A 52,064-nucleotide genomic window follows, 5' to 3' on the forward strand; every position below is an offset into this window, starting at 1 on the left:
GCTCGCTGTTACGGCGCATGATGCGGTCCAGCAGATTGCCCAGGCTGTTGTTCACGCCATTCGTCTGCAGCATGATCCTCAGGCGCTTCCCTGTCTTGCCCTGGCTTACCAGCAGATAGATCCCCTCTATATCGTCCCTCCGCATAGAAAGCACATCCGCTGGCCGTTGGCCGGTGAGGTATGCCAAGTCCATTGCATCCTTCAGCTCATCCGCTGCTTCCTCGTACACTGCCTGCCATACCGCCTCGTTGGCGTAGTAGTCGCGCGGTTTCTCTTTGTTCTTGCGCACGCCAAGACAGGGGTTGTTCTTGGTTGTCAAGCCCCATTCCCGCGCAGTATTGAACACATGCGAGAGAAGGGCGATTTCCCTATTCGCCCTGGTCTTTGCCGTTCTCGAGTCGCGGTACTGCGCAATCATGGCTGGCGTGATTGCGTCTATGGGTGCCGAATCGAATACTTCCCGCAGTTGTTTCAGCTCATAGATGTTGTCTTTCTGGGTCCGGGCCGCTTTGCCCGGGATGATCTTCAGCAGATACTGATCGAAGATGCCCTTCATTATCGTCAGCTCTTTCGGTACGGATTTAGCCTCCAGTTCCGCCCATTTAAGCTTGGCTTTCACCAAGTCGTTCCCGAGAAAAATGTCCTTCCCCGAACCATCCCGGTAGTAAAGAGCCTCCCAAACCTTGCCATTGGCTCTAGTTCTTTTGCGGCGATACATGCCGGGAGGCAGATCACGGTTTTCGGTCTTCCTTGGTCGCATCTCATTTCACTCGGGAGAAGTCAGGTGTCCACGCTGGCGTTGCTGGTGGCGGGGTTGCAGCGACGGGAACGGTTTCGATAACCACCCCGCTGAGCTTCTGGCGTGCGTATTGGCGGCCTACAAGTGGCCGGCCGCCACGGCTCTCTACAAAGTGCCAGCCCTTTTCAGTAAGCCAGCGGCGCTGATAGCCCCTGGCCTTGTAGCCGGTCAACTCGGCCAGCTCTTCGTCCGAAAGGATCTCGGTTTCCATGGGATGGTCTCCACGCCGCCGGTGGCGGCAGGTTGGTGGTCAGGCCGGGATCTTTTCGAGCGCTGTGTCAGCCACCTTGATAGCGGCTTGGGCGTCGTTGGCGTAGGCGGGTGTGAAGCCTCCGGCGTAGTGGATCACTCTCTGGCAGGCATCCAGTTCCTTGCGAACCAGGCGCAGGACATAGACAAGTTCTTCTTGCAGCGCTCCTTCGGCTCGCCCGATATTCCAGAACTCATGACCCCAGTGGCCATCCGGTGGAGGGTTGTTGTTCTGCTTGCCGGCGGCCATCGCGCCGGCAATGACGTCGCAGATGCCGTGCTTGTAGACGTTGTCGCCGTCGAGGCTCAACCCGCCACGGCGCCGCAGAGTGTTCAAAACCTCATCGACGTCGAGTCCGCCGTCCTTCAAAACGATGTCCAGCTCCGGCTCGCCGGGCGTGTAGATCACCAGGGCCAGCTTGGCGCCTGGGTTAAGGTTCTCGCTGATCATCACCAGCGCGTCGTTGGCGACCTGGTGGAATCGGTTGGTTTCGGACATAGGGAGTCCTCGCCCGCGCGTGTCGGCGGGCTTGAGTTGTAGGGGGAGGGGGATTTGCTGTACTGCTTGCGGGTGCGATGGGTGATTACGTGGAGTCCGTATCCCATCTCGAACGGTTCCCTGCAGATAAGATCTTGGGCTGCTATGGCTTTTCGCCATGTAATTTCATACGCTTGGACGGTATGTCAGGAAATTTTGCACGCCGATAGCATCTGGAAAAATATGAATAAGACCCCACTAGTTATCCTCCTTTCTTTGGCCCTTTACGGCTGCAATGAGGATTCAAAAATTCAAGAGACTGTCCGCAGTAATCTGAAAGACCCTGACTCCGCAAAGTTTGAAAAACTCTTTGTAAGTAAGGATGGCACTTACGCGTGCATAAATTGGAATGCAAAAAATGGCTTTGGGGGCTATGGAGGGTGGGCCACAGCTGAGTTAAAGCACGTCGCGGGAACTTGGGTCATAGCGAAAATGCAAGGGCTCGATTTCAACTGCAATGACGACGCGGTCGCGCTTAGTAAAAAAATAGATATTGCGAAGGAAGAGGCAATGCAAAATGCCATCGGGTGGATAAAAGACGCAAGAAATTTACCCGCTGATACAATGCACTATGCAGATTTACCGGAAGACTGTCGTAGGAAGGTAATTTCTTACGTCATACGTGTTGAGGATGCTATTCGCACTCCGGTTTTGAGTTCTGGGGTAGAGGAAGCCAAGGCAAAGGAGGTGAAGCTGAAAAGTGAACTGCAAGAGGGGATCTGCTCGGAGTCGTAAGCTGTTCTTTGGGGGAGTCGGCTGCCACCTGACTGCTACCGCTCAATCTGCAATCGGTGGTGCTGCGATTGGGTTCGGAGTATGGCATCAGCTCCTTCGGCACCTGGACGGTATCGCCGAGCTCGAACTGGGCGATGGCTCGCATGGCCACAATCAATGGGCTTCCGGGATGGTGGAAGGCAGTGCGCCTGTGCTTGCGATCCTTGCCGAAGATCGTGCTACCCCAGAACCCCGATTCGTAGTAGCCGTTGCGCTTGTCCATGTAGCCGAAGTTGCGGTGCACGGCGCTAGTCGGCGGCGACAGCGATACCTTGTACTTTTCGATGAGCGGCCCGCCCAGCACCCAGTCTTCCCACGGGTTGAAGCGCTTGGTGTGCTCGATGGCCTGGCCCTGGTAGCGGGCGAAGACGCGCCAGGGCACGCCGTTGTACCCGGGCGGCTCAAGGTACAGGTCCAGACCTTCGGCCTTGCCCACGGCCCACCCAAGCGCCTCGCCGACCAGGTCGGCCGCCTTCACTTCGATCAGGTCGGTCATGCGCGCCTCCGCTCGGTGTTGCCATACAGGTCGTACTCAGGGCGCTCTGGCGGATATGCCTCAGCGGTGAGCGCCTGGTCGATGGCGGCGCGCAGGTTCTCGTTGTAGTTCTCGCCGAGCACCCGCGCACATGGTTTGCCCATGTAGTGGCCGACAATCTCAATGCCGATCGTGTAGTCGCCATCCATCCCATTCGAATGGCTCTCGAAACGAACATCCCAGCAGCATGACTCCAGGGCGTTCAGTCGCTCACGGTCGCGGCGCAATTCCTCCAGCTCTGCGCTGGAAACAATGGTGAAGTGGCTTTTTTTCCTGCTCACAGCTGATACCTCTCATCAATCCAGCGCCCAGGCGCCAGAGCGGGTGTAGGTTCGGGTTGGGTTTCGTGCGGGGAGAGCTGGCGCTCGTTGCCGGCCTGGTGATTGCTTCCGGTAACACCGCTCTTCCGCCTCGCCCAGCTAACGCAAGGGCCATCCTCTGTATCGAAGATCCCTAGCAGGAACCATTCAGGCCCAGGGCATTCCGGCTCCCAGCCGAGGCAGTGGCACTCGCCGTCGTCGTAAGGGTGGTGTTCGCCGATATCCGAGTCCATGTGCCACTGCTTCAGCTCCAGGCCCTGCTGTACAAGCCAGGCTTTGAAGGCGGCATAGTCTTCGTCGAAGTCCGGCTCGTCGGGGTGACTCCACCAGCCGTATTGATCGCGCTCGACGGCCACGCGTTGGATCAGCTTGATTTCTTCAGGCATGACGATTCCGTGGCCGCCATATCGCGGCAGTGAATAGAGGGGAGAGGGGTTAAAGAAAAACGGATCTTTTCTACGTGGCCGGTGGTCAAGCTAGTTGGATAGGCCTAATTACAAATGAGTGGCCTACCCATCCTGGTTTCACCAACAAGCCACTGGCGGTGGAGGAGAGCACCATGCGGAGACGAGGCGGCGTGTACTGGGCTTGGTCTGATCCCACGCTTCATCACCGGTCCCACGAAGAAACCCTGCATGGAGGAACCCTCATCGATGTGCAGGTGAGGCTTTCACGCTCCGGTGGCACCCAACTTTTTCTGGGTGTCTACGCACACTCCGGCATGGCACTGCATGAAGAGGCTTACGATTCCAGGCCAGGCGAATCGATGTACCGGTCGTTGGCCTGGGGTATTGGTCGAGCGCGTCGAGTAGCTAATGAGTGTGCCCTTACTGCAAGCGCTGACGCCGCTTCGGACTAGAGGGGAGAGGGGTTACAGCTGGGGGGGTACAAATGTGCTATTGCGGGGCGGAGTCTTCCGCACGCATGAAGGCCGCCATGTCGCCCATCTGCTCGACGATGAAGCGCTCTTCATCAGCGGCGGCAGCGATGATCCTTTCTCGGCGCGCATGGCAGAGCCGGCAATCGACCATGGCCCAGTCGCCTGACAGCTCGGAGGATTCCCCTAGCCAAGTGCCGCAGGGTGCCTGCTCAAGGTCTTCCAGGTCGGTGAATGGTGCGAAGTGCGTTTTCACGACTTCGCTCCTGGCTGTGCGGTGCGCTGGAACATGTTGACGTCATGCGCTCGCGGCAGAACCCCCGGCGCGCTCGGATCTGCGCTGGCGGATAGGGCGGCGACCTTCTTGTCCCAGCCGAATATCTGGGCCTTGTTGAGGCGTTCAAGCATCTGCTCGATCAGCGCATCCCGCTCTGCCAGTTTGGCGCTCCCGATCCTGTCAATTTCCGCGATCAGTGCATCTTTCTCGACGCATTGCGCAATCAGGCGCTCAACCCCGCCAGGATCGGTGTGATGCTGGGGCTCTGGATGCGTTTCGCGGTAGCCCGCCAGGAACAGCAGGTAGTCGCTGTGGGTGCGCTGGTCTTCGAAGCCGGTGCTGTCCTTGCGTAGTTCCGACTCGCCCAGGCCAAGCGGGTTGAGCCTGATGAACACATCGCGTGGGTCGGTGTTGCTGGATCGGTTTTCTGTGGGCATGGGGATACCTCGCGCTATTTGTCTGGTAATGTCATCGGGACGATTTCATGGACGCGTTCAGGGCTAACTATTTATGGGTGATCAAAGAACATTTTCTGGGAAGAATAAATACGGACTATCAAGAAGCATACCTGCCGATGTAAAGCGAGAGGTTCGAAAGCGTTGTGGGTTCGGTTGTATTGTGTGTGGGTGTGGACTGATTCAATATGAGCATGTTGATCCCGAGTTCCATGAAGCAAAAACTCACGACCCAGAATCTATAGTTACTTTATGCCCTACTTGTCATGCGAGTGTTACATCTAGGTTTTGGTCTAAGGAGCGAGTCAAACGGCACGCGTTAGAACCAGCATGCCTTAAAGAGGGCTTTTTAAAGCATGTGTTTGATTTTTATACCGACAGCCACCCCGCAGTCCAGTTCGGGGGGGCTCTGCTGAAAAACTGCCCAGTTCCAATAGAAGTATTTGGGACTCCACTTATTGAAATTAAGCCTCCTGAGGTTAAAGGTGGCCCATTCCTTTTGAGTGGGACGTTCTGTGATAGAGCTGGATCTCCTACACTAAAAATTGTCGACAATGAATGGATTGCGTTTTCGGATAGCTGGGATGTAGAAGTCTCTGCGGGCGGTATAGTTGTCAGAAATGGTCCAAGGGATGTTGTTCTGAAACTTAGCGTGCTCCCTCCTCATACTCTGGTTGTGGAGCGATTGAAAATGACTTATGGCTTTATCGATATTGATGTGACGGGGGATGAGCTGGTTATTAATACCAACACTTTTACTGGATGCGTTATGGATAATTGCAGAGTTGGGATTTCGGTTTTCCCTCTGCAGAAACCCGGCCTTGATCCAAGGCTCAACAAGTTAACGTCTATTTTAAGGCGTCAGATAATGATGCTGGCGTGACTCGTTGAAGTGGGAGGTGCTGGCGGGCAGCGCCGGGGGTCAGGCGGCAGCGCGAACTTTGAAGATCAGCATGGCGGTGGCGTCGTTGTTGAAGCACTCGGCCAGTTCCTGATAGGCCCGGTACTTGGCCTGGCTGCGGGTCGCTGCCCACACGCGCTGCACATAGTGGCGCGCATCGCCCAGCATGTACCGAACGTCATCCCAGTCGTACATGCCATTGGTGAGAACTTCCCACTGCTTGAGCGGCAGTTTCTCGGCCATTTCGCCGTATTGCATCTCCCAGGTGGGGTGGTAGTTGCGGATGCGCTTCTTCGGGTCGCTGTCCAGGATGACGCCGATGTAGTGGCCACTGTCGGCCATGATCACGCCGGGCTCGCCGTTGGCGATCACTCGACGCCCGACCTCGGCCGGCACACCGTAGTGACGGCGGACGTAGTCGCAGTTGAAGTTGCTCATGGATTTCTCCAAGCATGCGCCGCCCTCCGTGGCCGGATGCGGCATGGTGGCAACTGGACTTTTTGAGAAAAGTAGGTGGCGTGATATAGATAATATCCAATCACGCGGAGTGTGCTTCGATGAGTTCAGGCGATGAATATTCGGAAAAAGGTAAAGGCCTTCAGGTTGGGGATATGTCCGTGGTTATGGGCAAGATCCCACCGGGCACTCGGGTAGGTTATGGATCAGTTGTTCTTGGTGCCACGGATGAAAGGGGCAATTGCATATACAACACCCCTATGACTGTCGGATATGGGGCGAAGGGGAACTCCACAAGCGTGGTGATTGGAGCCTTTGCAGGCTCTGCCTCCGGAGTTGATGAAAGTATTCACAGTGCGTTGGACGAGATCCTGGAGCTGCTGAGGCAGAACAACTTCGGCGGGGCCGAGCCTCATGTGGAAGCTTTGCGTGAAGCTGTCAATCGAGGTGACAAGGGATTGGTTGAAAAAAGCCTTGGAGTGCTCTCCGGGCTGGCTAACGCGGTAACCGTGGCTGAGGCCGTTCCGAAGGTATCCGCCGCATTATTCACCATCAAAGGCTATTTGGCTTCAGCGGGCCTAATCAGCGAGTAACGCCGAGCTGAGAGTCTCATCTCCTTGGTTGCGCTTCACTTCAGCCAAGCTGGCCGCTTCGAACTGGCGCGGTAGTTATCCTGGGGCGCGACCTCGATCGACTTGTGGTAACGCTCCTCGAACTCCGTGCGACAGAGCACGCTGAGGTAGATGGTCCAGCGGTGCGGGATGTCGCAGACCGCGTCGACGACTTGCCGTACGCTGATCTGCTTGAGGTTCTTCCAAGTGATCAGCACCTGCTGTCCGCTGGGGTCGATGTTGACCACGGTCGCGTGGTTGGCCGAGACCAAAGCCCGGCAGGTCCGTTCCAGCCGGGAACGCATGTCGTGCGGCTTGCGCTTACTCATTGCATGCCGCCTTGCTTGCTCGCTGCGCCTGCCTCCATCGCATCCACAAATCGCATGGCCGTCCGGTAGCTGTAGGCGAAGCCCTGCTTGGCGCCGGTGGCGATCTCCACCACATCCCAGGTCTTTTCCTTGCCAGACGCTTGGTAACGCGGAGCTGACCGGCCAACCTTTGCGTGTGCTTCTGTCCTGGCTGATTTACTGCGCTCGAGCAGGGCCGCGAGCACGGCAAGCTTCTGCTCGAAAGCAGGGTGCATTGCTGTCTGCATGGGGTGATCCTCGGTGGGGTCAGGCGTGGTATTCGAAGGCCTCGGCCTTGCGAACGATTCGAACTTGGGCACTGCGGCGCTCAGGTGCGCGGCGGTCGCGGCGCATGGGGTCGCCGTCGTCGATCACCGCATGCATGGCGATGAGGCTAGCCAGGGCGATGCAGAGCGGGCTGATGATCTGCCGGCGCATGGCTTCGGCGACCATTGCGGCGCGCCTGGCAACCCTGAGTTTCAGCATTGCGTCACCGATGCGCTTTTCTACGCCGCTCTCGCTGATGCCGAAGTGCTTGGCGATTTCCTTCGTGGTGAAGCCCTGAGCTACTTCCAGAAGGCACTGCAGTTCGCGAGGCGCTAGGCCTCGGCCGAGATGGCCTATCCATGCGCCGATAGTGATCGTGTCCATGATTGATCTCGGTGGATGATTTCCCGTCTGGCCCTGTCGCCAAGGCCAACCGGTGAAATCTGCCGCGACCCGCTACTGGCGTCAGTTGCGCGGCAATCTTCTGGTTGTTCCTCCAGCCGCGGGCCTTTCGGCTTGTTCTCCCGCTGGATAACTGCATTGGCGCTTTACGCTGCACGCCCGGGGCAGTTGCCACCCCTCTGGACCGTTGAGGCCTGTCCATCGCTGCCTTCGTTGCTGACCGGTGTCGATCCGGCGACGAGGCAAATATGTACTTAAGGTTCATGTTGGTCAAGTACCAAAAGTACATAATTTTCTTTTGGGCGAAAAAAAGCCCGCCAGAAGCGGGCTCTCGAAGTCTTGCTAAAAGTCGACTAGAGGGCGGAACGCGGCCACTTGGCGTCCACCACACGCCCCACTAGGCACCATTCGCCGTCCATCTCGACTGTTGGGAATGCGGGATTTAAGGGCTTCAGGTATGCCTTCCCTGAATCCCATATGAACTGCTTGAATGTTGCCTCGTTGGAGTCAATGAGCTTCGCGACCACATATTGGCCGTGCTCTACATCGAAGCCGGGAGCCACCAGGATGACCATGCCTTCAGAGAAGGACATGCCGTTCGGGGACGTCATCGAGGGACCTTTAACCTTTAGCCAGAAGCCATTAGGGCCCGCCCAGGCGTCGGAAGGGTGCACCTCACAGGAGGCTACGTTCGATAGCTCAATTGCTTCCATAGGCATCCCGGCCTGTACCCAGCTGATCTCAGGGTATTTGTAATAACGCACCGGACCCGCAGACGGCTCAACGTTAGCGTCGAACTCTGGCCTTTCATCGACCATTTCGCCCTTTCCATACTCCAGCCACTCAAGGCGCACTTTGAGCGCGGTGGCGAGTGCAAGCATCTTCACGCCGCCAGGCATGGATTCCCCATTAAGCCATTTGCTGGCCGCCTTCGGGGTGACGCTAGCGATTGAAGCAAGACGCGCACCTGCACCCCATGCAGGGATGTCGCTGGCGGCAAGCGCTTGCTTGAGGCGGGTCGCGAACGCCGCCCTGATTTCTTCGATATGAACCATGGGTTCAATATCGCATGCGCTTGCATGTACTTTCAGTTCCGACATATTATGTACTGACAGTTCATGTTTCACCTGGAGGCCCTATGACGGCACTCAAGAAGGCGATCGACGATGCCGGCGGAGTCTTCGCTGTGTCGGTCGTCTGCGAGAGAACCCCGCGTGCTGTTTACAAATGGCTGGCCTCTGGCTGCCTACCACGCACCGAATACACGGGCGAGACCCGCTACGCGGAAAAAATTGCCGAATTGGCAAAAACAAACGGCAAGCCATTCAAGGCCAAACAACTGCTGACTGACATCGCTCCGGCCAAGTCATCTGCGTGAAGTATGCGAGGACTGGCATTCCGCTAGTAGTGATCTGAACCAGCTGTGAATTTAACCAGTAGGAGGGTGGCGATGAGGATAATTTGGCGCTTTGCTAAGCGAGCCTGGTTTGGGGGGCACTTCCAGAACGGGGTTATCTACTCTCCGCTAGAGCTGCTGCTGCTCGTAGGGTTGAAAGAAGTGCTTCGACGCAGACTTCGACGGGCTCTCCGGTGGTGCGGTTTATCAACCAAGCCGGACCGATATGTGTGGGATCGAAACTCACAACGTCTCGGAGGTTTAGTACCCCGTGCATCAAATCCATCACAAGGTAGCCCGCAGGCGACCTCACAACATATCGACCGATGTTCAGATTCGCCGCCGCAATAGTCCCTTCAACTTTCATGTCCGGCCTCCTTGGACCTTTTCGTGTGGGAGCAAAAAGCTACCACGGATGTGCCGGACACCCATAACGTCTGAATTGCAGGCATAAAAAAAGCCGCCTGGCAGGGCGGCTCTTTCTACAGCTTCAAACGAGATTAGAGCATGACAAACATCGTCCCACTTGACAAGTCCAGGGGGTTCACCCGGATGGACAACCAGCTCATGGATGGCCTGCTGGCTATCGATCTCCCGGCCCGGGAGATGAAGATTGTCCTGTACGTGGCCAAGGCCACCATTAACTTCGGGGCGGGCTCTCAGCGCATCCCGGCTTCCGACATCGCGAAAGCCATCCACGCCCACCCTGACACCGTATCCAAGGCAGTTTCGAGTCTGCTGCGTCGTCGGGTTCTGTTCCGCGAGGGCGGTGCACGGGGTGACATCGGCGTGAATGACCCGAAAAACTGGGTCTACGTAATTGAGCCGAAACAGACCAAAACCGCCGACTCGGCTGAAGTGGTCCGAATCGGCAATGAGCCGAAACAGACCAAAACCGCCGACTGCCTTCTTTATTCTAAGAATCTAATCCCCTATGTATTTCTTCCTTCGGAAGAAAATACATGCCCCCCCAGCGATGAGCAGCCGGCTCAGGCCAAAGCTGACCGCAAAGCCCCGTTCGGGAAGGCCGCCATGCTGGCTGACAATCCACACGGCCTGGACGAGTCGCTGATCGCTGACTACCTGACTGTTCGCAAGGCCGCCAAGGCCCCAGTGACGGCCCGCATTTGGGCAGGCCTCAACCTCAAGCTGGAGCAGTGCAAGGCCTTCGGCATCCAGCCCGCCCAAGCCCTAGAGGTCGCCGTCGAGAACGGATGGCGCGGCTTCGAGGTGGAGTGGGTCACCAAGCGCATCAGTGCGCAGTTGCCTGCTCAGGCCAAACCGCACAGCCGTCACCACGGCTTCGACGACCGCGACTACACCGCCGGCCTGGCCGCGCGAGAGGACGGCACCTATGCGATCTGAATCGGTGATCACTATGTCCGAGGTGAGAAACGCAGCGGGTTTCCGCGTCCAGCCCGCGCACTGCGAGCATCACGGCGACTTCGAGCAGCGTGTAACCATGCTGATGGGCCGCGAAATCGTCGGGCGTTGCCCTGTGTGCGAGAAAGCGGCCGTTGCCGAGCGCGAAGCCAAACAGCTGGCGGAGGACACCCGCCTGAAGCGTGAGACGATGACCCGCAAGCTGGGTTCGGCGCTGATCCCCAAGCGCTTCGCCGACCGCACCCTGGCCAATTACCGCGTCGAGCACGAAGGGCAGCGCAAAGCCTTGGCCTATTGCACCCGCTACGTGGCAGCTTTCTCAGAAATTGAGCGCACCGGTCGCTGCCTGATGCTGCTGGGCAAGGTCGGTACCGGCAAGACCCATCTGGGCGCCGGCATGGCCAACGAACTGATGCGCAACACCTCGGCAACGGCCGTGTACCGCACAGTCGGCGCCGTCCTGCAATCCATCCGGGCGACCTACGACCGGCATAGCGAGCAGTCAGAGGCCGACATCCTGTCCAGCCTGATCGAGCCGTCGCTGCTGGTCCTGGACGAGGTAGGGGTCAGCAAGGAGCAGCCCAGTGAATTCGAGCTGACCACCCTGTTTTCGATCATCAACGGGCGCTACGAGCAAATGCGCCCCACGGTGGTGATTTCCAACCTGAATGCGAGCCAGCTGCGTCACGCGATGGGCGAACGGTGCTACGACCGCCTGCGCGAAGGTGGCGGGGTGATTGTGCCCTTCGAGTGGGAATCGCACCGCGGCAAGGAGGAGGCCTGACCATGCGGCAAACCAAGCTGACCAAGGCCGCGCGCGGCCGGGAGTGCCAGGTGCGCATCCCGGGCGTGTGCAACGGCAACCCGGAAACCACCGTCCTGGCGCACTACCGCATGGCCGGTACCTGCGGTGTTGGATACAAGCCGAACGACCTGCAGGGCGCCTGGGCCTGCAGCGCCTGCCACGATGCTTGTGAAGGTCGCCGCAGCGACATCGGTCGCGACCAGGCCAGGCAGTACCACGCCGAGGGCGTCATGCGTACCCAGGCCCTGCTGCTGCGTGAGGGGCTGGTTTCGGCATGAGTGCAACTGTGGCGGTGAAGCTGTCCGATGCCGAGATCCGACGGCAGTCCTCTGTGCTCGGAGTGCGCGACCTACGAGACCCGCGCCACCCGGGCTTGAGGTTTCGATTTGACCAGAGCCGACAGGCTGGAACTTGGTTCCTGGTTGTTCGCCGCAAGTGGAATCGGCTCGCACGCTTCCCTGAGTATGGTCCTGCGGCCATCTTCGCCGAGTTGCCTGGCCTGCGGCAGCGCTTGCTTGGCCGCCCGGATGAGATGGTTGCATTGGCTGGCTTGGTGACGTTCAGCGACCTCCTGGCCTGGTTCAAGGATCGAGTTGCAAGTGACGCCTCGCTGTCCGATTCGTGGAAGAGCACTGTTCGCACGGTGGTCGATAAGCACTTGCAGCCCCGCCTTGGCGAGTTGCCGATATTCGCCCTGACCCCAGCAGTGCTGGACAAGTCGCTGATGTGGCCGCTCCAGGCTGAATGCTCCACGTCCTACGTTCGGCAGATTTTCAGGGTGTTGAGCCTGGCTGTGAGCACGGCGCGGGCGCTTGGGCTGATCCCCAGCAATCCCATGGCTGAGATGAAATTCACGAACTTCATTAAGACCAAGATTTCGCCAAAGGACGGCCGACTCCGTGCCGACCACCTACGAGAGGTTATGCCTGCGCTGGGGGCGCTATTCGGCTTCTCGCCCGTCGACGCCATGCTGGCACTGCTGATGATCTGCCACGGCACCCGGGTGGGCGAGAGCCGACAAGCAGAATGGGCTGACTTCGCCCTGGGGCACGCTGAGTGGTTCATTCCAGCCAAACGAACCAAGACGCGCACCGAGCACCGATTGCCGCTGACTCCGCAAGTGTGTGCCCTACTGCGCCGGTACCGTGCCATCCAGCTCGAAAGCGGGTATGCCGGCAAGTACCTGTTCCCAGGCCGCAAAGGGCAGCCCATGAGTGCCAGCAAGGCCTCGTCGGTATTCCGTCGCTTGGCCAGTCGCGAATGGTCAAGCCACGATCTGCGGAAGGTGGCGCGCACCGCTTGGCTCGACATGGGGGTGGACGGGTTTATTGGCGAAATGCTGCTCAACCACTCGCTCGGGAAAGTTGCTGATACCTACATCAAAACCAAGGGCAACGGCCTGCGACGAGAGGCCCTGGAACAATGGCATGAGTGGTTAGACGGGATTGGGTTTGCGTCGATTCACGGGTTGACGGGCGTGCAATCCGCAATTCCTCACCAAGGGCCGCAAGCTAAGCCGCGTAAGGGGCGCAGCCCAATCAACGAATTAGTTACAGGGGAGAATGCAGAACGTGAAAAACCGACTTCCGGATGGCTTTAAACAGCCGCGCCTGGACCTCGTTCAATGCCCAGTATGCAGGGGCAGGGCGGTTGTGAAGGGGGGTGTTTTATGAGCTGGTGTGCGCCGACTGCGATGGCTCAGGTTGGGTTGTTGAAGGTTCCAGGTTGGTGCTTCCGCTGGAGGAGCTAGTCACACAGCTGAGTTTCAAGCTGCAGCAGGCTCAGCGACAAATCGAAGCGCTGAAACGGCCTGCCAAAGTAGCCGGTCCGCAGCAGCAGTACCAAGAACCGAACCGCCTGGGGGCGGGCGGCACAAATTACACAGGGGATTGATCCATGATGATTCGTAAACCAGCCGGCCGTCCGTTGGGTGACACCGAGTATTTGCTGGAGCAGTGGGGGTGGTGGCGGATGGATGGAGCGGGCGTGCCTACTTGCGTGTCGCCCACGTTGGCTGTGATGCATAAGGCCATGCCGCAGGTATCCGCCAGTCGAAACTACTGCATCACTGACGACTGGGCGCTCGCTATCGACAGTGCCGTGGCGAGGCTTGCGCACCGAGACTCACAGATGGGAGACATTATCTGGCTGTACTACGGGGCGAAATGGCCAATGTTGCGGGTTGGTAAGCACTTTGGAATCAGCGAGGGAAAAGCCAGGGAATTAGCCAGAGCAGGGGTAGCGTGGATCGATTGCGCTGTTAGCGTAATGCGCGAAGCGGCATGAATACTCGATCGCATGAATGTGACACTCTTTTACTCTTGGTCTCGTAAGGCGCGTTCTGATCGCTAGGCGTGCATCGAATACCAGACTTCTGCCTAGCCTACCACACGCCTGGCTGATGTAGAGAGGCTGGAAGAAAACAGTAATTCTCAGCTATCCTGTGCCAGTCGGAGAATGCCGAGGGCGGTGTACAATATGTCAATGCTCGATAACGCTGTGCAGTCTATTCAGATTGGAATGGAAGACTTTCATGAGGAGGATGAGCGGCGATTACTTTCTGCCATCCGAAATCTATATGCCGGTATTCTGCTGTTGTTCAAGTATAAGCTCCAACAGTTGAGTCCGGCGGGTTCTGACGAGGCATTGCTGAAAACTAAAGTCCTACCTGCTGTCGATCCTACAAATGGGACAGTTGTATGGGTCGGTAAGGGGAAAAAGACTGTAGAAGTGCAGGAGATTATCGAGCGTCTCAATGCGCTTGGGGTGAGTGGTGTTGACTGGAAGCTTCTCACTGCGCTTCAGGGTATACGCAATGACATTGAGCATTATTTCAGTCCGCTACCTAACGAACGGATGAAAGAAGCGGTCGCAAATTCGCTGCATCTGATTACACAGTTTTGCGAGCCTCATCTTGAAGAGCGACCTGTGGAGATATTGGGTCAACAGTGCTGGGATATGATGTTGAGTGTGGCAACGTTTTTTGATGCTGAACTGGAAAGCTGCAAAGCAAACCTGGAGTCGGTTGAGTGGCCGTTCCAAGAGGTCAGGGATGCTACCAGTCATATGGTCTGCCCTGAATGTGAGTCCCGACTTATTAAAGTGGTAGATACTTCAGCGCAACGTGATTCGATTAGCTTCCTATGCCAAAGCTGTCAATGTGAATCATTATATTGCCAAGTTGTAGGGCCTGCAGTTGAGGCCAGCTTGGCTGGGTTCAATCATTGGAACGTGAGGAAAGGTGGGGAACCAGCTACTTGTGTATGCCCAGAGTGTGGTTATGACTCGTTGCTAGTGGAAGAGAACAAATGCGCCGCATGTTTCTATGAGTTCGAATACACACATTGCGAGTGGTGTGAAGAGTCGCTTTCTATAGACGAACGTCAGTATTCTGAAGGGACGTGCGGTTATTGTCAGAATCGGTACGACCGCATCATGGCAGAGTAGAGACTGTACTAGGAACGTCGTAAGCCTTATCTGTCTGATGGCGTGCGGCACCATTCAGGTTAGCGTCAGGAGGCTCAGGGTAAGTAATCACTAAGCCAAGATAGGAAGGAATCCAGCAAATTTTTACTTTTCCGCGCGGAATAGTTCTGTTTTCATAGCAGCGTGTGTTGCTGTGAACGCAGCGTGACGCTTTGTAGAGCCCGGCCCTGAGCCGGGTTTTTTGTGCCCATTCTCAAGCCCCGCCATCATGTGGGGCTTTTTCGTTTTCGGCCCTACGCCTGCTCCTAGCTTCCAGCGGATGCCAGTGACGTAGGAGCCGACCTTATCAGAGGAATGCAGATGAACAACGAGCATCAGGCGCTCGCTGATGTGCCCTTGTGGCTGTTGGTGCTGCTGAGCATGGCGGGTTTGTCCGGTGAGATGTTGCGTGCTTCGGGCGCCGACCTAAGTCTGCGTCAGATCCTGCAACGAGTGGCTCTGCGGTTTCTCGCGTCAGGGCTGCTCGGCATGGCCACGCTGCTGTTGGCCATGGCCCTCTGGAGCAATCTCTATCTTGCAGCTGGCCTTGGGATTGTCATTGCCGTGATTGGAGCCGATGTCGCCGGTGGCCTATACACGCAGTTCTTGGCCAAGCGCGCCGGGGTTTTCAGCGAGGAACGGTGAGGGCTGGTCATGATTGACCTGAAGTTGGATATAAATAGCGTCCCGCTGGCCCGGGAAATATCGGACATTCAGCGCAAGCAGATTCCGTTTGCCCTGCTGCTCGCGCAAACGCGCCTGGCCACCCATCGCATCAAGCCGGGCATCACCCAGGTCATGGCCAAGCGCCTGGACCGGCCGACGCCGACCACCCTGCGCAGCCTGTTTGTCCAGGCGGCGACCAAGAGTCGCGGTGCGAAAGTCTGGTTCAAGGATTCCTGGACCACCGGCATTCCCGCTGACACCTACCTGCAGCAGGCGGTGCAGGGTGGCGCTCGACCGCACAAGCGTTTTGAGAAATCACTGATCGCCCAGGGCCTGATGAAGGCCGGGCAGTACGCGGTGCCCAATCGTGGCCTGTTGAACCAATACGGCAACGTCTCGCGCGGGGTGATGACCCGCATCCTTTCCGGCCTGGGCGCTGCCGAGAGCCGGCGCGGCTATCAGGCCAACGCCACGGGCAGCCAGCGCAGCCGGCGCAAGGGCAATGCCGAGCGTTATTTCGTCGGCACGGTCGGCAATGAGTCGGGCATCTGGGAGCGCAAGGCTTCCGCGTTCGGCGAGGGCGTGAAACCGGCATTCATTTACACCGACGGCGTCCCGCAATACCGCGTGATCTTTCCGTTCTTCAAGATCGGCGAAAACATCGCCAAGACGCACGGGCAGGCCGAGCTGGCCCGAGCCCTGCGCGAGGCAATCCTGACCGCGAAATGAGGTCGCGCGAGGCGTGGCCTGGCGCCCGGCACAACCTACCCCCCGCTCAATGGGTCCTCCCGGACCCGCCGGCGCTAGGGGGTAATTCGGGCCCCGCCTTTTCGCTATGTATGACCCAAATTCGGAGGTTGGTTGTTGTTTAGTCCATGACAAATCCAACGATTACCCGACAGCCGTTCTGGCTGAACAAAAAACGCATGGCCGAAAGCCTCGGGATTTCGGTTCAAGCCTTTGACAAATGGGGCGTCGAGCCGGTCGCCAAGATCGGCCGCGAGTCGTTTTACGACGTTCGTTCGGTGGTGGATAACCGCCTGCAGCACCAAAGCGGGAAACAACAACTCGGCGGTGACGATATCGACCCCCTGGCCGAGGCGAAGCTGCTGCAGGAGCGTTTGCGCCTGACCAAGGAGCAGGCCGACGCCCAGGCGATGCGAAACGAGGTCAAGCGCCGCAACTTGGTGCCGGCCGAATTCATGACGTTTGCCATCAGCCGCCTGGTCAACTTGATCGGGTCGACCCTCGACACCGTGCATACCAAGGTCAAGCGCAAGCACCCCGACATCGAGCCTCGCCATCTGGAAGCGGTACAGCGCGAGGTGGCCGTTACGCGTAACGAAGCGGCAAGCCTCGATCAGCGATTACCGGAGATTCTTGATGAGTTCCTTTCAGCCATGGATGACGAATCTGGCTAACGCGGTTCGCGTAGGCCTGTCGGCGTTGTTCAAAGAGCCGCCGATGACAGTTGTCGAATGGGCGGACAAGCATTTTTACCTGTCGTCGGAGTCTTCCTATCAGGAAGGTCGATGGACAACCGCACCGTTTCAGGTGGCCATCCTCAATGCGATGGGCAATGACCTGATCCGCGAAGTCAACTTCGTCAAGTCGGCGCGCCTTGGCTACACCAAGATGCTGATGGCGTTCATCGGCTACCTGATCCAGCACAAGAAACGCAATGTGCTGATGTACTGCCCGACCGAGGGGGACGCCGAGGGCGTCATGAAGCGGCACATTGAGGGCATGATTCGTGATGTGCCGGTGGTGCTCGAACTGGCGCCCTGGTACGGCATGAAGCACCGCGACAACACCCTGGAGGCCAAGTGTTTTGCCAACCGCAAAATGCTGTGGTGCCTGGGTGGCAAGGCGGCCCGCAACTACCGGGAGAAAAGCCCGGACACCGTCATTTACGACGAACTGTCAAAATTTGACGAGGATATCGAAGGCGAGGGCGCCCCGACCTTCCTGGGGGACAAGCGCCTGGAAGGGGCCACTTTCAAGAAATCGATACGCGGTTCGACGCCGACCGAGGCCGAGAAATGCCAGATTACCCGCGCCGCCATCGAGTCGTCCCACGACCTGCGGTTCAACATCAAGGCGCCTTGCTGCGGCACCGAACTGGTATTGCAGTGGGGTGGCAAGGACGAGCCGTCGGGTATCAAGTGGCGAGTCAATGACCGCCAAGAAGTCGAGGCGGCATGGTATCTGTGCCCGCATTGCCAGGGTGGCACTTTCGAGTATCACGAAATGGTCACGGCGGCCGCCGAGTCGGGCTGCTGGGTGTGCGAGCGTTCGGGTATCTGGACCCGCGACAGCATGGAGTGGTTCGACGCCTCGGGGGAGCCGACCGTAACGCCGCGTTCGGTGACTTTCAGCGTCTGGACGGGCTATTCAACCTTCACCACTTGGGTGGATATCGCCACCGACTTTGTGAAGGTCGGCAAGGACCGAGGCAAGCTGAAAACCTTCGTCAATACCACCCTAGGGGAGGTGTGGGAGGAAGACCAGGGCGAAAAACTCGACTGGGAGCAGCTGCGCGACCGCCGCGAGGTGTTCGGCGAAGTGCCCGCCAGGGCGGTGGCATTGTTCGGTGGTATCGACACCCAAGACGACCGCTACGAGGGCCGGGTTTGGGCTTACGGCCCGGGCGAGGAAGCGTGGTTGGTGCACCGGTTTATTCTCACTGGCGACCCGGCCAGCATTGAACTGCGGCGCAAAGTGGGGCGTGAGATTCACCGTCATTTCAAGCGCGCTGACGGCACGGTCATGCGCGTGGAACGCTGGTGTTGGGACTCGGGCGGCCACTACTCCGACGAAGTGCGCGCGGAGAGCCGCAAGCATGGCGTCCAGTGGGTGATCCCGATTTTCGGGGCCAGCACCTACGGCAAGCCCATTGCCAACTTCCCGCGCAAGAAAGACAAGCGCAGCAAGGTCTACCTGACCGAGGTCGGCACGGACAACGCCAAGGAGCTGATTTACAGCCGCTTGAAGCTGCAGCCGGACGGGCTGCGCCCGGTGCCTGGTTGCATCCACCTGCCAGCCGACGAGCTGATTTGTGACGAAAACGAGCTGCAACAACTGACCAGCGAGCGCAAGAAATGGGCGGTAATCAAGGGCCGGCGCGTCATGCGCTGGGATGCCGGCGGCCGCCGTAACGAAGCGCTCGATTGCGCCGTGTATGCCCTGGCCGCGCTGCGTATCAGTCAGCAGCGGTTCGGCCTGGACCTCGATCTGTTGGCCAGCCAGAACCCCGACACCGGGGTATGGGAAGTCGAAGACGACGAAGACGACGCGCCCCAGCCGGAGGCGCAGCCGTCACCGGCTGAGTTGCCGGCACCGGCGCCTGCGTCTGAGCCGGAATCCCAACCCCAACCCGCCAGCGGCGATTGGATCAATACAGGAGGCAGCGGATGGCTGTAACAACTGCGCAGGACATGGTCGATATTTACCTGCAGGCCGAGCGCGACCTGCTGGAGGGTGGTAAAGACGTACAGATCAACGGCCGACGCATGACGATGGCGGAGCTTCCGCAGATTCGCGCAGGCCGACTGGAGTGGGAGCGCCGGGTATCGGCCGAGGCCCGCAAGGGCCGTTCGGGGCATTCCCTGGCGGTGTTCGGATGATCGGGGAGCTGCTGGACCGGGCCATTGCGCCCTGGGCGCCCAAGAAGGCCTTGGAGCGCATGCACGCCCGTAGCGTGATCATGGCCTACGAGGCCGCCAAGCCCTCCCGGATCCATAAGGCGATACGCGAGACCCGCAGCGCTGACGCGGCTCTGCAGCCGGCGCTGCAATCCATGCGTGAGCAAATCCGCGCCTTGGAAGAAAACCATGACCTTGTCACTGGCGTATTTGATCGTCTTGATGAGCGGGTGGTGGGTGGCCCCGGTATCGCTGTGGAGCCTATCCCATTGCGTTATGACGGTACGGTGCACACTGCGTTTGCTGCAGCGATCAAGGCGGCTTGGGCGGAATGGTCGCTCAAGCCCGAGGCTTCCGGCGAGCTGACCCGGCCGCAGGTTGAGCGCCTGGTGTGCCGCACCTGGTTGCGTGACGGTGAGGCCCTGGCGCAGATGCTGCAGGGCAGCGTGCCCGGCTATGAGCATCTGACCAGCGTACCCTTTGCCCTGGAGTTGCTGGAGCCGGATTACCTGCCAATCGGTTACAACGATTTTGGCAATGGCATTGTCCAGGGCGTTGAGCGCAATGCGTGGCGTCGGGTGAAGGCCTATCACCTGCTCAAGCAGCACCCCGGCAGTCTGGGGGCGCTGAACTTTGCACAAAGCACCAAGCGCGTGCCGGCCGAGCAGATGATTCACATTGCCCACCGCAAGCGCATTGGACAAAACCGGGGCGTTCCGCTGCTGCATTCGGTCCTGATCCGCTTGGCGGATATCAAGGATTACGAGGAAAGCGAACGGGTGGCCGCGCGGATCAGTGCCGCGCTGGTCATGTACGTCAAGAAGGGCACCCCCGATGACTACATCTTGCCCGGTAAGGGGCAGGAGCAAGCGCAGCGGTCGTTCAACTTCGCGCCGGGCATGGTGTTCGACAACCTGTTGCCCGGCGAGGAAGTGGGCACGATTGAGAGCAACCGCCCTAACCCGTTCCTTGAAGGGTTCCGCAATGGCCAGCTCAAAGCCATTGCCGCCGGTGCGCGCAGCACCTATTCGAGCGTGGCCCGCAGCTACGACGGCACTTATTCGGCGCAACGCCAAGAGCTGGTCGAGGGCCAGCTGGGCTACGACCTGCTGCAGCACGAATTCATCGACTACTGGTGCCGGCCGGTTTACCGCGCCTGGCTGCGAATGGCGGTCATGGGTGGTCACCTCAAACTGCCACCAGAGGTTAACCCCCTGACGCTCTACGGCGCGTTTTATCAGGGGCCTGTCATGCCCTGGATCAATCCAGTGCATGAGGCGACCGCGTGGGAACTTCTGGTCAAAGCCGGCTTTGCCGACGAGGCCGAGGTGGCGCGCTCGCGTCAACGCAATCCCTCGGAACTCAAGGCATCCCGCACGGCGGAAATCCAGCAGAACCGGGAGGCCGGGCTGGTTTTCAGCTCGGATTACTACCACCAGACCTACGGGGTAAAGCAAGGAAATGAACCAACCGATGGCAACAACGAGCCCGCCGATGTGGATGGCTCCACAAGGGTCGACGGGGCCGGCAACCAATCCGGCGAGTAGCTGGTACAGCATGCGCGCCGGCGTTCAAGTCGGCAGCGTGGAGCTGGACCTGTTCGGCGAAATCGGCGCCGAGGGCATCACCGCGCAGCAGTTCGCCAACGATCTGCGCGCGCTCGGTGACGTGTCACAGATCAATCTGCGCATCAATTGTCCCGGCGGCGCGGTGTTCGAAGGGATGGCCATCTACAACCTGCTCAAGCACCACAAGGCCCGCAAAGTCGGCGCCGTCGTGGCGCTGGCGGCGAGCATGGGCAGCGTGGTGTTGATGGCGTGCGACGAGGTCCGCATTCCGGCCAACGCCATGATCATGATTCACAAGCCATGGGGCATTCAGGGTGGCAACGCCGAGGCCATGCGCAGCTATGCCGACCAGCTGGATATGTTCGGGGCCAGCATGACAGCCGCCTACACCGAGAAGACCGGCAAGACCGCCGAGGAAATCGACGGGCTGCTGAGCGCTGAAACCTGGATGACCGGCACCCAGGCTGTCGCCCTGGGCTTTGCCGACGTACTGCTCGAGCCGGTCGAGGCGTTCGGCAAAATCACTTCCAACCGTTATAAGGATTTCATCAACATGCCCACTGCAGCCCAACAGTTCTTCGCTCCCCAGGGTTCGACCACCGTCGTTCCTCCCGCGACTCCCCCGGCCGCCCCGCCACAAAACCCTGTCGAAACCGTCGAGCAAATCCAGGCGCGGGTGCTGGCCGCCGACGCCACGCGCCGTACCAGTATCACCGCCGCGTTCGCCCCGTTTGCTGCGCATGCTGCGCTGCGCGATACCTGCCTGAACGACACCAACTGCACCGTCGAGCAGGCCAACGCCAAGCTGCTGGCCGCCATCGGCCAGGCGACCACCCCGACCGGCTCGCTCGGCCACCCTGGTCATGTCTCCAACGGCAACCTGGTGGGCGACTCGGTGCGCGCTTCGCTGTACGCCCGGATCGGCCTCGGTGAGTTGCAACCGGACAACCGCTACAACCACATGAACCTGCGTGAGCTGGCCCGTGCTTCGCTGGATGGTCGCGGCATCAACGTGTCGAGCCAGAACATCGTCAACATGGTCGGCATGGCCTTCACTCACACTTCCAGCGACTTCGGCCGCATCCTGATGGATGCTGCTTACAAGTCGCTGCTGACGGGGTGGGAGGAAGCAGAAGAAACCTATCACCTGTGGACCAAGAAGGGCCGTCTCGGTGACTTCAAGGTTTCCAACCGTGTAGGCCTGGGTCAGTTCTCGTCGCTGCGTGAGGTGAAGCCGGGGGCGGAGTACAAGCACATCACCCTGGGCGATACCGGGGAGACTATCCAACTGGCCACCTACGGCGAGATTTTCAGCATCAACCGCCAGGCCATCATCAACGACGACCTCGACGCGCTGACGCGCATTCCTGCCCTGATGGGGCAGGCGGCGCGGGCGACAATTGGTGACCTGGTGTATGCCCTTCTGATCGACAGCCCGAAGATGAGTGACGGGAAACCGCTGTTCGACGCGTCCCGTAACAACCTGTTCGGCGCTGGCTCCAAGCTGTCGCTGGAGGCCCTGAGCGCTGCCAAGACCGCCATGCGCCTGCAGCAGGCCGTCGTGGCCAAGGGCGCCAAGGCTCGTCCGCTGAACATCCAGCCGGCCTATGTGATTACCCCGGTGGCGCTGGAAGACAAGGCCAAGCAAATCATCAACTCGGCATCGGCACCGGGCACTGACAGCAACGCCGGAATCGATAACCCGATTCGCGGTTTCGCCAAGGTGATCGGTGAACCGCGCCTGGACGCGGCATCCGCCAGTGCTTACTACATGGCCGCCAAGCAAGGTTCGGACACTATCGAAGTGGCCTACCTGGACGGCATCGAGCAGCCGTATTTCGAGACGCACGAAGGCTTCACCAGCGATGGCATGGCCACCAAGGTGCGAATCGACGCCGGCGTTTCGGCGCTCGATGCCCGTGGCCTGAACAAGTCGACCGGCGCGAACTGACCGCCCCGGCGTTACCCATAACACCCCGCGCTTGCGGGGTTTGTTGTTTCTGGAGCATGAGAAACCATGAGTACCAACTATGTGAGCAATGGCCGGACCGTGACCCTGCCCGCACCAACCGGCGGGTCGACTGCCGGTATCCCCCAGGTGATTGGTGACCTGGCGGTGATGCCGCTACAAAGCGGGTCTAAAGGCGCAATCATCACTTACCAGACCGAGGGCGAATGGGATGCGCCGGCCGCCGCCGGCATGCTGGTTGGCAGCAAGGTCAATGTTCTGGATGGCCAGCTGGTGCCACCGGAAACCGCGGAATCCAAGCCGTTCGGCAAGCTGACCAGCAATGTGGTCAACGGCTTCGCCTCTGTGCTGATCGTGCAGTGATGGACCGCACGAGCATGCGCGAGCGGATGGCAGCGCGCACCGTCCGGGCGCTTGTCCGTGTGGGTGACCGCGCAACGCTGGAGGACGGCACCGAGGTGTTGGGCCTTTTCGATAACCCGTCCCTCGATCCCCAGTTGGGCAGCAAGCGTGCGGCCAAAGGCATCGACGCGGCTGAGCTGGACGAGCCACGGTTTACGGTGCTGTCGGCTGACGCCGAGCGTCTGCCCAGGGGCGCCGCCCTGACCATCGAACTGCCGTCCCATGAGGGCGGTGGTCCATATACCGTGGTACGGCCAGAAGCTACCGGCGACGGCATGGTTGCCCTGGTGCTGGAGGTGAAGCATGCAAGAACCGCCGATATCTTCTGATGAGCCGCCGGTTATCCCCAGCGAGTTAAAGCAGTTGCATGACGCGATGACCGCGACCCTGCAGGCGGAGCTGCCTCAGTTCCAGCTGGTCGAGGCTTACCCAAAGCTGATCAAAGAGGGCATGAAGCTGCCGGCGTTGCTGTACGCGGCAACCAATTTTGCCCCCGGCAATGATCCAGGTGACGGGCGCCTGTGCCTCACAGTGACGTTTGAGGCGCTGGTGTTGCTGGAGTCCAGCCGCGCCCTGGCGCCGCTGCAGGCGGCCATTCTGGCCAGCAAGCTGATGAAGGTGCTGCAGCTGCAGTATTGGGCGGTCGACTTTGTCGGCCCGACTGAGAACGTGCAGGCCATGCCGGCGGAGTTTGTGCCCGAGCTGGCCCGCTGCGTCGGCTGGGCGGTGCAATGGCAGCAGGACGTTTACCTGGGCGAAACCGAGTGGCCCTGGGAGAACGAGGCGCCGGGCTCGCTGGTATTCGCCATCGACCCGGACAGCGGTCCAGGCAATGAGGGAAGTTATCAGTCACCGGAGGCCATGGCATGAGTTACCCGCTCGCGCAGATGGACCGCATGATGGCCGGCCTGGTGATCCCTTGTTACGTCGTGGGGGTGGACCTGGCGGCCGCCAGGGTGCGGGTGTCCGATGGTGGCGACTGGACCAGCGCCTGGGTGCGCTGGCACTCCGTTGCCGCCGGCAAGGCCCGCCACTGGCGTGCGCCGAGCATGGGTGAGCAGGGAGTACTGGTGAGCCCGAGCGGCGAGCCGGCGCAAGGGACGTTCGTTCCTGGCCTGTACGGCAACGCCGGCGCACCGCCGGACAACCGCGACCATGTCGAGGTGTGGCGGTTCGATGATGGCGGCTCCCTGGTCTACGACTGGGCGGCCAAGAGCTACACCATCAAGCTGCCAACCGGCACGGTCAACATCGAGGTCGGCAGCAGCAAGGCGATGGTTACCGACGACGCGATCACCGCCAAGTCCATCGCGATCAGCGCCGAGGCCGAGAGCATCACGGCTAAGGCAACCCTGATCACCTTGCAGGGCGCCGTGCAGATCGACGGGCCGTTACGCGTAACGGGCGACATTCTCGGCCTCGGGAAAATCATCGACACCGCCGGCAACACAGCCAACCACAAACACTGACAGCCCGCTCTCGCGGGCTTTGTCTTTTCTGGAGCATCACTTATGGCAGTCAAGAAAACCGCCGCGACTGACGCGGCTGCGAATGCGGACGAATCCGCAGTTGTACCTGGTGCCGACGGCACTGACACCGCCCTTGCGGCCGCTACGCCGGCCGGTGTGACCTTCACCGATAGCGCCTTCACCTCGCGCTCGTTGTTCCTGCAGGCCGGTGACGACCTGCGCGAGTTCAAGGTGCTGGCTGGCCGCGTGACTGTTCAGGCCGACGACGCCGAGGCGCTGGCGTTCCTGGGTGGCCACGCCGACCTGCAGCGCCTGGACGGCTAACCATGATTGGCCTGGATCGGCGAACCGGCCAGCCACTTTCGGGCCTCGATCACCTGAAACAGTCGATTGAGGACATTCTGACGACCCCCGTGGGCAGTCGGCGCATGCGGCCGGAGTACGGCAGCCACCTGCGCCGCTTTGTCGACCTGCCGGTTAACGAGGGCTGGAAAAGTGCCGTGCAGGCCGAGGTGGCCCGTGCCCTAGGCCGCTGGGAGCCGCGTTTACGGCTGGAGCGGGTGAAGGTGGTTTCCGTGCTCGATGGCCAGATCGGCCTGCAGCTGATGGGCCAGTACCTGGGCAACGCGGTTGTCTTGGAGGTGACTGCATGATTGATCTTTCTTTGCTCCCGCCGCCCGACGTGGTGGAAACCCTTGAGTTTGAAACGCTGTATCAGGAAGTGCTGGGTATCTTCCGCAGTCACATGGACGACCAGTGGACGGCGCTGTTGGAGTCCGACCCAGTCGTCAAGTTGATGGAGGTCATGGCCTATCGTGAGCTGCTGATGCGCGCGCGGGTCAACGCGGCGGCCAAGGCCAGCTTGCTGGCTTATGCCAAGCGCGGCGACCTGGACAACCGCGCCGCCGATTACGGTGTGAAGCGGCTGACCATTCGAGCGGCCGATCCTGACGCGGTGCCGCCTGTTGAGGCGGTGATGGAAGACGACGAGGCGCTGCGCTATCGCACGCGGCTGTCGCTTGAGGCGCTGTCCGTTGCCGGCAGTCGCGGCGCGTATGAGTACCACGGCCTGACTGCCTCGGCCGAGCTGACCAATGTGTCGGTCGATTCGCCCCGGTTTTCCGGGGTCGCGCTCGACGCCGCGGTTAAGGCACAGCTGCCGGCCGGGGCCATTGTGGTGGTCTGCGACTACGACGCCGGCTTGGTCAATCCGCTGCCCGGCGACGTATCGCTGGCCATCCTGCCGAGGCTGGACAGCACCACGCTGCCGGCGGAGCTGGTGGCCACGGTGCAGGCGGCGCTGTCGGCCGAGAGCGTGCGACCGGTCACTGATCGTCCGCGCGTCCAGGTGGGCGCCCCGAGCGACTTCCAGGTGCAGGCGGTCCTGCACGTTGAGGCAGGGCCAGACCCGGCGGTCGTCAAGGCGTCCGCCCGGAAAGGCCTGGATGCGGCCATTGCCGAAGCGCGGCGCCTGGAGGGGCAGTTGCCGCTGTCAGCGATCTACGCGGCGTTACACGTAACGGGCATTAGCCAGGTCGACCTGGTGCACCCGACCGAAGGCGTCGTGTGTGACAAGCGGCATTACCCCAACTGCACATCAATCGCGCTGACTACCCAGGTGGCGACATGAGTCTGCTACCGCATAACGCCACGCTGCTGGAGCGCGCACTGGAGCAGGCCAGCGAGCAGGGCATAGACCCGGAAATCATTCGGGGGGTTGCCGACTCGACGCGCTGCCCGCCGGACTTCCTGCCATGGCTCGGCTGGGCCTGGAAGGTCGAGGGCTGGGAGGCGGCCAACACCAACGCCCAGCGCCGCGAGCTGGTCCGCGAGGCGATCCCGGTTCATAAGACCAAGGGCACCGTCGGCGCGATCCGGCGGGTGCTCAAGGCGGTGCGGGTCAACGCGGATTTCAAGGAGTGGCACCAAATCCCGAACGCGGCGCCGTACACGTTCCAGGTCACAGCCTGGGCGAACGAGAACCGCGAGGGGGAGGGCTCAATTATCTCGCCGCAATTGGGCGAGCGCTTGCGCGCCTTGGTCGACGCGGCAAAGAACGAGCGCAGCCACTACGAGTTTCGCCTGGGAGCGCGCTTCGACGGCGGCCTGCTGTTTGCCAACGCCGCCCGAGGTCGCGGTCTGCACCGCCTGAGCATGAATGCCCAGGCGGTGCAGATCGATGTGGCGGTGCAGGGCCTGCAGTTCGCCAATGCCACCCGGTCGTTCGGCGTTTCTCGGCGGTCTGTCGAGGCCCTGGGCGTTCCGATCAACGCTGAATCCGGCTTTGTGGTCGCCAGTGCGACCCGCGCCCTAATCGTCATGCGCAGCACGATGGAGGCTGTTCTATGAGTACCCCGTTACAACCTGTGTTCACCAAGGCGGGGCTGGCGGCAATCCTGCGCGCCGATAACACCGGCATCGCGGCGCAGATCACCCATATTGCCCTGGGCACCTCGGGCTACACGCCGTCGGCCGACCAGAAAAGCCTGGTTGCGCAAACGGCCAAGTACCCGATTGCCGGCGGCGAGCGCCTGAGCAGCACCTTGCTGCACCTGACCGCCCTGGCCGATGGTGACAGCGCCTTTTGGGTGCGGGAAATCGGCTTTCTGCTGAGCGACGGCACCCTGCTGGCGGTGTGGTCCGATCCCTCGCAGCCGCTGACCTATAAGTCGGCGGACACCGACTTACTGCTGGCCTACGACCTGTCGCTGTCAGCGTTGCCGGCGGACAGCGTGACGATTGTCAGCAATGAAGCCGGGCTAAGCCTGAGCCTGGCCGGGCCGTTGGCGGCGCAAGCGCAGGCGTTGATTGCTGAGCAGTTGCGCGGCCTGCAGCAGCAGGACCAGCTCGACCAGCAAAGTCAATGGCAGCGCGTGGCAGGCGAGCAGATATCCCGCTTGCTGTCGCGTATGTCGGAGGTGGAGCGGCGCCAGGATGCTGACCGCGAAAACCTGTCCAGCGCAGTCGTCGGCAACGCCGCCGCCGTAGTGGCCGATCAACTGCTCGGCCTGCAGCGTCAGGAGCAGTTGGACGCCTTGGCCGATGCTTCGCGCCGATCTGGCGTGGTGCTCGACAACCATACACAGCGCCTGCAGGCCGCAGAGCTGCGCCAAGACATCGACCGGGAAAACCTGTTGAGCGTCTCAGTTAGCAACGCAGCGGCGGTTATTGCGCTGCAAACCCTTGTAAGCAAAAACACCTTTGGAGCATAAGACGTATGAGTCTCGAAACTGATGTGGCCAACCTGGTTACAAAAACCACCGCGCTGATTGACTATTTCGGCAGCAAGAAATCGGGTATTGAGGCGGCGGTCGCTGCTGCTATTGCGGCTATCCCGTCGGCTAACCGGACATGGTACGTCAACCAGTTGACCGGCCTGGACACCAACGACGGCAACACCGCCGACAAGCCGTTCAAGACCATCGAAAAAGCCCTGTCGAGCACCCCGGTTGGCGGGCTTTGCACCGCACTTCTGCAGGCCGACTATGTGATGTCGGGCACCATCAACATTCAAGGTCGCGTGCTGTTCCTGCAGAGCGACGTAACTGACACCATGCGCAAACTCACCTCGGGTTATGCGTTGTCGCCGACCGGCTTGAGCAACCTGTTGCATAGCTTCTCGGGCTGGGGTGGCTCCACAGTGCTGCTGCGGGATATTGAAGTTGTGCTCCCTTCGGCTACGGGCTTAAACCCTGCGCCGGCCGGCACCAACAACAGCTTTTTCCGCACCCTGGACTTGGGAGCGTCCCCGATCTTCCCTGTCAAAATGTCCAACTGCAAAGTTACCGACACTGCCGGTGCTACGGCTTACATGGCAGCCGCGACATATACCGCAATCATGTTTGAGGTCTACCTGACCACCTTCCCATCCGGTATGGCTGGCCGTTACTTCGTTGGTGTGGCAGCGGGGACCGCTGCCAACACTGTGGCCAACGTAATGACCAACCTTTCCACTCTGTAAGGATTCGCCATGCAAACCAGTAATCTCAATGTCACTTTCAACGGCGAGCTGTTGGCCGGCTTCGACTATGACCGCCTTCCACTGGGGGCGGCGCTTATCGCTGCCGCCCAGCAGATTGACCAAGCTGCCGACTCGGCCCGTCGTGCGGTGCTGGGTGATTCCCTGCGCGCGTTGGAGTATCAGGTGGCCGCTCAAGAGGCCGAGGCATTCGCTGCTGCAGGTTATGCCGGTGAGGTGCCGCCGACTGTGCAGGCTTGGATGGATGCTGCCCATCTGGATGCTCAGGCCGCGACCGAGAGCATTTTGGTCGAGGCCAAGGCTTGGAAGGGGGCGCTGTACAAGATTCGCGCGGCTCGTCTCAAGGGCAAGCAGGATGCCCTCAGTGCGGCCAGCCATGATGCTGCTTGGGCGATTGCCGAAGAAGCGATTGCCGCCATCCATGCCAGTGTTCAGGGCGTCGGCAACGCCGCTTGATCTGATCGTCACCCCGTAAACCCCAAGGGCCGCTAAGCGGCTTTTTTTGTGCCTGGAGGGCACGCATGAACCGAACCCACCTCGAGCACATCCTGGCGGCGTTGTTGATCATGGGCGCCCTGTGGGGCGTCTTGGCCTGGCTTGGCGTCCCCGCTGGCCACTGGGCCGGCGCCGCTGCCGGCATCTTCTTTTTCGCCGGCCGCGAGTACACCCAGGGCGAGCGCAACCTGGCGCACATCGAGTCGGTGCACTTGGCCAATCTGCGCTGGTATGACGGCCTGCGCATCTGGCGCTGGACCGTAGACGGTCGCCTCGACTTCTTCTGTCCCCTGGTGGCCTGCCTGACCGTGGCGCTGCTGGTCCAGGCGCTGCAAGTCCTGCAGCACTGACTGATTTCCTTTCTTCCACCCTTGGGCCGCGTATGACGCGGCCCTGTGCTTTCTGGAGTCTCAAATGGCTGGATTCTTTCACGGCGTTACCGTAACGAACGTCGACAGCGGTGCGCGCAACGTCTCGCTGCCGTCTTCCTCAATCATCGGCCTGGTCGACACCTTCACCGAAGGCGCCGACGCCACGGCCAAGGCGGGCGACCTGGTGCTGATCACCAACGAGCACGAAGCCGTCGCCGCGTTCGGTGCTGCCTCGGCTATCACCAAAGCCTGTCGGGCGATCTATGCCCGCTCCAAGGCGGTGATCGTTGCCACCGGCGTGGCCAAGGTGGTCGACCCGGCGGCGCAAACTTCCGGGATCATTGGTGGCGTGCAGGCCAGCGGCAAGCGTACCGGCCTGCAGGCGCTGCTCGATGGCAAGAGCCGTTTCAACGCGCAGCCGCGCTTGATCATCGCGCCCAAGCACAGCGCGACCCAGGCGGTGGCCACCGCCATGCAGTCGATTGCGGAAAAGCTGCGCGCGCTCGCGATCATCGACGGCCCCGGCACCACTGACGAGGCGGCCACCACCTACCGCAAGCTGTTCGGCAGCAGGCGCATGTACATGGTCGATCCTGGTGTGCAGTACTGGGACACCACTTCCGGCGAGTCTGGTGCGATGGTAGACGCGCCGGCCTCGGCCTGGGCGGCAGGCCTATTTGCCTATACCGATAGCGAATACGGCTTCTGGTCGTCGCCGTCGAACAAGGAATTCGTCGGCCTCACCGGCACCACCCGCGCGATCGAGTACCTGGACGGCGACGAGACGTGCCGTGCCAACCTGCTCAACAACGCCGATATCGCGACCATCATCCGCGACGACGGTTTCCGCCTGTGGGGCAACCGGACCCTGTCGAGCGATCCGAAGTGGGCCTTTGTCACCCGCGTGCGGACCATGGACATGGTCATGGACGCGATCCTGTACGGCCACAAGTGGGCGGTCGACCGTGGCATTACCTCGACCTACATCCGCGACGTAACCGAGGGCCTACAGGCCTTCATGCGCGACCTGAAAGCCCAGGGCGCAATCATCAACTTCGAGGTCTACGCCGACCCGGTGCTCAACTCGGCCAGCCAGCTGGAGCAGGGCAAGGTGTACTGGAACATCCGTTTCACCGACGTTCCGCCGGCCGAAAACCCGAATTTCCGTATCGAAGTCACCAATCAATGGCTGACCGAAGTCCTCGATCAAGTCGCGTAAGGAGCGCATCACATGGCAATGATTCCCGAAACCCTGGCCAACCTGAACCTGTTCGTGGACGGCTTCAGCTTCCAGGGTGATGTACCCAGTCTGACCTTGCCCAAGCTCACCCTCAAAACCGAGGAACACCGCGCCGGCGGCATGGACATGGCAATCGAGCTGGACATGGGCATGGAGAAGATGGAATCCAACTTCACCACCACCGGCGTGCGCAAAGAGTCGCTGAAGTTCTTCGGCCTGGCCGACGGTAACGCCTTCAACGGCACGTTCCGAGGCTCCTACAAGGGCCAGAAAGGCGAAACCAAGGCGGTGATCGTCACCCTGCGCGGCACCCTGAAAGAGGTCGACTTTGGTGACTGGAAGGCCGGCGACAAGGCCGATCTCAAGCACGGTATTGCTGCGACTTACTACAAGCTGGAAGTCGGCGGCGAAACCATCTACGAGATTGATCCGATCGGCATGAAGCGCGTCATCAATGGCGTCGATCAATTGGCCAGTCAGCGCCGCGACCTCGGCCTGTAACACCCGCAACCTTTTCGCATTCCTTTCCGATTCAAGGACACCGAGTCATGAGCAAGCCTGCACCGAAGTACCTCAAGCTGACCGCTGAAAACGTCACCATCACCCTGACCAAGCCAACCGAGATGAATGGCATCAAGGTGGACACCATCACCCTGCGCGCGCCGACCGTGCGCGATATGCGCATGTCCAGCAAGACCTCGGATGGCGACGACGAACAACGCGAGCTGAACCTGTTCGCCTCCCTGGCCGAGGTCGGCGTTAAGGACCTGGAGGGCTTGACCTACAAGGATTACAACCGCGTCTCGACCGGGTACACCTTTCTGGTGCGAGAGGACGAACTGTAATCCCGAGAGCGTGAAGGCGGCCGCCAAGCAGCTGGCCGCCGAGCTGAATTTCTCGGCCGAGGAAATCATGACCATGGCTTATTCGGATGTGGTGTGGTGGCTCTCGGACTGAGCCGGCGAGGGGGGTAAGCAATGGCGTTAAAGCCTTTGATGCTGGTCATCGGGGGTGCCGTCGCTTCAACGGTCGGCACCGCCTTTAAGACGGTAGAAAGCGGCATCCAGAAGCTGGAAGCCAAGGGCAACAAGGCCAAGGTGCTGAAAAGCACCATTGGCGAAACCATCAAGCTGCGCGAGGAATGGAAGCGCGCCCACGACAGTGGCGCTGCCGGCGCCGACAAGCTGCAGCGCAAGCTGAACAGCAACCTAGAGGCGCTGCGTAGTCAGGGCGTCGAGGTCGGGCGCCTGAGCCGCGAATATCAGCGCCTAGGCCGCGAGGCGCGCGCCGCCGATCTGCAGTTTAAGGGTCACCAGCAGCTGCAGGCCGGCAAGGATTCGCTCAAGTCGAACATTGGCCAGACGGTGGCGGCTACGGCTGCTGTCGCTGCGCCGACGATGATCAGCGCGAATTACCAAGCGATCATCCGCGACATTGCGATCAAGGCTGACATTGTCAATAAGCCCCGAGAGCAGCAGCTAAACCGGACGGTCATCGACACGGCCGCCGATACCGGGATGGCGCGGAACGATGTGGCCGCCCTGGTTAACCAGCTGGTCGGCGCGGGCATGGAGCTGGACAAGGCGCTTGCCTATGCGCCGGTGGCGGCCAAGTTCGCTGTTGGTCAAGGCGCTTCGGGCGTCGACACGGCGTCAATGATCCAGGCGCTTGAGCAAAACGCCAAGATCAGCGATCCGAAGGTCATGCAGCAGGCGCTGGAGGCTATCGCCTACCAGGGCCAGGCGGGTAGCTTCGAGGCCAGCGACATGGCCAAGTGGTTCCCGCAGCTGCTGGCCGGCATGGAGAAGAACGGCATCACCGGGCTGGATGCGGTGACTTCGCTGGGCTCCATGCTGCAGGTGCAGATGAAGACCGCCGGCGGTTCGGATGAGGCTGCAAACAACCTCAAGAACTGGATGGAGAAGATCGGCTCCAGCGATGTGGTCAAGGCCTACAAAGACGCCGGCATTGATTACCAGGCCTCAATGAATACTGGCCTGCAGAAGGGCATGAACGTTATTGAGGCGTCCATGGCCCTGGCCATGAGATACGTCGAGAAAACGGACCCGGAGAAGGCCAAGAAGATCGAGGCGGCTAAGGCCAACATCGACAAAGAAGCCGACCCGGAGAAGGCCAGGGCGGCACTGGAAGCCCTGGAAAAGACCCTGCGCACCGGCGATATCTTCGCTGACATGCAGGTCAAGGCGGCGCTGACTGCCTACGGACAGAACCGGGGGTTGTATGAGGAGCTGAAGGCCAATTCCGCCAACGCGCAGAAGGTCGGTGGCATCCTCGACAAGAACCTGGCCGAGCGCCGCGAAACCTCGGCCCAGCAATGGGCGGAGACGGTCCAGGCCGCTGACGACGCCATGCGCAGCATTGGCGATGCCATCCGCCCGGCCACCGACATGGCGGCCAAAGGGCTGACGGCGGTCGCCCGTGGCATCACCTCCCTGTCGGACGCTTTCCCGTCGGTCGTCACTGGGATTGCTGGCACCGTGGCCGCCATCCTGGCGCTGCGGACTGCGGCCAGTGCGTTCAAGATCGGCAAGGGTGTGCTCAATATCGCGCGCGGTCGTGGCCTGGAGCGTTTCGCTGGCCGTCCTGGTCGTGCTGAGCGGGCGCCTATCGAACTGCCCAAGACGGGCAACAAGGTGCTCGACACCGGGCTGGGTGTACTGGGCAAGGTATTTGGCGCTACTGCCAGCAATGACCCGGCCCCAGGCGTCGACAGCGAGCCGCAGCGCGTATTTGTGGTTAATGCTGACGCTATCGGCCGCCTGGGTGGTAGCGCGGCTGGTTCGGCCTCTGTAGAGGCCGGTAGTCGTCGTGCGCGTCGCCGTCGTCGGCGCCGAGCTGGCGTTTCGGCCGACACGGGGCGCGCGCCTGTTACGCCGGCGGCCAAAGCGCCTTTGCCGGCCGTGGGTGCCAAAGCGCTCACTGGTGTGGCTGGGCTGGCCGGCGAGGCGAACAACCTGGGCCGTATGGTGCGCAGTGTGCGCGGCATCACCAAGGCCGCAGGCAAGCTGCCTGGTGGCAAGCTGATCGATGCGGTGCCGGGCGTGCTCGATGTGGCGCTAAATGCCGAGACCCAAGACGAGAAGGCCGAGGGTTACGGCGGTGTGGCGGGCGGTATGGCAGGAGCGGCTGCAGGAGCGGCTGCAGGCGCGGCGATTGGCTCGATTGTTCCGGTCATTGGTACCGCCGTCGGTGGTGTTGTCGGTGCGGCCTTGGGTGGCTTGGGTGGCGAGTCCGTTGGTGCCTGGCTGGGCAGGACCTGGTTTGGCAGCCAGCAGCCCGAGGACGAGGATAAGACAGCGCCGGAAAAGCCGGCGGCGGGAGCGGCGTTACGCGTAACGGCGGCGCCTGAGCAGGAGGATAAACCGGCGGCCAAGGCTGAACCGGTGGCGTCGGCTCCTGCTGTGGGTGACACGGTCCGCAACGCGGCGTCCTCGGCGCCGGTCGAGCCGCAACCGAAAATGCCAGCTGCAGGGGATGCGTTACGCGTAACGGTTGCGCCTGTGCAGGAAGGCAGGCCGACGGCCAAGGCTGAGCCGGTGGCGTCTGTGCCGGCTGTGGGTGACACGGTCCGCAACGCAGCGCCCTCGGCGCTGGTCGAACCGCAGCCGAAAATGCCGGCTGCAGGGGATGCGTTACGCGTAACGGTTGCGCCTGTGCAGGAAGGCAGGCCGACGGCTAAGGCTGAGCCGGTGGCGTCTGTGCCGGCTGTGGGTAACACGGTGCGCAACGTTGGCACCTTGGCCCCGGTTGAGGCTGATCCAGCGGCCGCGCCTTCGCCGGCATTGCCGGAACCCACGAAGCTGGGCGAGGCGGTGGCTAAGCCTGGTGCGTCACGCGAGGCGCTTGAACCGGAATCGAAGGACGCCGCTCCCGGCCTTGGCGAGTCCGTGCGTCGGTCGGTCGCCCCGGTGCATCCGGCGCCTGGTGCGGGTCTCTCGGTCGATCAGATGAGCGATGAGGAAATTGAGCGGCGCTACGAGCAGCTACCAGGCTTTGCCAAGCGAGACCTGTTCGAGGGTGTGGGCGGCTTTTCGGGCACCAACGCCGGGCTGGGGGAGGATTTTTCGCCTTCGCTGTCGCTTGACGCCCCGCCGCCCCAGCCAAAACCCGCGCCTGTTCCGATTGATGCTGGTCAGGCGCTTGGGATGGCTCTTCGTGAGTTGCAGAAAGTGCCGCAAGTGCCGGCCAGCGTTGCGCCGACCATTACCAGGGTTATGCAGCGTGGTCAGTCTGAGGTGCAGAAGGTCGACCAGGGCTCGCCCCTGGAAAGGACGGGGTTGGGCGATGTGGTGCGCAACATGGCGGCCAAGTCGGTGCCGGAGCCTCAGCGGATGCCCGATCTGGCCCAGCCCGCCAAGGTCGCCGCGTTGGCCCCGGTGCCGGCACCGAAAGTCGATCAGGCGTTTTCGTTTGCGCCCAGCATCAAGATCGATGTGTTGGGTGATGTAAAGGACCCTTCGCAGGTGGTTCGCGAAATTGAGGTGCCCCTGCGGCAGCTGTTCGAGGCGTGGCAGCGCGAAGTATCGGCGCGCATGTCCTCGGCCCAGCTGTACGATCAACCACACGTTTAAGGAGGGCCTATGCCTTACATGGAGCAGCTGGAATCCTCCCTGTCGGGGTTGATTTCAGCCGGAGAGGCGGGGCGAAAGGGCATGGACGGCATGCTGGCCCCGCTCAATGGTGCGGTAAGCAGCATCACGGGTGCCGCGTCGGAGCTGGAAAATATCCCGTTTGTGGGGGCCGCGGCCGGGGCCAAGCTGGGGCGTATCGTGCGCAGTATCAACGTGGCGCAGTCTCAGGTGGGGCAAGTGGCGTCGATGTATAGCCGAGCCGTCACCGGCGCCGCCCAGGTGCAGGAACGCCTCGGCACGTTCAAGACAATGGCGGCTAAGGTCACGGCCGAGGCTAAGCGGGTGGCGGGGATGGTAAGCCCGTCGCTGGCCAACATCCTGCCCTCGGGCGGGCTGATGGGCTCGGCCACGCCACTGCCCGAGGCGGTCGCACCGTTCCCGCATCTGCTGATCATCCAGCCGCACGACCCGAAAAAGGAGCCGTATTACTTCAACCTGGATACGGCCGCCTTTGACGAGCTGCGCCGGCAAACGCAATTCCGCTGGGCTGGTCAGGAGCGTTTGCGCCGCAGTGTGGCGCAGCAAGCCGTCGGCCTGGGCGAGGAAAAGATAACGCTCAAGGGCGCGATCTTCCCGCACCACAAGGGCGGTATTAAGCAACTGAACGTGCTGCGCAGCATCGGCCGCAACCTGCAGGCGCTGAAGCTGGTCACGGGGTATGGCGAGGTACTGGGTGACTGGTGCCTTGTGAGCGTGGAAGAAGAACAGGGCTACCTGCTGGCAGGCGGTATCCCCCGTAAACAAGGGTTTACCCTGGAGTTTGTGAGCTATGGCAACGACCTGCAGAACGTCTAGCGGTGACCTGCTCGATGTGATTTGCCAGCACCACTACGGCAATCTCAACGGTACGGTCGAGGCGGTGTTGGAAGCTAACCCGGACCTGGCCAGGGAGGCGCAGCCGTACCGCGCCGGCCTGTTGATTCAATTACCCGACCTGTCGTCGCCGGCGGTGGAGCTGCTGCAGCTGTTCGCATGATGGCAAGTTGCCCTGTTTGATCGCGACCGATACCATCGCGCTCACTTGCATGGAGCTGAGGGAACGATGGCTAATTCAACTGAGCTGAGACGCTACAAACCTGGCTGGTGGAGCGAGATTAACCGGCGCTCAAACTGGCTGCTGTTTGGGACTGTGATCGCGGTGGGGCTGTGCTTCATTCCGATCATAGGCTGGGCCATGGGCGTCGGTATCTTTGGCCTGATGCTTTGGAAAACCTTTGGTCCGCGCCCGGTGATGGTTGAGGGCGATTGCCCGGCCTGCACCAAGTGCCTGCCCATTGACCCTAAGCAAGACGATGTATTTGCTTGTCCGACCTGTGGCAGCGTCATCAAGGTGGAGCCTAATGCCTTGTCTCTGGTGCCGATAAGCAACTAGCAACACAAAGCCCCGCCTTGCGGGGTTTTTCATTTCTGCGCCGGCGCTCGCCCGGCGTTACGCGTAACGAACCCCGCCCTGTGCGGGGTTTTTCGTTCCTGGAGCAAGCATGAAACCCACCTATCGCATCATTGCGGATGGCAACGACATTACCGCGCTGATCAATGACCGCCTGTTGTTGCTGCGCATCTCGGACAAGCCCGGCATGGAGTCGGACGAGTTCGAGCTGCGCATTGACGACCGTGCCCAAGCTGTTGCGCTGCCCGCGCGTGGCGGCCGGGTGGAGGTCCTGCTGGGCTATGAGGGCCAGCCCCTCAAGCGCATGGGCGCCTATACGGTAGACGAGGTGCAACTGAGCGGGCCGCCGGACGAAATGACCATTCTCGGCAAGGCCAGTGACATGCGCGGCAGCGGCAAGACCGTGCGCAGCGGTAGTTGGGAAAGCGTGCCGCTGTCGCAGATCGTCACCGAGGTGGCCAAGCGCAACGGCTGGGAGCCGGTGTGCCCGGTGACAACGAAGGTCGAGCGCGTCGACCAGCGCAACGAGTCCGACTTTAACTTCATCACGCGCCTGGCCAGGCAGTACGACAGCACCGCCAAGGTGGCCGAGGGCAAGCTGCTGGTCATGCCCCGGCAGGGCGGTAAGAGCACATCCGGAAAGTCGCTGCAGGTGGTCACCATCAACAAGACGGACGTTGCCCGGTACCAGTTTCGCCTTGGTGATCGCAGCACGCAAAAGGCTGTGAAGACCCAGCACCAAGACCAGAAAACCGGCGCCTTGAAGGTGGTCGAGCTGGACAACGGCGAGTCGCCCGACGGCCTGCCGCCCGTGCATACCGACCGCCATATCTACCCCAACAAGACCGCCGCCGAGCAGGCCGCCAAGGCGCGCCTGGCCGCGTTCAACCGCAGCACAGCCAGCGTGCGCCTGGAAATGGCCGGGCGCACTGACCTGTTCGCTGAGTGCTCGATCAGCGCCCAGGGCTTCAAGGTCGGGCTCGATGGTGAGTACCTGGTGGACAGCGTCGAGCAGGTGTTTACCGCCAACGGCTGGACTACCACCGTGGAATGCAACGGCGGCAAGAAGGGCAAGGCGAAGGCCTCGGGCAAGAAAGCGAAAGAAGAAAAGCCGCTCAAGGTTGAGCAGCTGTAACCCCACGGCCGCGCGCGGCCAACACTGGAGCAAGCAATGGCACTATCTATCCAGCAACTGCAGCAGATTCTCCCGAACGCCGGCCCTAAAGCCGGCGTTTTTGCACCTGCCCTGAATACCGCCATGGGCGCGCGCGGCATCGTCACGCCGGCGCGGCAGGCGGCGTTTATCGCGCAGATCGGCCATGAGTCCGGCCAGTTCCGCCATGTGCGCGAGCTGGGCAATGACAAGTACCTGGCCAAGTACGACACCGGCGCGCTGGCGGCGCGGCTGGGCAACACGCCGGCGGCCGATGGCGATGGCCAGAAGTATCGCGGCCGGGGCCTGATCCAGATTACCGGCCTGGCCAATTACCAGGCCTGTGGCGAGGCGCTGGGCCTCGACCTGGTCAACCAGCCTGAGCTGCTGGAGCTGCCGCAGCACGCGGCCGCATCGGCGGCTTGGTTCTGGCAGTCGCGTGGCCTCAATACGCTGGCAGATCGCGGCGACTTCGTCGGCATCACCCGGAAGATCAATGGTGGCGTCAACGGCATTGCCGACCGCATGGCGCTGTGGGAGAAGGCCCGCAAGGTGTTGGGTGTATGACCGGCCTTGATCCGCGCTTGGCGCTGCTGATGCTATCGCTGGGCCTGGCTTCCCACTGGGGCGCCTACCAGCATGGCATAGCGGTAGAGCGGACGAACGCCGGCCAAGCATCAGCACAACGGGATAGCGGCGATCGCCTTGCTGAGATAATCGGCGAACGTGGGGCGCGCCAGGAAGAACAACGACGCGCCACGACGCAAGAGGAGGCAAGAGCTCATGCTCAAAAAGAACGAGCGGTTATTGATTCTGATGCTGCTGGGGCCAATGTTGCTGGCCAGCGGTTGCGCGGTGAAGCCACACAGTTCGCTGCCGCTATCAGTTGCCCCGGCCCGGATACCGCCGCTATCGCCCGAGGCCAAGCAGCCACCCGCGCCGCTATGGTGCTCTCCGACCTGCTCACACGGGCTGATGAACGAGCGGGAGAGCTGGCGAAAGCTTATGACCAAGCCCGAATAGCGGGTAAGGCGTGCGAAGCGTCCTATAATGCGCTCATCAAATGATCGAGGGCGAGCAATGGACAAGCGCACCTTCATTGGCATGGTCGAGGCCGGTGAGCCGCTGATTCAGCAAGCTATCGACGCCATGCGTGAGTATCACCAAGCCCAAGACCGTGGTGCGCCACCTGAGGAGCTAGAGCGTCTACGCCTCTTGGCTGAGTCTCTGTTCCAGGTGGTATCAGATTACCAGCTTCGGGTGATCGCCAAGCTGCGCGGCAAGGAATTGCCACCACTGCACTAACCCGCTGATCGGTCATTGCCCGCAGGCTGGACCATCTATACGATACTGTGTTTTTGTACAGTATCGGTGCCGCATGTATTTCCTACTCGTTCGCCGCCGCGTGAATGGCGTGGCAATCTCTTCTGAGCAGCTCAGGAAGGTCAAGCCTCTGCGGGCTGACATCTACATAGGCGACCACCACAGCGAAATTCTGGGCCGGGTTGCCACCCAGGCTGGGTTTTCAACCCGACGCCCGGACCCGACATCATCCCGCGACTGCACGACGCCAAGCTCAATGGTATGGCCCAGCTCGGGATCAATATCAACGGCATCGAGGAGATCGACGGCGTGCTGTACGCGCAGTCGTGGTGGTGCCGGGCGGTGCGTGATTATGGCAACTGACCTGCCGCAGGCTTGGCTGGCCGAGCTGGGCGATCAGGTTGCCCTGGTAACAGATCCTGACGGACGTGGGGCCGTGCTAAGTGAGATGGCTTATGCCGCTCGCCGGCGGCGGGATGTGGACGACGATGACCTAGTCGACATGCTTGAGCTTGCCGAGGCGGCCAGGATGTGGGCGTTGGAAGGCGCCGAACTGTGACTGGCTTGATAAGGAATGGAAACGGTCGGCAGAATGCCGGAGGAGGGAGGTTTTGCTGTCTAAAACCGCTCGAAAGCATCTCGGTTTTACAGGGCGAAAGTCGACGAAACTGGCCGAATCGTATTAGACAGGCTCGATTCACAGGCCGCTAACGGCGCGGCCTGAGGTTCGACTCTCACGCTACTGCTGCAGTACTGGAAGGTCAGGCCAGCACCTCTGAAAGAAGGTCAAGCTTGAGTGGGGCTGAGAAGCGTGTGTACGTGATTGAAATATACAACCTAAGACTGAATAATCGATGCACAGCACTATGCCATCACGAGGGAAGTGAGTTGAAAAAGATTATTCTAGTTGCATTGACTGCTTGCAGTCTCGCTGGTTGTGTGAATGACGTAGCGTTTCAGCCTATGACGAATGAGCAGCGTGAATTCACCTATGACTACAATGTCCCGGGAAAGACGAAGGGTGAGCTGTTCAAAAATGCTCGTAACTACTTTGCGACTGCCTATGGAGACTCCAAGGCGATAGGGCGAGTGGAGGATGAAAGTGAGGGGCTGATAATCGCGAAGGCAGTAACATTATGGAAAATGGATACTGGCATGGTGGCGGTTTCGTGTGTGTCGGGTTATGACATCAGCTTCATTGCGAAGGATGAGAAGGCTCGACTTCAGTTGACGATTAATAAAGCGCTTCAGTCAACTCCAGAGTGTGGCTGGAAAGAGCCTTCGAAGCAGGGGTATCCTGAGGTGGTTAGTAACTTGAATGCTACAGCAAAACAGCTTGGTGAAGCGCTCGAAGGGCGCTCCAAGCTTGACAAGCTAAAAGATTTCTAGCTGCGGCTTATCCACCTTCGGGGTGATTTCTCACCAAGGAAATGAGTTCCAAAACTGAAACGGCGACCCTTGTAGAATACGGCTTACAGGTTGTCAAATCCTGCTTCAGTTTTGGAACTGATTCCACAGTCCAACACGCATGAAACGGCGATTCTTAGCTCGGATTGCAAATCCGTCTACGCCGGTTCGATTCCGACCTCGGCCTCCACCATTCGAAAGCCCCGCAGATTAACGTCTGCGGGGTTTTTCTTTATGGGTCGAAAAAAGGCAAGAGTTCCGAAACTTTCGGGGTGGAGTTCTGAAACTTCAGCCTTTCGAGGGCTTTGCGATCTCCCTCTTTCGAGTGGCCCGGCAGTACGCTTGCCTCGCTAAGGTCGTAGATCTCTTATGCGGCCTTCGGTTGGATATCGCGGAGCTGGATGAAGCACAGCGAAAGGTGCTGGCTGGTGTGCCGCGTAACCTTATCGAGCAGCAGGCTTAGGTTGTTGCTCACTCCGTTCGTTTCCAGGACGATCCTCAGTCGCTGCCGGTCTTACCCCGAGGTTTCGATCAGAGATTGGGTGGTTGCTGAGCGTGGTGAGGCGGCAGAAGCCCTGTCGTTCTCCTACGTCAGCGGCCCTTACCAGTCCCGGCGCCTGGCCAACATTGAGTTGCGCCGCCGGCTCGGCGGAATACTGCCCGCAACGAGACCGATTGTCTTAGAACTTGAAGCCATCATGAGAAAACGAGTTCAGTTCTGTGCGTTCAAAAATAATGAGAACAGCTCGGACTGAGATTTAATGCCGAGTTTGCTGTACATGTGCTTGCGATGGACCTTCACAGTCTCTGCGGAAATCGCCAGCTTGCGCGCGATCTCCTTGTTCGAGCAGCCGCTAAGCATAAGCCGGCCAACTTCCAGTTCACGGGCGGAAAGCGGCGTATCCAACTGCTGGTCAGTAGAGTCCAGCCAGCTCTGCCAGCTGGGTGCCGGCGACGTGTTCTGCTCCAGCGCTTCCCGCTCGAATGCCATGCGCTGACGCATCAGGGCGGCAACCCAGGACTGGATGAGAGTGAGTAGGGCGGTCTGCTCTGCATTGAAGAGACACTCACTTCCCAGCGAGAGGCTGAGGGTGCGCTCCGTGTCGAGCTGGACGTTGATATGTGCTTCGTCGGCAACGACATTGAGGCGGAAGTAGCGTTGGTAATAGTCGGTTTGCTCGAAGCACTCCGGCGCCACGTCGGCTAGCCAAAACAAACCGCTCTGCGGTGCTTCCCGGTTGGCGAGATAAAAAGGGTCGAGCAAATACAGGCCTTTGAGGTAGTCCTGAAAGAGTGGATCTGGCCCGCCATCCTTGCCTGGGCATTCAGCGAGCACCTGCGGGCGACCACTGCTGAATATCAGCACGACCCAACTGTCCACCGGAATGTATCTATCCAGTTGACGCACCAAGGCCAGCCAGAAATTAGGGCGGTCAAGTGCCTCGATTAGTCTGCCGATGGCCTGGTGCCAAGCCATGTCCTGCAGTGTAATGCTCCCGTTTCTACCCATACGGGGTTACCCCATCGAAGTAATTACTTTCCGTTTTACGGCTCTCCATACTTCGTTTCAGCCCTGGCGGGTGCTGTTCAGTTTGGCGATTGAGCCAACATACACGTGAAAGGATCACCGATGAAGATTGAACTTGTACAACTCTCCGGTCGCGATGGCGATACCGCTTATAACCTGGAACGTACATTGCAGGCCATCGCTACCTGCGCCGTGGATACCGATCTGCTGATTTTCCCAGAGACCCAGCTGATGGGATTTGCCAGCGCCCAACAGCTCGCCGAAATCGCCGAGCCCGTTAACGGGCCGAGTGTGCAGGCCGTGCAACGCGCCGTACACGAACGAAACGTCTCAGCGGTGATTGGTCTGGCTGAGAACGACTCCGGCACCGTTTACAACACCTCCTTGCTGGTCACCCCGCAAGGGATCGCATTGAGTTATCGCAAGACTCACCTTTGGCCGTCGGAGCGCGGATTGTTCCAACAAGGAGACCGCTATGTCACCGCACTGTGGAAGGGCATCCGTGTCGGTATCCTGATTTGCTACGACATTGAGTTTCCGGAAAGTGCTCGGGCGCTCGGCCAACTCGGCGCCGAGCTCATATTGGTCACTAACGGTAACATGGATCCTTACGGCCCTGTCCACCGCACTGCAATAATGGCTCGCGCTCAGGAAAACCAGGCATTCGCGGTGATGGTCAATCGGGTGGGCGACGGCGACGAAGGGCTCGTTTTTGCCGGCGGCAGCGCCGCTGTCGATCCCTTCGGGCGCACGCTATTCGAAGCGGGCCGCGCAGAGTGTCGGCAGGTGGTGGAATTAGATCTCGACCTGCTGCGCACCGCCCGCCACGAATATGACTACCTCTGTGACCGCCGCCTGTTCCTGACCGGCGATCAGAGTGAGCACGATGATGGTCGACGTGAGCTCCTGATCCCCTGAATCAGTTGTGGGGCGCAACAGCAACACAACGATTGTTCCGTCTTAACGGCTGTTTCGACCCTGCCACAACAGTAATTCACAAACTAGTAGGAGCAGTGCTCGTGTCTCTGGACTCAGCGCTAACGCTCCGGAGCATCCCCATGAAACGGATTCGTTACATGCAATTCGCGCTGGTCTCTCTGTTCAGTTTTGGCGTGGTTTGCGCCGAGGCCGGTGACGCTCAAAAGCCAAGTGTCCATATCTACAACTGGTATGACTACATTGCCCCGAACACCGTGAAAGACTTCCAGAAAGAAGCAGGCGTCAGCGTGGTGTACGACGTGTTCGACAACAGTGAGGTCATGCAAAGCAAACTGATGGCTGGCCGCAGTGGTTATGACGTTGTGGTTGCCAGTGCCGACCTGCTACCGAACCTGATCAAAGCCGGTGTGCTGAAACGACTGGATCGCTCCAAGTTACCCAACTGGTCCCATCTCGATCCCGACGTCCTCGCCAAGTTGCAGAGCAATGATCCCGGAAACAGCTACGCGGCCCCTTATTTGTGGGGGACCACTGGCATCGGCTATGACGCGGACAAGGTTAAGTCATTACTCGGCCCCGATGCGCCAGTCAATTCCTGGGACTTGATTTTCAAGGAAGAAAATCTAGCCAAACTCCGTCAATGCGGTGTGGCCATGCTGGACGCGCCTGGCGAGGTTATTCCCATCGCACTGCACTACCTTGGACTGCCATACAACAGCCATAACCCGGACGATTACAAAAAAGCTCAGGAACTGCTGCTGAAGCTACGCCCCCATATTGCCTACTTCGATTCTTCCAGGTTCATCTCTGATCTCGCCAATGGCAACGTCTGCGTCGTGCTGGGCTGGGCGGGCGGTGTCTCCGACGCGCAGAAAGCCTCCGAGCTGGCTGGCAACCATCGAAACCTTGTCTACAGCATTCCACGCGAAGGTGCCCCGGTGTGGGTGGAAAGTATGGTGCAGCTCAACGATGCGCCGAACCCGGAGCAAGGGTTGGCCTTCATCAACTACATGTTGCGCCCCGAAGTCATTGCTGAGTCATCCAACTACCTGAGCTATCCGAACGCGAACAAGGATGCCACTGCGCTTGTAGAGAAGAAGATCCGCGACAATCCTGGGGTATATCCGTCCAAGGATGTGCTGTCCACGCTTTTCCCCCTGGAGCCACTGCCGCTGAAGCTGGAGCGCATTCGGACCCGTGCGTGGAACACGGTCAAGACCGGCAATTAATTGGCAGACCCGGTTCTGCTGATGATTGACCAAACCCCAGTCATGAAACAAACCAAAACAAGAGCGAGAGATCATGAAAGACACGATGAAGCCACGTGCCCGCGACCTGAATATTCAGTTCGGCCAACTGCAACCCGGTCCCCTCAATGCCATCACCGATGTGCCGGGCGTTCGGGTCGGTCACAGCAATGTGCGAGGACGCACCGCCAACGGCCGCGACATCCTGACTGGGGTAACAATCATCGAGCCGCGTGTCGGTTCCACCAGCCAGCAACCGTGCTTTGCCGGCGTCCATGTGTTGAATGGCAACGGCGACGCAACCGGTCTGGAGTGGATTCGCGAAGCGGGTCTTTTGACCAGTCCCATCGCCTTCACCAACACCCACAGCCTGGGTGTGGTGCGCGATGCACTGATTGTGCTGGACCGTGAACAACAACCGGATGACGGCCGTATCTACTGGAACATGCCGGTGGTGCTGGAGACCTATGACGGGCTGCTCAACGACATCAACGGTTTTCATGTGAAGCACGAGCATGTGGCCGAAGCCCTGAGTAATGCTGTAATTGGGCCCGTTATCGAGGGCGCGGTCGGTGGTGGCAGCGGCATGATCTGCCACGAATTCAAGGGCGGTATCGGCACCGCATCGCGGCGCCTGAGTAGCACTCAGGGCAGCTGGACTGTTGGCGCCATTGTCCAGGCGAACCACGGCATCCGTAACGAACTGCGCGTCGACGGCTATCCGGTGGGACGCTACATGGAACAGGCTGACTCCCCGTTCCTCAAGGCTTCGCTGCCGCACCCGGGCATGGGCTCGATAGTCGTTTGCCTGGCCACCGATGCGCCGTTGCTGCCACACCAATGTACGCGCCTGGCACAACGCGCCAGCATCGGTCTCGCCCGCACCGGTGGTGGTAACGAAGACCACAGCGGTGACATTTTCATCGCCTTTTCCACCGGTAATCATGTGCCGCCGGCAGCTTACGAAAGTAAGCGCGCGCCGACCACCGACAACCTTAGCATGGTCAACAACGACCATATCAGCGAGTTGTTTCTTGCCGCCACCGAAGCGGTGGAAGAAGCCATCATCAACGCCTTACTAGCCGCTGACACCGCCGAAGGCAACGGCCATGCAGTACCGGGACTGGATTGTGAGACGCTGCTCAAAGCCTTGCATCAGGCCGGCTGGCCGGGAGCGGCGAATGGTTAACTGATCTCTTCGCTTGGCCGCCCGAGCTTCAGGACAAGCGTTGAGTCTTTGGCGGGGCTGCTGAATAGCCGATTGTCCGATTCAGCTCACAGATGAGTCAGACGAATTTGCGTAAAACTGCACGTTCGCTATGGTGGCAATAAACCACCTGACTACAACTAAAGTCGTAGGAGCGTCTCATGAGAATACGCGGTGATGTTTTCTGGGCCTGGGCTGACCCGACGCTTCATCACCGAACTCACGACGAGACACTCGACGATGGGACATACATTGATGTTCAGACGCGGCTGTCGCGGACAGGCAAAACGCAGATGTTCATCGGGGTGTACGCCCCTGGTGGCATGGCTATCCTCGAGGAGGCCTTCGATTCTCGCCCTGGCGAGTCGATGACCAGGGCGCTGGCGTGGGGCGTTGGCCGGGCCCGACGTGTCGCCGCTGAAGGTGCGCCTGCGGCAGGCTTTCTGGCTGCCTCGAAATAGCGGAGGCGCGCAGCGCCGGAGGTCGAGCGGCGACTTACTGTCATCAGCGAAGACGCAGTGCGTGAAATGCCTGCGTCGCCACACTTCCAGCTATCCGACAGAGTGGGCATCATCAGCCTGGCCCGTCATCCTCGCTGGCCAGCGCCCTCACTTTTGGATTTTTTCATCAAGGAGCCGTTGACATAGCGCACCGTGTTTTCCAAGGCCTGCGTCATGTCGGGATGGGAAAACGCGTACTTGCGCTCCAATTGCCTGCTGTTTCCCATGTCGAAGCGCTGCGTCTGAATAAAGTTCAATGACTCGGCGCTGATCGCCAAGCGGGTCGCCAGTCCCGGAATCGTCAATATCGACCTGAGCAACCCTATGGGTATATGGCGGTGGGGTGCCTTGACCTTTAGCGTGTCTGCGATCTGCCCAAGCATTCCCTGCAAGTTCGGTGTTCGCTCATATAGCGCCAGAACTTGCCGGTTGGCCATGGAGGGGTCGAACGCCACGCAAGTTATCATTTTCACCAGATAATCGACGCTGACCAATGGCAACCAGTGACTGGCGGAGCCGGGAATGGCCTTGAACCGGCCTTGTGCCAGATTGCGAATGAGTTCGGCAAGCGGTTGTCCGTCCAGGATATGCCCGTTCTCGCTGTGGCCGCACACCGTAGCAGGGTGAACAATCGTGTAATCCGCATCCGCGTCTTGCATATAGCGGATGACTGCAAAATGGGACTCGAGTTTGCTGCCTTCGTAGCCGCCTACACGGGCGTAGACTGCGGGCCAGTTTGTGTTTTCAGGGCACTGAGTATCAACCCCGATACTGGCAAGGTGGTTGAGGTTTTGCAGCATGAAGCCGCCTACCATGAGCAATCGGATGCGCTGGCTGGCCGCAAGCCTGGCCACGCTCAGAGCACCTTGGACATTGACTGTGCGGGCGCGCTCCGGTGTCAGCCCCCAGGAAAATTGCGCCGCGAGATGGAAAAATACAGCGGCCGAAGTGACGCGTTCTTTGTCTGCTTCGCTGAGGCCAAGCCCCTCCTGGCTGATATCGCCTTCAACGGCATGGATATACTCAGGGTTACCCCCCAGTTGGCCTACCTGCTCCTTGAGGCGTTCGATGTTACCGGGGCTGCGCATCAGCACCCAGGTCTTGTGCCCTTGCGCAGTAAGACCGGCCAGCAAATGTTGCCCCACAAAGCCGCTGCCGCCGGTGACAAAGCACTCCACACTCATGTTTGAATCCTTGTTTGAATGATGGGCGCAGGCTAAGGTGTAGAGCCTGCTCTACAGTCAAGGATTTTTAACGTGAATATTGGAGAGTTGGAGCGCCGGAGTGGGCTCAGCCGCCATACATTGCGCTATTACGAACAGCTCGGGCTTATCGAGCCACACCGACAAGCCAACAACTATCGCAGTTACAGTGAACAGACCGTTGCTGACTTGGCTTTCATACAGAGTGCCCAGGGCGGAGGCTTTTCACTTGCTGAGATTGGGGACATTCTAGTGGCCAGGCGGGGGAACACGATCGATTGCGCGCAAGGCGCCGTCTTGGTCGCCGCCAAGATGGCCGAGATTCAAACGAAGATCAAAACGCTACAAGCCGCTTATGTTTTTCTGGACGCGGAGCGTGCCAAGCTCGAAGCCAGTGCTATTGCCAATGGGCAGATAATTCCCTGAAGTTCTGTCCATGACCCTTTTCGATCGAGCGTCAGCCTTCAGGTAAGGTTACACCGCAGATAAATTCATGCGTCCCCAAGCGGTGCGAGCCGAATTCCACCACGTAGCCGTCTCCTCTGCGCTGCGCCTCTGCCATGGCCGTTTTCTGGTCGGCATAAACGTCGACAAAATGCCACGGGTGTCGGTCTCTCAGGACCCCCCATCCGATGACCCAGCCTTCCCGCGAAGGGTCCGGCGGCAGGTGCTTCGCCAAGCTTCGAATGGACATACCGATCTCCTCATATGCACAGGCTCGCCCTTGCAGGTTGAGCACTTTTCTTGAACCACACCTAGCGGGCGTCGGTCTTCAGCATGAAGGATGAGTGATATTTCCAGGTTTCCTCATCAAATATTGAAATGTTCGCAGCCTAGGATTGAACTCAAGCCAATTCCACCATCGAGGGAGTCAGGAAATGGATTATTCCAGCATGGTTGAATCGTTGGACAAGATGCTGAAAGCAACGGCTGCAGCCAAGACCTGCCTGCAGCCGTCAGAGACAGAGCGTCAACCATACCTCCGTAGCCATTCGTCCGCGACGTCACCCATGGTTGATGGGGTGCCACTCTTGATCCAAAGCATGAATCCTCGGTCGAACTTGAATGCCGCCCCGCACTCACTGAGCAGAAACTGACGAACCTTCTGCGTGTTGCGGTAATGCTTGTCCAGTGGAGTTGTACGGGTGATCGGCCCGGCGTGCCAGTCTGCGGTCATGGTCAGTTCCTTTGACAATTGAGAAAGCAGAAAGCCCGAAGATGTTCATCTACGGGCTTTGCTGTGGTTCCACATGGCCTGGCTCGGCCTGTCAGCCTTCGAACTGTATCACCATCCGGCCTTTGATCTTGCCCTCCAGCATCTCGTCAAAGATCTGGTTGATATCCTCGATCGGTCGCAGCGTTACCTTGGGCACCACTTTGCCTTCAGCGGCAAACTGGAAGGCTTCCTGCAGGTCCTGGCGTGTACCTACCAGCGAGCCCACCACTTCGATCCCATCAAGCACCAGGCGGGGAATATTCAGGTCCATGGACTCCGACGGAAGCCCGACGGCCACCAGTCGCCCGCCAGCGCGCAAGGCATCGACAGCCGAGTTGAACGCGCCTTTGGCCACAGCAGTAACGACGGCAGCATGTGCACCGCCGGTTTTGGCCTGGATGACCTTCGCGGCATCTTCGTTGAGCGGGTTGACGACCAGATCCGCGCCCATCTCGCTGGCGAAGCGCAGTTGCTCTTCGTTGACGTCGATGGCGATGACTTTGGCGTTGAACACATTCTTGGCATATTGCAGGGCCAGGTTGCCCAGGCCGCCGAGCCCGTAGATGGCGATCCATTGGCCGGGGCGGACGTTGGAAATTTTCACTGCCTTGTAGGTCGTGACGCCGGCGCAGGTAATGCTGCTGGCGGCAGCGGAGTCGAGGCCGTCGGGTACTTTAACCGAGTAGTCGGCCTTGACGATGCAGGCCTCGGCCATGCCGCCGTCCACGGTGTAACCGGAATTCTTCACGTCGCGGCACAGGGTCTCGTTGCCGCTGTTGCAGTATTCGCAATGTCCGCAACCTTGGTAGAACCAGGCAACGCTGGCTCGGTCGCCTGGCTTGAGCGAGGTGACGCCCGGGCCAACTTCCTGGACCACGCCAATACCTTCGTGGCCCAGTACTACCCCGGTCTTGTCACCAAAGTCGCCATTTTTGACGTGCAGGTCGGTGTGGCACACACCGCAGCACTGCATCTTCAGCAGCGCTTCGCCGTGTTCGAGAGGGCGCAGGCTTTTCTCTATCACGTCCACGCGACGGCCTGGTGCAACGACAGCAGCTTTCATGAGAGCCTCCGTGTCTATCCGATGTGAGCTTGGGTTATCGTCGGGACAGCATAGACCTTGCCGGGCCAGGCAAAACTGCTTCAGGTCATGGTCAAGGTGGGCGCTTCCACAAAATACCTGCGTATGCCTGGCTGGCCTTTGCGGAAAAAAGAAAAGCCCGCGGCAAGGATGCGGCGGGCTGCAAGAACATACGGAGCAGGGCCAGTGTGCCCATCCGGATGTCGACATTTCGTGAAGGTCAGGTCATGAGGCTGTCATCATCTGCAACGAAGTGCGCAGGGTCATAAAAAAGCCCGCCATGGAAGGCGGGCAAAAGACGTTTGAAGGGAGAGCCTGCAGGTTGCGCCGGTCCGGTTAACCCAGGATTAAGCGACCACGCATTGACCCGGCACCCTGATCAGCCTATACAGGCCTGCCATTATCCCAGGAGCCAGCATGCGCGACGAAGACGACCTGCACGAACCCGAGCACGATCACCTGCTTGACCACGAATTTCTCTATGACGACATGGAGCCCGAGGCAGATGCCCAAGGCGCCGAGGATGAAGTGGAGGAAGACGAGGAAACGCTGGATGACCTCGATGACGAAGAGCGCGATCACCCAGCCTGGTTCGACGACTGCGACGACTGACTTAGCGACCATCCACCGAGAACCGCCCGGGCCCGCTTACCGCGAGCAACAGCAGGCCGCCCATGATGCTGAGGTTTTTCAGAAACTGAGTCATGTTGGCGCTGCGCTCAGGGTCGACCATGTTCCAGAATGGGTGGCCCAGCAGCGCCGTGCCCAGCACGAACAGCGCGAACAGAAAGGCCAACGGCCGTGTGTAGAAACCGAGGATCAACAGGATTGCGACGAGGAACTCCATGATGACGGCAATCCCAGCTGCCAGCATCGGGGCAGGGGCGCCGAGCGAGGTCATGTAGCCTACCGTGCCATCGAAGCCGGTCAGCTTGGCCCAGCCAGACAAGACGAAGAGGACCATCAACAGTACGCGGGCGATCAGGATAATGATGTCGCGTTGACCATCGAACAGGGAGTAGCGCATGGCGGCGTTCCAGTGGACGGGGACAAGCTCCACTTTAGCAGCTGCGCCAGACATTGCTGTCAGGCAGCAAAAAGGCGCCGCGAGGGCGCCTTTTCAACGAAGTTTGGTGCGAGTGGCGGGACTCGAACCCGCAAGGCTCACGCCGACAGATTTTAAGTCTGCTGTGTATACCAATTCCACCACACTCGCACGCTTGAAGGGGTCGCAACGACCAGCTCGCTTCTAAGCAGAAGGGCTTCGCAATCAAGCGCGCTTTATAACCCATTGTTATAGTTGAGTCAACTGCAGCGCCTATGATCAACAGGTAGAAGGGTGATCGAACCGGCAATTGACACCGTGCTGTCGTTACGCCACTGTTGCCCATCATTGGATCCAAGAGTGTAGCGTAATGACTCAGGGTCGAGTTGGCGAAGGTGTGGTGCGTCCGCGGTTATTCTGGCGGCTGTTGTTCGCGCAGGTGCTCGTGCTGGCTGCATTTCTTTACATCAGCCTGATCAGCCTGGGCGGTTATCTGTTGTTGCTGGGCTTCGATGCGGAGCACTCACAGCAGCAGCGTATGTTGGCCCTGGCCGGCGGTGGTATGATCATGTTGCTCAGCCTGTGGTTGCTGAAAGTGGCCATGCCGCGATGCATCAGCCCGACACTGGCCGAGCCGGAACGCTGACTGCCTGTAGTCGTTCAGCTGTCTACTGGCAGACACTCCGGGCTACGCTCATTTCCTCCCTCCTGCTGTGCCAGTGGAGTTTGCATGGTTTCAGCTGACTGCCTCGACGCTTCCGTCATGCCCGCCCATCGTTACGAACAGCTGGTTCAGTCGGTGGTGGATTATGCCATCTACATGCTCGACCCTTCTGGCCATGTGGTGTCGTGGAACGCAGGCGCGCAACGGATCAAGGGTTACCGTAGAGATGAAGTGATCGGTAAGCACTTTTCGTTGTTTTTCACGCCGCAGGACTGTGCGGATGGCCGCCCTGAGCGCCTGCTGTGTCAGGCGCTGGAGCAGGGTGTGGCGCAGGACGAAGGCTGGCGGGTGCGCAAGGACGGCACGCAGTTCTGGGCCTTGGCGGCACTGGATGTGATCCGTGATGAAAGTGGCCAGATCATTGGCCTGGCCAAGGTGACACGTGATATCACTGACCGTCGCGAGACGGCGCAGCAGCTCGACGCAGTGCGCGCCCAGCTGTTCCAGGCGCAGAAGCTTGAAGCCCTCGGCCAGTTGACCGGTGGTCTGGCGCACGACTTCAACAACATGTTGACCATTATCATCAGCTCGGCGCGCCTGGCGCTGGCCACCCAGGACCCGGCACGCACCCAGCGCATGTTGCAGCACATCCTCGATGCCAGCCAGCGTGGCACCGAACTGACCCAGCAATTGCTCAGTTTTGCCCGTCACCGCAAGTTCGATGTGGCCAGCGTTGCCCCGGCAGAGCTGGTTAACGCTACGCGTGGCCTGCTTGAACATGCATTGCCAAGCTCGATTGACTTGAAGGTGTTGCTGCAACCGGACCTGCCGTTGATCGAGGTGGATGCCG

68 protein-coding genes, 1 tRNA gene and 3 pseudogenes (2 of these 72 cut by a window edge) are annotated in these 52,064 nt (G+C 60.1%); 52 read left to right on the forward strand and 20 right to left on the reverse strand.

Going from position 1 to position 52,064, the window contains the following annotated elements:
• From ACF8FB_RS03095 to ACF8FB_RS03120, 6 genes and pseudogenes are all read right to left on the reverse strand, one after another.
• Positions 1-760: the 5' portion of a tyrosine-type recombinase/integrase gene (locus ACF8FB_RS03095; RefSeq protein WP_392510998.1), read on the reverse strand. It extends 290 nt beyond the left edge of the window; 760 of the gene's 1,050 nt are visible here — the first part of the coding sequence; the start codon lies at positions 758-760; the stop codon falls past the left edge of the window.
• 1 nt (position 761) lies between these two features.
• Positions 762-1,010 carry a DUF4224 domain-containing protein gene (locus ACF8FB_RS03100; RefSeq protein ID WP_238738849.1) on the reverse strand — a complete coding sequence of 83 codons (249 nt, stop codon included), beginning with the start codon at positions 1,008-1,010 and terminating at the stop codon, positions 762-764.
• A gap of 39 nt (positions 1,011-1,049) precedes the next feature.
• Complete coding sequence (locus ACF8FB_RS03105) at positions 1,050-1,547, reverse strand: hypothetical protein (protein ID WP_392510999.1); 498 nt, start codon at positions 1,545-1,547, stop codon at positions 1,050-1,052.
• 1,065 nt (positions 1,548-2,612) lie between these two features.
• A pseudogene (locus ACF8FB_RS03110) lies at positions 2,613-2,856 on the reverse strand (phage protein NinX family protein); the annotation flags it as partial.
• Entirely contained in the window at positions 2,853-3,176 is a 324-nt protein-coding gene (locus ACF8FB_RS03115) for a hypothetical protein (RefSeq protein ID WP_392511000.1), read from the reverse strand. The gene ACF8FB_RS03115 and the pseudogene ACF8FB_RS03110, both read right to left, overlap by 4 nt.
• Complete coding sequence (locus ACF8FB_RS03120; protein ID WP_392511040.1) at positions 3,173-3,601, reverse strand: hypothetical protein; 429 nt, start codon at positions 3,599-3,601, stop codon at positions 3,173-3,175. Before ACF8FB_RS03120 ends, ACF8FB_RS03115 begins: the two co-directional genes overlap by 4 nt.
• A 173-nt stretch (positions 3,602-3,774) precedes the next feature.
• On the opposite strand from ACF8FB_RS03120, the gene ACF8FB_RS03125 reads away from it, so the two are divergent.
• A complete protein-coding gene (locus ACF8FB_RS03125) occupies positions 3,775-4,074 on the forward strand; it encodes a hypothetical protein (RefSeq protein WP_392511001.1) in 300 nt (99 codons plus the stop codon).
• 37 nt (positions 4,075-4,111) lie between these two features.
• Here ACF8FB_RS03125 and ACF8FB_RS03130 read toward each other — a convergent pair whose 3' ends face one another.
• Both ACF8FB_RS03130 and ACF8FB_RS03135 read right to left on the reverse strand, forming a co-directional pair.
• A complete protein-coding gene (locus ACF8FB_RS03130) occupies positions 4,112-4,348 on the reverse strand; it encodes a hypothetical protein (protein WP_392511002.1) in 237 nt (78 codons plus the stop codon).
• Complete coding sequence (locus tag ACF8FB_RS03135) at positions 4,345-4,806, reverse strand: hypothetical protein (protein ID WP_392511003.1); 462 nt, start codon at positions 4,804-4,806, stop codon at positions 4,345-4,347. The genes ACF8FB_RS03130 and ACF8FB_RS03135 overlap by 4 nt, the downstream gene beginning before the upstream one ends.
• A gap of 73 nt (positions 4,807-4,879) precedes the next feature.
• On the opposite strand from ACF8FB_RS03135, the gene ACF8FB_RS03140 reads away from it, so the two are divergent.
• Positions 4,880-5,707: an HNH endonuclease gene (locus ACF8FB_RS03140; RefSeq protein ID WP_392511004.1), complete on the forward strand. Its 828-nt coding sequence runs from the start codon at positions 4,880-4,882 to the stop codon at positions 5,705-5,707.
• Positions 5,708-5,746: 39 nt separating this feature from the next.
• Here the strand turns inward: ACF8FB_RS03140 and ACF8FB_RS03145 are convergent, their stop codons facing one another.
• A complete protein-coding gene (locus ACF8FB_RS03145; RefSeq protein WP_392511005.1) occupies positions 5,747-6,163 on the reverse strand; it encodes a hypothetical protein in 417 nt (138 codons plus the stop codon).
• 119 nt (positions 6,164-6,282) lie between these two features.
• On the opposite strand from ACF8FB_RS03145, the gene ACF8FB_RS03150 reads away from it, so the two are divergent.
• Complete coding sequence (locus ACF8FB_RS03150) at positions 6,283-6,774, forward strand: hypothetical protein (RefSeq protein WP_392511006.1); 492 nt, start codon at positions 6,283-6,285, stop codon at positions 6,772-6,774.
• Between the two features lie 35 nt (positions 6,775-6,809).
• Here ACF8FB_RS03150 and ACF8FB_RS03155 read toward each other — a convergent pair whose 3' ends face one another.
• The 4 genes from ACF8FB_RS03155 to ACF8FB_RS03170 form a co-directional block, all read right to left on the reverse strand.
• Positions 6,810-7,121, reverse strand: coding sequence for a hypothetical protein (locus tag ACF8FB_RS03155; RefSeq protein ID WP_392511007.1), 312 nt, complete (start codon positions 7,119-7,121; stop codon positions 6,810-6,812).
• On the reverse strand, positions 7,118-7,387 hold the full coding sequence (locus ACF8FB_RS03160; protein WP_392511008.1) for a hypothetical protein: 270 nt from the start codon (positions 7,385-7,387) through the stop codon (positions 7,118-7,120). The genes ACF8FB_RS03155 and ACF8FB_RS03160 overlap by 4 nt, the downstream gene beginning before the upstream one ends.
• A gap of 19 nt (positions 7,388-7,406) precedes the next feature.
• Positions 7,407-7,790, reverse strand: coding sequence for a LuxR C-terminal-related transcriptional regulator (locus ACF8FB_RS03165; protein WP_392511009.1), 384 nt, complete (start codon positions 7,788-7,790; stop codon positions 7,407-7,409).
• Positions 7,791-8,161: 371 nt separating this feature from the next.
• A complete protein-coding gene (locus ACF8FB_RS03170) occupies positions 8,162-8,935 on the reverse strand; it encodes a helix-turn-helix domain-containing protein (protein WP_392511010.1) in 774 nt (257 codons plus the stop codon).
• Between the two features lie 11 nt (positions 8,936-8,946).
• Here ACF8FB_RS03170 and ACF8FB_RS03175 point away from each other — a divergent pair, with 11 nt between their 5' ends.
• The 41 genes and pseudogenes from ACF8FB_RS03175 (at position 8,947) to ACF8FB_RS03375 (ending at position 40,567) form a co-directional block, all read left to right on the forward strand.
• Complete coding sequence (locus ACF8FB_RS03175) at positions 8,947-9,186, forward strand: hypothetical protein (protein ID WP_392511011.1); 240 nt, start codon at positions 8,947-8,949, stop codon at positions 9,184-9,186.
• Positions 9,187-9,711: 525 nt separating this feature from the next.
• The gene (locus ACF8FB_RS03180; RefSeq protein WP_392511012.1) at positions 9,712-10,569 is read left to right on the forward strand and encodes a replication protein; all 858 of its coding nucleotides are present in this window, start codon (positions 9,712-9,714) and stop codon (positions 10,567-10,569) included.
• The gene (locus tag ACF8FB_RS03185; RefSeq protein WP_392511013.1) at positions 10,559-11,371 is read left to right on the forward strand and encodes an ATP-binding protein; all 813 of its coding nucleotides are present in this window, start codon (positions 10,559-10,561) and stop codon (positions 11,369-11,371) included. The genes ACF8FB_RS03180 and ACF8FB_RS03185 overlap by 11 nt, the downstream gene beginning before the upstream one ends.
• A gap of 2 nt (positions 11,372-11,373) precedes the next feature.
• Positions 11,374-11,670: a DUF1364 domain-containing protein gene (locus ACF8FB_RS03190; protein WP_392511014.1), complete on the forward strand. Its 297-nt coding sequence runs from the start codon at positions 11,374-11,376 to the stop codon at positions 11,668-11,670.
• The gene (locus ACF8FB_RS03195; RefSeq protein ID WP_392511015.1) at positions 11,667-12,992 is read left to right on the forward strand and encodes a tyrosine-type recombinase/integrase; all 1,326 of its coding nucleotides are present in this window, start codon (positions 11,667-11,669) and stop codon (positions 12,990-12,992) included. The genes ACF8FB_RS03190 and ACF8FB_RS03195 overlap by 4 nt, the downstream gene beginning before the upstream one ends.
• Positions 12,955-13,285 (forward strand): annotated as a pseudogene (locus tag ACF8FB_RS03200) (hypothetical protein). Before ACF8FB_RS03195 ends, ACF8FB_RS03200 begins: the two are co-directional and overlap by 38 nt.
• Positions 13,286-13,288: 3 nt before the next feature.
• Positions 13,289-13,678, forward strand: a complete 390-nt coding sequence (locus ACF8FB_RS03205; RefSeq protein WP_392511016.1) for an antiterminator Q family protein — start codon at positions 13,289-13,291, stop codon at positions 13,676-13,678.
• 192 nt (positions 13,679-13,870) lie between these two features.
• Positions 13,871-14,839, forward strand: coding sequence for a hypothetical protein (locus ACF8FB_RS03210; protein ID WP_392511017.1), 969 nt, complete (start codon positions 13,871-13,873; stop codon positions 14,837-14,839).
• Positions 14,840-15,178: 339 nt separating this feature from the next.
• Positions 15,179-15,502, forward strand: a complete 324-nt coding sequence (locus tag ACF8FB_RS03215; RefSeq protein WP_392511018.1) for a phage holin family protein — start codon at positions 15,179-15,181, stop codon at positions 15,500-15,502.
• Between the two features lie 9 nt (positions 15,503-15,511).
• Complete coding sequence (locus ACF8FB_RS03220) at positions 15,512-16,252, forward strand: hypothetical protein (RefSeq protein WP_392511019.1); 741 nt, start codon at positions 15,512-15,514, stop codon at positions 16,250-16,252.
• Positions 16,253-16,398: 146 nt separating this feature from the next.
• Positions 16,399-16,944 (forward strand): terminase small subunit, encoded by a 546-nt coding sequence (locus ACF8FB_RS03225; protein ID WP_330142778.1) that lies wholly within the window; start codon positions 16,399-16,401, stop codon positions 16,942-16,944.
• A complete protein-coding gene (locus ACF8FB_RS03230; protein ID WP_392511020.1) occupies positions 16,907-18,946 on the forward strand; it encodes a phage terminase large subunit family protein in 2,040 nt (679 codons plus the stop codon). The genes ACF8FB_RS03225 and ACF8FB_RS03230 overlap by 38 nt, the downstream gene beginning before the upstream one ends.
• Positions 18,937-19,149, forward strand: a complete 213-nt coding sequence (locus ACF8FB_RS03235) for a primosomal replication protein PriB/PriC domain protein (RefSeq protein WP_232858960.1) — start codon at positions 18,937-18,939, stop codon at positions 19,147-19,149. The genes ACF8FB_RS03230 and ACF8FB_RS03235 overlap by 10 nt, the downstream gene beginning before the upstream one ends.
• Positions 19,146-20,714 carry a phage portal protein gene (locus tag ACF8FB_RS03240; RefSeq protein ID WP_392511021.1) on the forward strand — a complete coding sequence of 523 codons (1,569 nt, stop codon included), beginning with the start codon at positions 19,146-19,148 and terminating at the stop codon, positions 20,712-20,714. Before ACF8FB_RS03235 ends, ACF8FB_RS03240 begins: the two co-directional genes overlap by 4 nt.
• Entirely contained in the window at positions 20,641-22,686 is a 2,046-nt protein-coding gene (locus ACF8FB_RS03245) for a ClpP-like prohead protease/major capsid protein fusion protein (RefSeq protein ID WP_392511022.1), read from the forward strand. Before ACF8FB_RS03240 ends, ACF8FB_RS03245 begins: the two co-directional genes overlap by 74 nt.
• 66 nt (positions 22,687-22,752) lie before the next feature.
• Positions 22,753-23,067, forward strand: a complete 315-nt coding sequence (locus ACF8FB_RS03250) for a hypothetical protein (RefSeq protein WP_232858956.1) — start codon at positions 22,753-22,755, stop codon at positions 23,065-23,067.
• The gene (locus ACF8FB_RS03255; RefSeq protein ID WP_330142783.1) at positions 23,067-23,435 is read left to right on the forward strand and encodes a hypothetical protein; all 369 of its coding nucleotides are present in this window, start codon (positions 23,067-23,069) and stop codon (positions 23,433-23,435) included. Before ACF8FB_RS03250 ends, ACF8FB_RS03255 begins: the two co-directional genes overlap by 1 nt.
• The gene (locus ACF8FB_RS03260) at positions 23,410-23,976 is read left to right on the forward strand and encodes a hypothetical protein (RefSeq protein WP_330142784.1); all 567 of its coding nucleotides are present in this window, start codon (positions 23,410-23,412) and stop codon (positions 23,974-23,976) included. The genes ACF8FB_RS03255 and ACF8FB_RS03260 overlap by 26 nt, the downstream gene beginning before the upstream one ends.
• Positions 23,973-24,575, forward strand: a complete 603-nt coding sequence (locus ACF8FB_RS03265; protein WP_330142785.1) for a phage baseplate assembly protein V — start codon at positions 23,973-23,975, stop codon at positions 24,573-24,575. Before ACF8FB_RS03260 ends, ACF8FB_RS03265 begins: the two co-directional genes overlap by 4 nt.
• A gap of 42 nt (positions 24,576-24,617) precedes the next feature.
• A complete protein-coding gene (locus tag ACF8FB_RS03270) occupies positions 24,618-24,899 on the forward strand; it encodes a hypothetical protein (RefSeq protein WP_392511023.1) in 282 nt (93 codons plus the stop codon).
• Between the two features lie 2 nt (positions 24,900-24,901).
• Complete coding sequence (locus tag ACF8FB_RS03275; RefSeq protein WP_330142787.1) at positions 24,902-25,228, forward strand: GPW/gp25 family protein; 327 nt, start codon at positions 24,902-24,904, stop codon at positions 25,226-25,228.
• Positions 25,225-26,205, forward strand: a complete 981-nt coding sequence (locus ACF8FB_RS03280) for a baseplate J/gp47 family protein (protein WP_392511024.1) — start codon at positions 25,225-25,227, stop codon at positions 26,203-26,205. The genes ACF8FB_RS03275 and ACF8FB_RS03280 overlap by 4 nt, the downstream gene beginning before the upstream one ends.
• Entirely contained in the window at positions 26,202-26,924 is a 723-nt protein-coding gene (locus ACF8FB_RS03285; protein WP_392511025.1) for a phage tail protein I, read from the forward strand. Before ACF8FB_RS03280 ends, ACF8FB_RS03285 begins: the two co-directional genes overlap by 4 nt.
• On the forward strand, positions 26,921-27,787 hold the full coding sequence (locus ACF8FB_RS03290; protein ID WP_330142790.1) for a phage tail protein: 867 nt from the start codon (positions 26,921-26,923) through the stop codon (positions 27,785-27,787). The genes ACF8FB_RS03285 and ACF8FB_RS03290 overlap by 4 nt, the downstream gene beginning before the upstream one ends.
• Positions 27,788-27,792: 5 nt before the next feature.
• A complete protein-coding gene (locus ACF8FB_RS03295) occupies positions 27,793-28,536 on the forward strand; it encodes a hypothetical protein (protein WP_330142791.1) in 744 nt (247 codons plus the stop codon).
• Positions 28,537-28,545: 9 nt separating this feature from the next.
• The gene (locus ACF8FB_RS03300; protein ID WP_330142792.1) at positions 28,546-29,010 is read left to right on the forward strand and encodes a hypothetical protein; all 465 of its coding nucleotides are present in this window, start codon (positions 28,546-28,548) and stop codon (positions 29,008-29,010) included.
• 65 nt (positions 29,011-29,075) lie between these two features.
• The gene (locus ACF8FB_RS03305; RefSeq protein WP_392511026.1) at positions 29,076-29,399 is read left to right on the forward strand and encodes a hypothetical protein; all 324 of its coding nucleotides are present in this window, start codon (positions 29,076-29,078) and stop codon (positions 29,397-29,399) included.
• A 64-nt stretch (positions 29,400-29,463) separates the two neighbouring features.
• The gene (locus tag ACF8FB_RS03310; RefSeq protein WP_392511027.1) at positions 29,464-30,639 is read left to right on the forward strand and encodes a phage tail sheath subtilisin-like domain-containing protein; all 1,176 of its coding nucleotides are present in this window, start codon (positions 29,464-29,466) and stop codon (positions 30,637-30,639) included.
• Between the two features lie 12 nt (positions 30,640-30,651).
• Entirely contained in the window at positions 30,652-31,161 is a 510-nt protein-coding gene (locus tag ACF8FB_RS03315) for a phage major tail tube protein (protein ID WP_392511028.1), read from the forward strand.
• A gap of 47 nt (positions 31,162-31,208) precedes the next feature.
• Positions 31,209-31,505 (forward strand): phage tail assembly protein, encoded by a 297-nt coding sequence (locus tag ACF8FB_RS03320; RefSeq protein ID WP_232859138.1) that lies wholly within the window; start codon positions 31,209-31,211, stop codon positions 31,503-31,505.
• 132 nt (positions 31,506-31,637) lie between these two features.
• The gene (locus tag ACF8FB_RS03325) at positions 31,638-35,252 is read left to right on the forward strand and encodes a phage tail tape measure protein (RefSeq protein WP_392511029.1); all 3,615 of its coding nucleotides are present in this window, start codon (positions 31,638-31,640) and stop codon (positions 35,250-35,252) included.
• A gap of 9 nt (positions 35,253-35,261) precedes the next feature.
• On the forward strand, positions 35,262-36,107 hold the full coding sequence (locus ACF8FB_RS03330; RefSeq protein ID WP_392511030.1) for a phage tail protein: 846 nt from the start codon (positions 35,262-35,264) through the stop codon (positions 36,105-36,107).
• Positions 36,082-36,288, forward strand: a complete 207-nt coding sequence (locus ACF8FB_RS03335) for a tail protein X (protein WP_232859135.1) — start codon at positions 36,082-36,084, stop codon at positions 36,286-36,288. The genes ACF8FB_RS03330 and ACF8FB_RS03335 overlap by 26 nt, the downstream gene beginning before the upstream one ends.
• 66 nt (positions 36,289-36,354) lie before the next feature.
• Positions 36,355-36,684 (forward strand): hypothetical protein, encoded by a 330-nt coding sequence (locus tag ACF8FB_RS03340; protein ID WP_232859134.1) that lies wholly within the window; start codon positions 36,355-36,357, stop codon positions 36,682-36,684.
• Positions 36,685-36,793: 109 nt separating this feature from the next.
• Positions 36,794-37,837 carry a phage late control D family protein gene (locus ACF8FB_RS03345; RefSeq protein ID WP_392511031.1) on the forward strand — a complete coding sequence of 348 codons (1,044 nt, stop codon included), beginning with the start codon at positions 36,794-36,796 and terminating at the stop codon, positions 37,835-37,837.
• 36 nt (positions 37,838-37,873) lie between these two features.
• Positions 37,874-38,422 carry a glycoside hydrolase family 19 protein gene (locus ACF8FB_RS03350; RefSeq protein WP_232859132.1) on the forward strand — a complete coding sequence of 183 codons (549 nt, stop codon included), beginning with the start codon at positions 37,874-37,876 and terminating at the stop codon, positions 38,420-38,422.
• Positions 38,419-38,922: a DUF2514 domain-containing protein gene (locus ACF8FB_RS03355; protein ID WP_392511032.1), complete on the forward strand. Its 504-nt coding sequence runs from the start codon at positions 38,419-38,421 to the stop codon at positions 38,920-38,922. The genes ACF8FB_RS03350 and ACF8FB_RS03355 overlap by 4 nt, the downstream gene beginning before the upstream one ends.
• A gap of 13 nt (positions 38,923-38,935) precedes the next feature.
• On the forward strand, positions 38,936-39,160 hold the full coding sequence (locus ACF8FB_RS03360) for a hypothetical protein (RefSeq protein WP_392511033.1): 225 nt from the start codon (positions 38,936-38,938) through the stop codon (positions 39,158-39,160).
• 73 nt (positions 39,161-39,233) lie between these two features.
• Positions 39,234-39,541 (forward strand): annotated as a pseudogene (locus ACF8FB_RS03365) (hypothetical protein).
• Positions 39,531-39,737: a hypothetical protein gene (locus tag ACF8FB_RS03370; RefSeq protein ID WP_392511034.1), complete on the forward strand. Its 207-nt coding sequence runs from the start codon at positions 39,531-39,533 to the stop codon at positions 39,735-39,737. The pseudogene ACF8FB_RS03365 and the gene ACF8FB_RS03370 overlap by 11 nt, the downstream one beginning before the upstream one ends.
• Before the next feature lie 329 nt (positions 39,738-40,066).
• A complete protein-coding gene (locus tag ACF8FB_RS03375) occupies positions 40,067-40,567 on the forward strand; it encodes a DUF4468 domain-containing protein (RefSeq protein ID WP_392511035.1) in 501 nt (166 codons plus the stop codon).
• Between the two features lie 730 nt (positions 40,568-41,297).
• On the opposite strand, the gene ACF8FB_RS03380 is transcribed toward ACF8FB_RS03375, so the two are convergent.
• Entirely contained in the window at positions 41,298-42,095 is a 798-nt protein-coding gene (locus ACF8FB_RS03380; RefSeq protein ID WP_010954674.1) for a helix-turn-helix transcriptional regulator, read from the reverse strand.
• A gap of 120 nt (positions 42,096-42,215) precedes the next feature.
• Here ACF8FB_RS03380 and ACF8FB_RS03385 point away from each other — a divergent pair, with 120 nt between their 5' ends.
• The 4 genes from ACF8FB_RS03385 (at position 42,216) to ACF8FB_RS03400 (ending at position 45,967) form a co-directional block, all read left to right on the forward strand.
• Positions 42,216-43,031 carry a carbon-nitrogen hydrolase family protein gene (locus ACF8FB_RS03385; protein ID WP_392511036.1) on the forward strand — a complete coding sequence of 272 codons (816 nt, stop codon included), beginning with the start codon at positions 42,216-42,218 and terminating at the stop codon, positions 43,029-43,031.
• Between the two features lie 140 nt (positions 43,032-43,171).
• On the forward strand, positions 43,172-44,281 hold the full coding sequence (locus ACF8FB_RS03390) for a polyamine ABC transporter substrate-binding protein (RefSeq protein ID WP_010954672.1): 1,110 nt from the start codon (positions 43,172-43,174) through the stop codon (positions 44,279-44,281).
• An 85-nt stretch (positions 44,282-44,366) separates the two neighbouring features.
• The gene (locus ACF8FB_RS03395) at positions 44,367-45,488 is read left to right on the forward strand and encodes a P1 family peptidase (RefSeq protein ID WP_049587969.1); all 1,122 of its coding nucleotides are present in this window, start codon (positions 44,367-44,369) and stop codon (positions 45,486-45,488) included.
• A gap of 179 nt (positions 45,489-45,667) precedes the next feature.
• The gene (locus ACF8FB_RS03400) at positions 45,668-45,967 is read left to right on the forward strand and encodes a hypothetical protein (RefSeq protein WP_010954670.1); all 300 of its coding nucleotides are present in this window, start codon (positions 45,668-45,670) and stop codon (positions 45,965-45,967) included.
• Positions 45,968-46,092: 125 nt separating this feature from the next.
• Here the strand turns inward: ACF8FB_RS03400 and ACF8FB_RS03405 are convergent, their stop codons facing one another.
• Positions 46,093-47,190: an SDR family oxidoreductase gene (locus tag ACF8FB_RS03405; RefSeq protein WP_392511037.1), complete on the reverse strand. Its 1,098-nt coding sequence runs from the start codon at positions 47,188-47,190 to the stop codon at positions 46,093-46,095.
• A gap of 72 nt (positions 47,191-47,262) precedes the next feature.
• Here ACF8FB_RS03405 and ACF8FB_RS03410 point away from each other — a divergent pair, with 72 nt between their 5' ends.
• Positions 47,263-47,634, forward strand: a complete 372-nt coding sequence (locus ACF8FB_RS03410; RefSeq protein WP_020191349.1) for a MerR family transcriptional regulator — start codon at positions 47,263-47,265, stop codon at positions 47,632-47,634.
• 31 nt (positions 47,635-47,665) lie between these two features.
• On the opposite strand, the gene ACF8FB_RS03415 is transcribed toward ACF8FB_RS03410, so the two are convergent.
• The 3 genes from ACF8FB_RS03415 to adhP all read right to left on the reverse strand — a co-directional run bounded on the left by ACF8FB_RS03415 (position 47,666) and on the right by adhP (position 49,487).
• Positions 47,666-47,902 (reverse strand): hypothetical protein, encoded by a 237-nt coding sequence (locus ACF8FB_RS03415; protein ID WP_020191348.1) that lies wholly within the window; start codon positions 47,900-47,902, stop codon positions 47,666-47,668.
• A gap of 276 nt (positions 47,903-48,178) precedes the next feature.
• A complete protein-coding gene (locus ACF8FB_RS03420) occupies positions 48,179-48,385 on the reverse strand; it encodes a DUF6434 domain-containing protein (RefSeq protein WP_392511038.1) in 207 nt (68 codons plus the stop codon).
• 91 nt (positions 48,386-48,476) lie between these two features.
• Positions 48,477-49,487: an alcohol dehydrogenase AdhP gene (gene adhP / locus ACF8FB_RS03425; RefSeq protein ID WP_010954666.1), complete on the reverse strand. Its 1,011-nt coding sequence runs from the start codon at positions 49,485-49,487 to the stop codon at positions 48,477-48,479.
• Positions 49,488-49,922: 435 nt separating this feature from the next.
• Here adhP and ACF8FB_RS03430 point away from each other — a divergent pair, with 435 nt between their 5' ends.
• Positions 49,923-50,117, forward strand: a complete 195-nt coding sequence (locus tag ACF8FB_RS03430) for a hypothetical protein (protein WP_020191346.1) — start codon at positions 49,923-49,925, stop codon at positions 50,115-50,117.
• A 1-nt stretch (position 50,118) separates the two neighbouring features.
• On the opposite strand, the gene ACF8FB_RS03435 is transcribed toward ACF8FB_RS03430, so the two are convergent.
• Both ACF8FB_RS03435 and ACF8FB_RS03440 read right to left on the reverse strand, forming a co-directional pair.
• A complete protein-coding gene (locus tag ACF8FB_RS03435; RefSeq protein ID WP_010954664.1) occupies positions 50,119-50,532 on the reverse strand; it encodes a DoxX family protein in 414 nt (137 codons plus the stop codon).
• A 104-nt stretch (positions 50,533-50,636) separates the two neighbouring features.
• A tRNA-Leu gene (locus ACF8FB_RS03440) sits at positions 50,637-50,721 on the reverse strand.
• 199 nt (positions 50,722-50,920) lie between these two features.
• On the opposite strand from ACF8FB_RS03440, the gene ACF8FB_RS03445 reads away from it, so the two are divergent.
• Together ACF8FB_RS03445 and ACF8FB_RS03450 are read left to right on the forward strand one after the other, a co-directional pair.
• The gene (locus tag ACF8FB_RS03445) at positions 50,921-51,196 is read left to right on the forward strand and encodes a hypothetical protein (protein ID WP_020191344.1); all 276 of its coding nucleotides are present in this window, start codon (positions 50,921-50,923) and stop codon (positions 51,194-51,196) included.
• Positions 51,197-51,280: 84 nt separating this feature from the next.
• Positions 51,281-52,064: the 5' portion of a nitrogen regulation protein NR(II) gene (locus ACF8FB_RS03450; RefSeq protein WP_392509513.1), read on the forward strand. Its footprint extends 377 nt past the window's final position; the window shows 784 of its 1,161 coding nt (coding positions 1-784); the start codon lies at positions 51,281-51,283; the stop codon falls past the right edge of the window.

Source organism: Pseudomonas sp. yb_2 (genome assembly GCF_043103905.1).
GTDB lineage: Bacteria > Pseudomonadota > Gammaproteobacteria > Pseudomonadales > Pseudomonadaceae > Aquipseudomonas > Aquipseudomonas alloputida.

Excerpts from the sequence above, each read along its gene's own strand:
- ACF8FB_RS03100 (WP_238738849.1), bottom strand. The coding sequence starts at position 1,010 with ATGGAAACCGAGATCCTTTCGGACGAAGAGCTGGCCGAGTTGACCGGC.
- ACF8FB_RS03105 (WP_392510999.1), bottom strand. The coding sequence starts at position 1,547 with ATGTCCGAAACCAACCGATTCCACCAGGTCGCCAACGACGCGCTGGTG.
- ACF8FB_RS03120 (WP_392511040.1), bottom strand. The coding sequence starts at position 3,601 with ATGCCTGAAGAAATCAAGCTGATCCAACGCGTGGCCGTCGAGCGCGAT.
- ACF8FB_RS03125 (WP_392511001.1), top strand. The coding sequence starts at position 3,775 with ATGCGGAGACGAGGCGGCGTGTACTGGGCTTGGTCTGATCCCACGCTT.
- ACF8FB_RS03135 (WP_392511003.1), bottom strand. The coding sequence starts at position 4,806 with ATGCCCACAGAAAACCGATCCAGCAACACCGACCCACGCGATGTGTTC.
- ACF8FB_RS03140 (WP_392511004.1), top strand. The coding sequence starts at position 4,880 with ATGGGTGATCAAAGAACATTTTCTGGGAAGAATAAATACGGACTATCA.
- ACF8FB_RS03145 (WP_392511005.1), bottom strand. The coding sequence starts at position 6,163 with ATGAGCAACTTCAACTGCGACTACGTCCGCCGTCACTACGGTGTGCCG.
- ACF8FB_RS03150 (WP_392511006.1), top strand. The coding sequence starts at position 6,283 with ATGAGTTCAGGCGATGAATATTCGGAAAAAGGTAAAGGCCTTCAGGTT.
- ACF8FB_RS03155 (WP_392511007.1), bottom strand. The coding sequence starts at position 7,121 with ATGAGTAAGCGCAAGCCGCACGACATGCGTTCCCGGCTGGAACGGACC.
- ACF8FB_RS03160 (WP_392511008.1), bottom strand. The coding sequence starts at position 7,387 with ATGCAGACAGCAATGCACCCTGCTTTCGAGCAGAAGCTTGCCGTGCTC.
- ACF8FB_RS03165 (WP_392511009.1), bottom strand. The coding sequence starts at position 7,790 with ATGGACACGATCACTATCGGCGCATGGATAGGCCATCTCGGCCGAGGC.
- ACF8FB_RS03175 (WP_392511011.1), top strand. The coding sequence starts at position 8,947 with ATGACGGCACTCAAGAAGGCGATCGACGATGCCGGCGGAGTCTTCGCT.
- ACF8FB_RS03180 (WP_392511012.1), top strand. The coding sequence starts at position 9,712 with ATGACAAACATCGTCCCACTTGACAAGTCCAGGGGGTTCACCCGGATG.
- ACF8FB_RS03185 (WP_392511013.1), top strand. The coding sequence starts at position 10,559 with ATGCGATCTGAATCGGTGATCACTATGTCCGAGGTGAGAAACGCAGCG.
- ACF8FB_RS03190 (WP_392511014.1), top strand. The coding sequence starts at position 11,374 with ATGCGGCAAACCAAGCTGACCAAGGCCGCGCGCGGCCGGGAGTGCCAG.
- ACF8FB_RS03195 (WP_392511015.1), top strand. The coding sequence starts at position 11,667 with ATGAGTGCAACTGTGGCGGTGAAGCTGTCCGATGCCGAGATCCGACGG.
- ACF8FB_RS03205 (WP_392511016.1), top strand. The coding sequence starts at position 13,289 with ATGATGATTCGTAAACCAGCCGGCCGTCCGTTGGGTGACACCGAGTAT.
- ACF8FB_RS03210 (WP_392511017.1), top strand. The coding sequence starts at position 13,871 with ATGTCAATGCTCGATAACGCTGTGCAGTCTATTCAGATTGGAATGGAA.
- ACF8FB_RS03215 (WP_392511018.1), top strand. The coding sequence starts at position 15,179 with ATGAACAACGAGCATCAGGCGCTCGCTGATGTGCCCTTGTGGCTGTTG.
- ACF8FB_RS03220 (WP_392511019.1), top strand. The coding sequence starts at position 15,512 with ATGATTGACCTGAAGTTGGATATAAATAGCGTCCCGCTGGCCCGGGAA.
- ACF8FB_RS03225 (WP_330142778.1), top strand. The coding sequence starts at position 16,399 with ATGACAAATCCAACGATTACCCGACAGCCGTTCTGGCTGAACAAAAAA.
- ACF8FB_RS03230 (WP_392511020.1), top strand. The coding sequence starts at position 16,907 with ATGAGTTCCTTTCAGCCATGGATGACGAATCTGGCTAACGCGGTTCGC.
- ACF8FB_RS03235 (WP_232858960.1), top strand. The coding sequence starts at position 18,937 with ATGGCTGTAACAACTGCGCAGGACATGGTCGATATTTACCTGCAGGCC.
- ACF8FB_RS03240 (WP_392511021.1), top strand. The coding sequence starts at position 19,146 with ATGATCGGGGAGCTGCTGGACCGGGCCATTGCGCCCTGGGCGCCCAAG.
- ACF8FB_RS03245 (WP_392511022.1), top strand. The coding sequence starts at position 20,641 with ATGGCAACAACGAGCCCGCCGATGTGGATGGCTCCACAAGGGTCGACG.
- ACF8FB_RS03250 (WP_232858956.1), top strand. The coding sequence starts at position 22,753 with ATGAGTACCAACTATGTGAGCAATGGCCGGACCGTGACCCTGCCCGCA.
- ACF8FB_RS03255 (WP_330142783.1), top strand. The coding sequence starts at position 23,067 with ATGGACCGCACGAGCATGCGCGAGCGGATGGCAGCGCGCACCGTCCGG.
- ACF8FB_RS03260 (WP_330142784.1), top strand. The coding sequence starts at position 23,410 with ATGCAAGAACCGCCGATATCTTCTGATGAGCCGCCGGTTATCCCCAGC.
- ACF8FB_RS03265 (WP_330142785.1), top strand. The coding sequence starts at position 23,973 with ATGAGTTACCCGCTCGCGCAGATGGACCGCATGATGGCCGGCCTGGTG.
- ACF8FB_RS03270 (WP_392511023.1), top strand. The coding sequence starts at position 24,618 with ATGGCAGTCAAGAAAACCGCCGCGACTGACGCGGCTGCGAATGCGGAC.
- ACF8FB_RS03275 (WP_330142787.1), top strand. The coding sequence starts at position 24,902 with ATGATTGGCCTGGATCGGCGAACCGGCCAGCCACTTTCGGGCCTCGAT.
- ACF8FB_RS03280 (WP_392511024.1), top strand. The coding sequence starts at position 25,225 with ATGATTGATCTTTCTTTGCTCCCGCCGCCCGACGTGGTGGAAACCCTT.
- ACF8FB_RS03285 (WP_392511025.1), top strand. The coding sequence starts at position 26,202 with ATGAGTCTGCTACCGCATAACGCCACGCTGCTGGAGCGCGCACTGGAG.
- ACF8FB_RS03290 (WP_330142790.1), top strand. The coding sequence starts at position 26,921 with ATGAGTACCCCGTTACAACCTGTGTTCACCAAGGCGGGGCTGGCGGCA.
- ACF8FB_RS03295 (WP_330142791.1), top strand. The coding sequence starts at position 27,793 with ATGAGTCTCGAAACTGATGTGGCCAACCTGGTTACAAAAACCACCGCG.
- ACF8FB_RS03300 (WP_330142792.1), top strand. The coding sequence starts at position 28,546 with ATGCAAACCAGTAATCTCAATGTCACTTTCAACGGCGAGCTGTTGGCC.
- ACF8FB_RS03305 (WP_392511026.1), top strand. The coding sequence starts at position 29,076 with ATGAACCGAACCCACCTCGAGCACATCCTGGCGGCGTTGTTGATCATG.
- ACF8FB_RS03310 (WP_392511027.1), top strand. The coding sequence starts at position 29,464 with ATGGCTGGATTCTTTCACGGCGTTACCGTAACGAACGTCGACAGCGGT.
- ACF8FB_RS03315 (WP_392511028.1), top strand. The coding sequence starts at position 30,652 with ATGGCAATGATTCCCGAAACCCTGGCCAACCTGAACCTGTTCGTGGAC.
- ACF8FB_RS03320 (WP_232859138.1), top strand. The coding sequence starts at position 31,209 with ATGAGCAAGCCTGCACCGAAGTACCTCAAGCTGACCGCTGAAAACGTC.
- ACF8FB_RS03325 (WP_392511029.1), top strand. The coding sequence starts at position 31,638 with ATGGCGTTAAAGCCTTTGATGCTGGTCATCGGGGGTGCCGTCGCTTCA.
- ACF8FB_RS03330 (WP_392511030.1), top strand. The coding sequence starts at position 35,262 with ATGCCTTACATGGAGCAGCTGGAATCCTCCCTGTCGGGGTTGATTTCA.
- ACF8FB_RS03335 (WP_232859135.1), top strand. The coding sequence starts at position 36,082 with ATGGCAACGACCTGCAGAACGTCTAGCGGTGACCTGCTCGATGTGATT.
- ACF8FB_RS03340 (WP_232859134.1), top strand. The coding sequence starts at position 36,355 with ATGGCTAATTCAACTGAGCTGAGACGCTACAAACCTGGCTGGTGGAGC.
- ACF8FB_RS03345 (WP_392511031.1), top strand. The coding sequence starts at position 36,794 with ATGAAACCCACCTATCGCATCATTGCGGATGGCAACGACATTACCGCG.
- ACF8FB_RS03350 (WP_232859132.1), top strand. The coding sequence starts at position 37,874 with ATGGCACTATCTATCCAGCAACTGCAGCAGATTCTCCCGAACGCCGGC.
- ACF8FB_RS03355 (WP_392511032.1), top strand. The coding sequence starts at position 38,419 with ATGACCGGCCTTGATCCGCGCTTGGCGCTGCTGATGCTATCGCTGGGC.
- ACF8FB_RS03360 (WP_392511033.1), top strand. The coding sequence starts at position 38,936 with ATGGACAAGCGCACCTTCATTGGCATGGTCGAGGCCGGTGAGCCGCTG.
- ACF8FB_RS03370 (WP_392511034.1), top strand. The coding sequence starts at position 39,531 with ATGGCAACTGACCTGCCGCAGGCTTGGCTGGCCGAGCTGGGCGATCAG.
- ACF8FB_RS03380 (WP_010954674.1), bottom strand. The coding sequence starts at position 42,095 with ATGGGTAGAAACGGGAGCATTACACTGCAGGACATGGCTTGGCACCAG.
- ACF8FB_RS03385 (WP_392511036.1), top strand. The coding sequence starts at position 42,216 with ATGAAGATTGAACTTGTACAACTCTCCGGTCGCGATGGCGATACCGCT.
- ACF8FB_RS03390 (WP_010954672.1), top strand. The coding sequence starts at position 43,172 with ATGAAACGGATTCGTTACATGCAATTCGCGCTGGTCTCTCTGTTCAGT.
- ACF8FB_RS03395 (WP_049587969.1), top strand. The coding sequence starts at position 44,367 with ATGAAGCCACGTGCCCGCGACCTGAATATTCAGTTCGGCCAACTGCAA.
- ACF8FB_RS03400 (WP_010954670.1), top strand. The coding sequence starts at position 45,668 with ATGAGAATACGCGGTGATGTTTTCTGGGCCTGGGCTGACCCGACGCTT.
- ACF8FB_RS03405 (WP_392511037.1), bottom strand. The coding sequence starts at position 47,190 with ATGAGTGTGGAGTGCTTTGTCACCGGCGGCAGCGGCTTTGTGGGGCAA.
- ACF8FB_RS03415 (WP_020191348.1), bottom strand. The coding sequence starts at position 47,902 with ATGTCCATTCGAAGCTTGGCGAAGCACCTGCCGCCGGACCCTTCGCGG.
- ACF8FB_RS03420 (WP_392511038.1), bottom strand. The coding sequence starts at position 48,385 with ATGACCGCAGACTGGCACGCCGGGCCGATCACCCGTACAACTCCACTG.
- adhP (WP_010954666.1), bottom strand. The coding sequence starts at position 49,487 with ATGAAAGCTGCTGTCGTTGCACCAGGCCGTCGCGTGGACGTGATAGAG.
- ACF8FB_RS03430 (WP_020191346.1), top strand. The coding sequence starts at position 49,923 with ATGCGCGACGAAGACGACCTGCACGAACCCGAGCACGATCACCTGCTT.
- ACF8FB_RS03435 (WP_010954664.1), bottom strand. The coding sequence starts at position 50,532 with ATGCGCTACTCCCTGTTCGATGGTCAACGCGACATCATTATCCTGATC.
- ACF8FB_RS03445 (WP_020191344.1), top strand. The coding sequence starts at position 50,921 with ATGACTCAGGGTCGAGTTGGCGAAGGTGTGGTGCGTCCGCGGTTATTC.